General features: G+C 69.5%; 46 protein-coding genes and 2 pseudogenes (1 of these 48 running past the window's edge). 18 read left to right on the top strand and 30 right to left on the bottom strand.

Going from position 1 to position 57671, the window contains the following annotated elements; all coding sequences use genetic code 11:
* Positions 1–669: 669 nt before the first annotated feature.
* Positions 670–1146: a pantetheine-phosphate adenylyltransferase gene (gene coaD / locus ACFV6V_RS19445; RefSeq protein WP_385566563.1), complete on the top strand. Its 477-nt coding sequence runs from the start codon at positions 670–672 to the stop codon at positions 1144–1146.
* 249 nt (positions 1147–1395) lie between these two features.
* Here coaD and ACFV6V_RS19450 read toward each other — a convergent pair.
* From ACFV6V_RS19450 to ACFV6V_RS19490, 9 genes and pseudogenes are all read right to left on the bottom strand, one after another.
* Positions 1396–1572 (bottom strand): annotated as a pseudogene (locus tag ACFV6V_RS19450) (dihydrofolate reductase family protein); the annotation flags it as partial.
* 82 nt (positions 1573–1654) lie between these two features.
* Positions 1655–1825: pseudogene (locus ACFV6V_RS19455) on the bottom strand (DNA helicase); the annotation flags it as partial.
* Positions 1826–2024: 199 nt separating this feature from the next.
* Complete coding sequence (locus tag ACFV6V_RS19460) at positions 2025–2621, bottom strand: hypothetical protein (RefSeq protein WP_385566417.1); 597 nt, start codon at positions 2619–2621, stop codon at positions 2025–2027.
* Positions 2622–2973: 352 nt separating this feature from the next.
* Positions 2974–3618 (bottom strand): hypothetical protein, encoded by a 645-nt coding sequence (locus ACFV6V_RS19465; RefSeq protein ID WP_385566419.1) that lies wholly within the window; start codon positions 3616–3618, stop codon positions 2974–2976.
* Positions 3619–3986: 368 nt separating this feature from the next.
* Positions 3987–4208: a helix-turn-helix domain-containing protein gene (locus ACFV6V_RS19470; RefSeq protein ID WP_385566422.1), complete on the bottom strand. Its 222-nt coding sequence runs from the start codon at positions 4206–4208 to the stop codon at positions 3987–3989.
* A complete protein-coding gene (locus ACFV6V_RS19475) occupies positions 4208–4699 on the bottom strand; it encodes a DUF2975 domain-containing protein (RefSeq protein WP_385566425.1) in 492 nt (163 codons plus the stop codon). Before ACFV6V_RS19475 ends, ACFV6V_RS19470 begins: the two co-directional genes overlap by 1 nt.
* Before the next feature lie 231 nt (positions 4700–4930).
* Positions 4931–5302 carry a hypothetical protein gene (locus ACFV6V_RS19480; protein ID WP_385566427.1) on the bottom strand — a complete coding sequence of 124 codons (372 nt, stop codon included), beginning with the start codon at positions 5300–5302 and terminating at the stop codon, positions 4931–4933.
* Between the two features lie 69 nt (positions 5303–5371).
* On the bottom strand, positions 5372–5881 hold the full coding sequence (locus tag ACFV6V_RS19485; protein WP_385566430.1) for a nuclear transport factor 2 family protein: 510 nt from the start codon (positions 5879–5881) through the stop codon (positions 5372–5374).
* Positions 5882–6227: 346 nt separating this feature from the next.
* A complete protein-coding gene (locus tag ACFV6V_RS19490; protein WP_385566432.1) occupies positions 6228–6476 on the bottom strand; it encodes a hypothetical protein in 249 nt (82 codons plus the stop codon).
* Between the two features lie 569 nt (positions 6477–7045).
* On the opposite strand from ACFV6V_RS19490, the gene ACFV6V_RS19495 reads away from it, so the two are divergent.
* Complete coding sequence (locus ACFV6V_RS19495; protein ID WP_385566435.1) at positions 7046–7570, top strand: AAA family ATPase; 525 nt, start codon at positions 7046–7048, stop codon at positions 7568–7570.
* Positions 7571–7679: 109 nt separating this feature from the next.
* Here the strand turns inward: ACFV6V_RS19495 and tpg are convergent, their stop codons facing one another.
* Genes tpg through ACFV6V_RS19510 form a run of 3 tightly spaced genes read right to left on the bottom strand, consistent with a single transcriptional unit; the run spans position 7680 to position 10823 of the window.
* Positions 7680–8234, bottom strand: a complete 555-nt coding sequence (gene tpg / locus ACFV6V_RS19500; RefSeq protein WP_385566437.1) for a telomere-protecting terminal protein Tpg — start codon at positions 8232–8234, stop codon at positions 7680–7682.
* Positions 8235–8247: 13 nt separating this feature from the next.
* Entirely contained in the window at positions 8248–10419 is a 2172-nt protein-coding gene (gene tap, locus ACFV6V_RS19505) for a telomere-associated protein Tap (protein ID WP_385566439.1), read from the bottom strand.
* Positions 10420–10442: 23 nt separating this feature from the next.
* Positions 10443–10823, bottom strand: coding sequence for a hypothetical protein (locus tag ACFV6V_RS19510; protein WP_385566441.1), 381 nt, complete (start codon positions 10821–10823; stop codon positions 10443–10445).
* Positions 10824–11182: 359 nt separating this feature from the next.
* Between ACFV6V_RS19510 and ACFV6V_RS19515 the strand changes: the two genes are divergently transcribed.
* Positions 11183–11545 carry a hypothetical protein gene (locus ACFV6V_RS19515; RefSeq protein WP_385566443.1) on the top strand — a complete coding sequence of 121 codons (363 nt, stop codon included), beginning with the start codon at positions 11183–11185 and terminating at the stop codon, positions 11543–11545.
* An 84-nt stretch (positions 11546–11629) separates the two neighbouring features.
* Here the strand turns inward: ACFV6V_RS19515 and ACFV6V_RS19520 are convergent, their stop codons facing one another.
* Positions 11630–12103, bottom strand: coding sequence for a GNAT family N-acetyltransferase (locus ACFV6V_RS19520; RefSeq protein ID WP_385566445.1), 474 nt, complete (start codon positions 12101–12103; stop codon positions 11630–11632).
* 120 nt (positions 12104–12223) lie between these two features.
* Positions 12224–14905, bottom strand: coding sequence for a LuxR C-terminal-related transcriptional regulator (locus tag ACFV6V_RS19525; RefSeq protein ID WP_385566447.1), 2682 nt, complete (start codon positions 14903–14905; stop codon positions 12224–12226).
* Between the two features lie 182 nt (positions 14906–15087).
* On the opposite strand from ACFV6V_RS19525, the gene ACFV6V_RS19530 reads away from it, so the two are divergent.
* Both ACFV6V_RS19530 and ACFV6V_RS19535 read left to right on the top strand, forming a co-directional pair.
* Positions 15088–16029, top strand: coding sequence for an ArsR family transcriptional regulator (locus ACFV6V_RS19530; protein ID WP_385566566.1), 942 nt, complete (start codon positions 15088–15090; stop codon positions 16027–16029).
* Between the two features lie 126 nt (positions 16030–16155).
* Entirely contained in the window at positions 16156–16899 is a 744-nt protein-coding gene (locus ACFV6V_RS19535) for a hypothetical protein (protein WP_385566450.1), read from the top strand.
* A gap of 216 nt (positions 16900–17115) precedes the next feature.
* On the opposite strand, the gene ACFV6V_RS19540 is transcribed toward ACFV6V_RS19535, so the two are convergent.
* From ACFV6V_RS19540 to ACFV6V_RS19565, 6 genes are all read right to left on the bottom strand, one after another.
* Positions 17116–18090, bottom strand: a complete 975-nt coding sequence (locus tag ACFV6V_RS19540; RefSeq protein ID WP_385566453.1) for a twin-arginine translocation signal domain-containing protein — start codon at positions 18088–18090, stop codon at positions 17116–17118.
* A 55-nt stretch (positions 18091–18145) separates the two neighbouring features.
* Positions 18146–18970, bottom strand: a complete 825-nt coding sequence (locus tag ACFV6V_RS19545) for a hypothetical protein (protein ID WP_385566455.1) — start codon at positions 18968–18970, stop codon at positions 18146–18148.
* Positions 18971–19235: 265 nt separating this feature from the next.
* Positions 19236–20477: a lactonase family protein gene (locus ACFV6V_RS19550; RefSeq protein WP_385566458.1), complete on the bottom strand. Its 1242-nt coding sequence runs from the start codon at positions 20475–20477 to the stop codon at positions 19236–19238.
* Between the two features lie 147 nt (positions 20478–20624).
* Positions 20625–21584: a hypothetical protein gene (locus ACFV6V_RS19555; RefSeq protein ID WP_385566461.1), complete on the bottom strand. Its 960-nt coding sequence runs from the start codon at positions 21582–21584 to the stop codon at positions 20625–20627.
* Positions 21581–23881 carry a zinc dependent phospholipase C family protein gene (locus ACFV6V_RS19560; RefSeq protein WP_385566463.1) on the bottom strand — a complete coding sequence of 767 codons (2301 nt, stop codon included), beginning with the start codon at positions 23879–23881 and terminating at the stop codon, positions 21581–21583. The genes ACFV6V_RS19555 and ACFV6V_RS19560 overlap by 4 nt, the downstream gene beginning before the upstream one ends.
* A 441-nt stretch (positions 23882–24322) precedes the next feature.
* Entirely contained in the window at positions 24323–24445 is a 123-nt protein-coding gene (locus ACFV6V_RS19565; RefSeq protein WP_385566465.1) for a hypothetical protein, read from the bottom strand.
* Between the two features lie 311 nt (positions 24446–24756).
* Between ACFV6V_RS19565 and ACFV6V_RS19570 the strand changes: the two genes are divergently transcribed.
* Positions 24757–25386, top strand: a complete 630-nt coding sequence (locus tag ACFV6V_RS19570; RefSeq protein ID WP_385566466.1) for a class I SAM-dependent methyltransferase — start codon at positions 24757–24759, stop codon at positions 25384–25386.
* Between the two features lie 192 nt (positions 25387–25578).
* Here ACFV6V_RS19570 and ACFV6V_RS19575 read toward each other — a convergent pair whose 3' ends face one another.
* Positions 25579–26163 carry a class I SAM-dependent methyltransferase gene (locus tag ACFV6V_RS19575; RefSeq protein ID WP_385566467.1) on the bottom strand — a complete coding sequence of 195 codons (585 nt, stop codon included), beginning with the start codon at positions 26161–26163 and terminating at the stop codon, positions 25579–25581.
* Positions 26164–27716: 1553 nt separating this feature from the next.
* Here ACFV6V_RS19575 and ACFV6V_RS19580 point away from each other — a divergent pair.
* The 4 genes from ACFV6V_RS19580 (at position 27717) to ACFV6V_RS19595 (ending at position 32120) form a co-directional block, all read left to right on the top strand.
* On the top strand, positions 27717–28361 hold the full coding sequence (locus ACFV6V_RS19580) for a hypothetical protein (protein ID WP_385566470.1): 645 nt from the start codon (positions 27717–27719) through the stop codon (positions 28359–28361).
* Between the two features lie 16 nt (positions 28362–28377).
* Entirely contained in the window at positions 28378–29649 is a 1272-nt protein-coding gene (locus tag ACFV6V_RS19585) for an MAB_1171c family putative transporter (RefSeq protein WP_385566471.1), read from the top strand.
* 169 nt (positions 29650–29818) lie between these two features.
* Positions 29819–31129 (top strand): NAD(P)/FAD-dependent oxidoreductase, encoded by a 1311-nt coding sequence (locus ACFV6V_RS19590; protein WP_385566473.1) that lies wholly within the window; start codon positions 29819–29821, stop codon positions 31127–31129.
* A gap of 52 nt (positions 31130–31181) precedes the next feature.
* Positions 31182–32120, top strand: coding sequence for a squalene/phytoene synthase family protein (locus ACFV6V_RS19595; RefSeq protein ID WP_385566474.1), 939 nt, complete (start codon positions 31182–31184; stop codon positions 32118–32120).
* A 62-nt stretch (positions 32121–32182) separates the two neighbouring features.
* On the opposite strand, the gene ACFV6V_RS19600 is transcribed toward ACFV6V_RS19595, so the two are convergent.
* Together ACFV6V_RS19600 and ACFV6V_RS19605 are read right to left on the bottom strand one after the other, a co-directional pair.
* The gene (locus tag ACFV6V_RS19600; protein WP_385566476.1) at positions 32183–32929 is read right to left on the bottom strand and encodes a helix-turn-helix domain-containing protein; all 747 of its coding nucleotides are present in this window, start codon (positions 32927–32929) and stop codon (positions 32183–32185) included.
* 757 nt (positions 32930–33686) lie between these two features.
* Positions 33687–34097 carry a hypothetical protein gene (locus ACFV6V_RS19605; protein ID WP_385566479.1) on the bottom strand — a complete coding sequence of 137 codons (411 nt, stop codon included), beginning with the start codon at positions 34095–34097 and terminating at the stop codon, positions 33687–33689.
* Positions 34098–34744: 647 nt separating this feature from the next.
* Here ACFV6V_RS19605 and ACFV6V_RS19610 point away from each other — a divergent pair.
* Both ACFV6V_RS19610 and dacB read left to right on the top strand, forming a co-directional pair.
* A complete protein-coding gene (locus ACFV6V_RS19610) occupies positions 34745–40975 on the top strand; it encodes an amino acid adenylation domain-containing protein (protein ID WP_385566481.1) in 6231 nt (2076 codons plus the stop codon).
* 635 nt (positions 40976–41610) lie between these two features.
* Positions 41611–42978 carry a D-alanyl-D-alanine carboxypeptidase/D-alanyl-D-alanine-endopeptidase gene (gene dacB / locus ACFV6V_RS19615; protein WP_385566484.1) on the top strand — a complete coding sequence of 456 codons (1368 nt, stop codon included), beginning with the start codon at positions 41611–41613 and terminating at the stop codon, positions 42976–42978.
* Positions 42979–43161: 183 nt separating this feature from the next.
* On the opposite strand, the gene ACFV6V_RS19620 is transcribed toward dacB, so the two are convergent.
* The gene (locus ACFV6V_RS19620; protein WP_385566486.1) at positions 43162–43938 is read right to left on the bottom strand and encodes a hypothetical protein; all 777 of its coding nucleotides are present in this window, start codon (positions 43936–43938) and stop codon (positions 43162–43164) included.
* Positions 43939–44243: 305 nt separating this feature from the next.
* On the opposite strand from ACFV6V_RS19620, the gene ACFV6V_RS19625 reads away from it, so the two are divergent.
* Together ACFV6V_RS19625 and ACFV6V_RS19630 are read left to right on the top strand one after the other, a co-directional pair.
* Positions 44244–44684 carry a hypothetical protein gene (locus ACFV6V_RS19625; protein WP_385566488.1) on the top strand — a complete coding sequence of 147 codons (441 nt, stop codon included), beginning with the start codon at positions 44244–44246 and terminating at the stop codon, positions 44682–44684.
* Positions 44685–44909: 225 nt separating this feature from the next.
* The gene (locus tag ACFV6V_RS19630) at positions 44910–46769 is read left to right on the top strand and encodes a cellulase family glycosylhydrolase (RefSeq protein ID WP_385566491.1); all 1860 of its coding nucleotides are present in this window, start codon (positions 44910–44912) and stop codon (positions 46767–46769) included.
* Between the two features lie 186 nt (positions 46770–46955).
* Here the strand turns inward: ACFV6V_RS19630 and ACFV6V_RS19635 are convergent, their stop codons facing one another.
* The 3 genes from ACFV6V_RS19635 to ACFV6V_RS19645 form a co-directional block, all read right to left on the bottom strand.
* Positions 46956–47456, bottom strand: coding sequence for a lamin tail domain-containing protein (locus ACFV6V_RS19635; RefSeq protein WP_385566493.1), 501 nt, complete (start codon positions 47454–47456; stop codon positions 46956–46958).
* 269 nt (positions 47457–47725) lie between these two features.
* Positions 47726–48502, bottom strand: coding sequence for a rhomboid-like protein (locus tag ACFV6V_RS19640; protein WP_385566496.1), 777 nt, complete (start codon positions 48500–48502; stop codon positions 47726–47728).
* Between the two features lie 265 nt (positions 48503–48767).
* The gene (locus ACFV6V_RS19645; RefSeq protein WP_385566498.1) at positions 48768–49646 is read right to left on the bottom strand and encodes a hypothetical protein; all 879 of its coding nucleotides are present in this window, start codon (positions 49644–49646) and stop codon (positions 48768–48770) included.
* Positions 49647–49936: 290 nt separating this feature from the next.
* On the opposite strand from ACFV6V_RS19645, the gene ACFV6V_RS19650 reads away from it, so the two are divergent.
* Positions 49937–50767, top strand: coding sequence for a class I SAM-dependent methyltransferase (locus ACFV6V_RS19650; protein ID WP_385566568.1), 831 nt, complete (start codon positions 49937–49939; stop codon positions 50765–50767).
* A 368-nt stretch (positions 50768–51135) separates the two neighbouring features.
* Here ACFV6V_RS19650 and ACFV6V_RS19655 read toward each other — a convergent pair whose 3' ends face one another.
* Positions 51136–53991 (bottom strand): type 2 lanthipeptide synthetase LanM family protein, encoded by a 2856-nt coding sequence (locus ACFV6V_RS19655; protein WP_385566501.1) that lies wholly within the window; start codon positions 53989–53991, stop codon positions 51136–51138.
* Between the two features lie 100 nt (positions 53992–54091).
* On the bottom strand, positions 54092–54292 hold the full coding sequence (locus ACFV6V_RS19660; protein ID WP_361289350.1) for a DUF6229 family protein: 201 nt from the start codon (positions 54290–54292) through the stop codon (positions 54092–54094).
* Between the two features lie 890 nt (positions 54293–55182).
* Here ACFV6V_RS19660 and ACFV6V_RS19665 point away from each other — a divergent pair.
* A complete protein-coding gene (locus ACFV6V_RS19665; protein WP_385566504.1) occupies positions 55183–56025 on the top strand; it encodes a hypothetical protein in 843 nt (280 codons plus the stop codon).
* A gap of 152 nt (positions 56026–56177) precedes the next feature.
* Positions 56178–56522 carry a hypothetical protein gene (locus ACFV6V_RS19670; RefSeq protein ID WP_385566506.1) on the top strand — a complete coding sequence of 115 codons (345 nt, stop codon included), beginning with the start codon at positions 56178–56180 and terminating at the stop codon, positions 56520–56522.
* Positions 56523–56705: 183 nt separating this feature from the next.
* On the opposite strand, the gene ACFV6V_RS19675 is transcribed toward ACFV6V_RS19670, so the two are convergent.
* Entirely contained in the window at positions 56706–57158 is a 453-nt protein-coding gene (locus ACFV6V_RS19675; RefSeq protein WP_385566509.1) for a MarR family winged helix-turn-helix transcriptional regulator, read from the bottom strand.
* Between the two features lie 109 nt (positions 57159–57267).
* Between ACFV6V_RS19675 and ACFV6V_RS19680 the strand changes: the two genes are divergently transcribed.
* Positions 57268–57671, top strand: the 5' portion of a protein-coding gene (locus tag ACFV6V_RS19680) for a DUF1398 family protein (RefSeq protein ID WP_385566511.1). The gene runs 10 nt beyond the window's last position; the window shows 404 of its 414 coding nt (coding positions 1–404); it begins with the start codon at positions 57268–57270; the stop codon falls past the right edge of the window.

Genomic DNA, 57671 nt, shown 5'->3' on the forward strand with positions numbered 1-57671 from the left:
GGGTGACGGGAGCACGGGCAGCGCCCCGAGTCTGCGTCCCGGTGTCGAAAGCCGGGACGCAGACTCGGGGCGCACCCGGTGCTGGTCGGTTCGTCCTGCTCCACCAGGTCGGCGTAGGTGAACGCCAACGAGGTCCGGTCGGCCGGCGCGGCAAGCCCAGAATCTCAGCCGTCGCCTGGCCTTGGTGAGGGCAAGTTAACGCGGCCGGGACCGGGTCTGGGCTCGGGCGTACCGGGTGGTCCTTGATGAGCACGGTGTTTGAGGGGAGCTGGACTCGTGGCGGTGCGCGATCGACTACGTCGGTCCGATCTCGACGATGGACGGCGACGACCGCTGCACATAGGAAGCGATCAGCGCGACACGGGCCCGCAGCAGCCCCTCGGGGCATCTCGTTGCCACGCTCATAGGCGCCAGCAAATCGCTCATCGTCAAAGTCACGGCTCATGGGACCGATCCCACTCAGGGATTACGCCCGAACAAGAACGCCTCTGCATCGCAGATACCCCTATGGAAGCAACGTCTAAGAGCGTGTCCCACGTGGCCGTGATCTACGTATGACGCTGCGGTTGTCCCGACCCGCAAGGCGTTCTCGCTGTCACTCTTGATCTTGCTGGTTTGGCCGCCCTGGCACTTCGCTTCCGGGGCGGCCGATTGTTACTCTTTCCGATCATGCGAGCCCTCTTCCCCGGATCCTTCGACCCGGTCACTCAAGGGCACGAGGACGTACTCCGGCGCACTGCCCTCCTGTTCGACGAGGTCGTCGTGTGCGTGATGTTCAATGCGAACAAGACCGGCCGCTTCCCCGTCGCGGAACGGCTGGACCGGCTCCGCGCGGCTGCAACTGACTTGAGCAACGTCACGGTCGACTCTCACACCGGCGGCCTGCTGGTCGACTACTGCCGCCGAGTCGGAATCGACGTCGTCATCCGCGGAGTCCGCGGCGTTGCCGACCTGGACTACGAAATGCCGATGGCCCGCATGAACCACGAACTGGCCGGAGTCGAAACGTTCTCCATCGCTGCAGACCCCGCCCTGGCCCACGTCTCCTCCACCCTCGTCGCCGCGATGAGTCAACAGGACCGTGTCCCGAATGATGATCTGAGCGAACTTCTTCCAGCAGGTGCGGGCGGCAGCGAGGGTTCCTGAGACGGGTCCTGCGCGGTGAGGCGGACGAGCCGTTTCTAGCGGCAGAGGGCTGCAGCGGGGCCGAGTAAGGCCAGGTTCGATCACCCACCGGCGCCGTCCGAGCCGTTGCGATGACTCGACGCCCGTGCGGGCGATGCGGACACCGATCCGTTTGCCGCGTAACCGATTCCCGCACATGGGGATGTCGTGGGTGTTGGCCGCAGTGACGCCGACGAGGACGGGCAGCCCGTTCGCGTCCGACGGGACGTACCAGTACAGCATCGTCTCGTACAGCCGTCGCCCCAGCAGATGGACTCCGACCTCTCGAATCTCGTCGGTGACGAAGCGAAAGACCTCCTCGTCGGGCGCCGTCCGGTCGAAGTCGCCGTCCGGCCCGACGACGTAGCCGTCCAGTGAGACGCCCATCGAATAGGTCACGCTGCGCATCAGAAGTCCTCCCCCGTAACGGGTTCGACTGTACGACCGGCGGACGCGGCAGGGCTCGTCACGGCTCGCGGGAACCCCTGGGCAGCTCGCGTCCGGCCGGGTCGTGGGCGGCGTAGTCCTCCAGGTCGCCCCAGCGGGGGAAGGGGACCCGTTCGGAGTGGTGGGTGCAGCGGCTTTCCTTCAGGTCGCGGGCCGCGAGTGCGAGAGTCGGCAGGCTGTCCCCTCCCCCGGTCAGGACCACCCGGTGCCCGGAGGGCCGTGAGCGCCATGACCAAAGTGTGCTGGCCGGATGCCCCGGGACTTCGAGGCATTGAGATGGGGGACCATGGTGTCAAGGCTGGTGAAGTGGACCGCGGAGCCGGCCCGGCAAGCCGCGAGAGCGAGAGCGAGAGCGAGAGCGAGAGCGACGATACGGGCGCTGCTCGGCGCCGGGCAGCACGGGGGCGCTTGCGTCAGCGGGACTGAAACGAGTCCAGGGCCACGGCCTGCGCTATGGCCAGGCGCCGGTCGAGCTCGGGCGAGGCCACATCGAGCAGATAGCGGTCGCGCAGCCCGATCTTCTTGTCGACGCTCATCACCGCCTTGTCGCCCGAGGTGAAGTCGAAGTGGTACGGCCACATGAAGGGCACGAAGTCGAGCGGCAGCAGCTCCCAGACCCGGCGCAGCCCGGCCACGAGCAGGTTGCGCTCACGCCCGACCGCTCCCACCGAGTCCAGCTGGTCCAGTTCCCACGTCGAGCGCAGCAGGGAGGCTGCGAACTTCTTGCGGAACGTGCCGAGGTGGTTGTCCATCGCGTCCCGCACGTCATAGACGGCGCCGACATCCAGGACCTGGCGCGCCTTGGCGGTGAAGAGAACACGCCCCTTGGACTCGTCGGTGTAGAAGGTCATCTGCTCCTTGAGCGCCATCCGCTTCTGCTCGGCGAAAGCGACGACCCTCCCTTCGGAGCCATCCGGCAGCGACTCGGTCACCACGTACCGGTTGATCACGAGGGTGGTCTTCTGCCTGATGATGAAGCGCTCGTTCGTCTGACGACGGGCAGTGTCCACTGTTCCGCTCCTCGTACCGGTGATCTCTGGCACCGGCACCCTGGTCCGGCGGAACCATCCTCGCCGCGCGCCCTGACCCGGGGCAGTCTCCGTAAGTCGACAACCGCAGCGACCAAAGAGGACGGCCGTAGTGGCCATCGGGTGTCCGCTCTCGTTGTTCGCGGGTGCATGCGCAGTTCTGATCGGTGCCCTGGAAGGCGTTCGGCGTCGGGCACTGCTCCAGGCCGACTGCTGGCATGACATACATCTGCGCGTCCCCGTCCAAGGCTGACGACGGTACAGCCGGACGGCGGCAACGCGGCGCGGTCACCGTGGTGGCACGCGGACCGCGCCGCCGCCGTCCTGCGGGGGATCAGCTCCCGATGGGCCGGAAGATCCCGCCCGGAATGACCACCGGACGGTCGATCGCCTTGAAGCGGTACTCCATGCTCACGTCGTCGATCAGGAACGGCATCCGGTTCGCCGCGTCCTCGATCACCATGAAGCTGATGTTCACCTTCTGCGGAAGCGAGCTGTAGAAAGCGTCGGGCAGCGTGACCGTCACCTTCTCGTAAGAACCGCTGGTCCCGCCCTTGTTCATGCGGTCATGCAGCTCAAGGGGCGTGCCGTCCTCCGCCGTGGCCTCCACGATCAGCTGGCGGAAGCCGCCGCCCGCCCCTCCGTGAACCACGTCGCTGCGCACCCAGAACGACAGCACCGGAACCCGGTAGGCCGGAACCGTGACCTGCTGCGAGATTCGGCTCATGCCGGTCAGACCCTGCCCGCCCAGCTCCGCCTTGCCGGTGCCTGAGTGGGCCGGCCACACGGAGGAGTTGTTGATGGGGTGGCCTGCGAACGGCGTCACTTTCTCGTGCCAGGACGCGTTGCCGCTCTCGAAGCCGGGGTTCGCGATCTCGGACGTGCCCGCGCTGGCGTTCGGTGCGGCCATGAACACGCCGGTGGCCGCAACAGCGGTGGCGGCGGCGAGAATGCTCGCTCTCCGCGCTCTCTTTCTCATGGGTCTCCTGGCTGTTTCCCGGTTTCCGAAGGGGGGCCCGCCGCAACAGCCGGGCGGCCGGCCCTCGTACACCCCTGACGGACTGTCAAGAGGGTGCTGCGGCGGGCCATGCCCGAGGAGTACGGTGGTCAGCCGTCTCAGCCGCGGCGCACACTGTAACGCCTCGGTGTGACAATCCGGCCAGAGCCCCGGTCAGGAACACGGCCGCGAGACCAGCAGTCGGCCCTCCGCACGTCATCGGCGATGCGGTGCAGTCCCTGCGACAGGGCGGCGCATCTGGTTCGGGGGCCCCTACATTGCTGGCGATTCGCCGGAGGTGACGCAAGCCGTCCGGGCGGGATCGGCGATGACGTGTCGGCAGGTAGGGTTCATTCGCCCGATACGTCCTCGGCCTCCCAGCGCAGCAGGTCGCCCGGCTGGCAATTGAGCACCTCGCAGAGTGCCGCGAGCGTCGCGAAGCGCACCGCTCTGGCGCGGCCGTTCTTGAGTACCGCCAGGTTGGCGGGAGTGATCCCTACGCGTTCCGCGAGCTCGCCCACGGACATCTTGCGTCGGGCCAGCATGACATCTATGTCGACGGCGATCGGCATCAGATCACCTCATCCAACTCGGCCTGCATCTGCGCTGCTTCCACGTCGCGTGCGACGGCCTGGACGAGCAGCATCCGCAGCACGAGCACGATGAGTGCCACCCCCAGGATGGCCACGCCCACCCCGGCCATGATGACGGTGACGCCTGGGTCGTCCCGCTGGCCCGGCGCATTGAGAGCCGTGACCGCGAACCACACGAGGGCGGCCGCCACGATCGCGCCGATCATCCCGTCCACGTACCGGAAGGCGGCGTGGGAGAACACGGTTCCGCGTCGCACCATCGTCACCAGCCGCCATACGCAGACCAGGGCGACCTGGGCCGACACCATGCCCAGGACCGTGATCACGCGCAACGGCGTGAGCGGCAGCGAACCGTCCTCCGGGTCGTTCCCGCTGACCAACGCCCACACCATCGATGCCTGTACGAACACGGTGCCGGCGAGCACCACCACGAGCACGGCGCGCAGCGCACTCACTGTCAGCTTTCCCATGACCCACCCTTCCCACGAGTTACGATGGAAATCTATCGAGTTTCGATAGATAGAGCAAGAGTCGGGACGAAGGGTGGGGGGCGGTTTCACACGGTGGGGGAGTCCGTCGCCCCCTCCCACGGCATGGCGTTCACACGAACCGTCTTGATCTTGCCTAAGTCGCCCTCTCTTGAGCACAAAACGGACGCCACCCCACTACGCCGAAGCCTCAGGGCCTGTTGCGGAAGTGGATCAAGAGGTGGGGTCGACCTCGGAGTGTGTCTGATCCAGCCAGCCTCGCGACAGTGCGAGGCGGCCGGACCGGAGGGCCTCGCGCTGTTCGACGACCCATTGCGCGACCTGGTCTGCGGAGTCCGTGATGGACTCGTCCGTGGTGTCGATCAGGTGGGTGGACCATCGCCGGTCGTCGGCCGTCCACTCAGTCCAGTGTTGCCAGGCCATCTCGGGCCAGCTGTCGTTGATGATGACGCCGGGCCGGTATCGGGGGTCCCTGGCGTGCTTGCGGTGCCAGTCGGCCCAGCCGAGAAAGGCGTCGACCGCCGATGCGTCCCACCGGCCCGGGTCGCGGTGGGTAAGTCTCCGGCGCCGGATGTCCGCCGGCACCGAAATGGTCGCCGTTCTCCCGCTCGGCGAGAGCCTGGAAGAAGGGAGAGGCGCAGCGCTGTGGGTGGGTCAGGGGGCCGGCGGGGTCCAGTCGGCGGGCAGTCCGGACTGGCTGAGGACGGTGGCGAGACTGTAGTGGTCCTGGTCGGAGACGATCCGGCAGCGGTTCTTGTCGAGGGCGAGGAGAGTGGTCATCGGTACGGCAAAGGGCTTGGGTGCGCCCTTGAGGTGGCCCGAGTAGATGGCGTTGACGGTGATGCGCTCGCCGTCGCGGTGGGCAGTGCGCACGGTCACATGGACATGGTCGATGAGGCTGTCAGCGCGGGCCTTCCACCCGGCGATCTCCTTACGGCCGTGGAAGGAGATGCCGACGGCCTCGTCGGTGTAGGTGCCGTCGGCGGTGAACAGGGCGCCTAGCGCCTGGGGGTTGGTGCCATTCCAGGCATGGGCCCAGTCGGCGACGATCCTCGGCGGGCGCCGTCCAGCGTCTTGTGCGGCGTAGGCGCTGGTGGCCGTGGTGCCACAGAGGGCCGCGGCAGCGATCAGCACGGTCGTGGCGCCGGGCAGGCAGGGCCTCATGGTGGTGCTCCTTCACGTTCGAGTGTGGGTGTGCGGCGGGTGTGGGTGGGAAGTGGCGAATGCCGTGCTCGAGCCTGCCCCGGGCGGTTCCAGAAGGACGCCATGGGCAGGGTGACTCGGGGCGCCGTGCGTCTGCTGCTCGGCTCGTGTCACGAGTCCCTGCCGCTGCCGCGCGGGGCGTTGCTCCAGTGGGCGCGGGGCCGGCTCCCGTCTGTCACCAGCAGCACCGGATGCGCCCTTGGTGCCAGGCGGGCTGCCAGGGTGTTTCGGAGGCGTGGGCCCTCGCCGTGCGTATGCGGCTCGCTCGGCGAGGGCTGGAGGAGTGCTTTGCCCTGGCGGTGCCGGGTCAGTCCCAGAGGGATATCGCCAGGACCAGAGCGACGACGGGGATCAGCAGCCATGGCTCGGCCAGGACCAGGAGCCCGGTGAAGACCAGGGCGAAGTACGCCAGTGCCTTGGCGGCGCGGCGCTGGCCCTTCCTCTTCTTCCGCGTGCCCTTGTCGTGAGGCGTCGCTGCGCCAGGTGCCGCCTCAAGGGTGCACGTGTCGGTGTCGGTGTTGGTTGCGGCTTCGGGCTTCACTTCGGTGTTCGTCATGACCTCAGCCTCGTCGCCGGAGCACCTCCCTCGCGTCGGCGAAGCCTGCCTATCCGGGCGAGGACCCACGACGCGTACGTAGTGCCGCCACGGTGACAGGTGGTCCGTGAACACGGTCAGCGGCAGGGCCAGCCGGCCCCCATGCCCGCGCCCACGGGGTCCATAGGCCTGAGTGACCTCCGGCTCGCGGCCGGTGAGCGGGGCCGCCCAGGATCGACGCCTCGCCGTCAGCGTCTACATCTGGACCCGCGCCACCGAAGGCGAACTCGAGTTCGCACCCTGCCCACCACACATCGCCCACGACCCCGAACTCCGCACCGTCTGGAGCCGACGGCGGCACAGCGTCTGCCACTGGCTCAGGCAGACTGAGACACGGAACCCCAACTCCGAGCTCTCAAGCCGCTACTCGACGCCCACGCCAAGCAGTTGGCCAAAACGATCGACCGCAACCTTTCGGGATGGGCAGCACCTGATCTCGGTGGTTGACACCACGCTCAGAGACGCCGAAGCCATGCCGGATTTCCCACTCTGCCTGTCCCCGCCGCCCACACGACGCTAGCGTCAAGTCCATGATCGTATGGCTCAACGGCACCCATGGCGCAGGCAAGACGACGACCAGTGCGCTCGTGCAGCAGCGGATCCCGGACTCACGGGTGTTCGACGCCGAGAAGGTCGGCGAGACCCTCATGGACATCACGCCAGGGCTGCCCGCGACGGACAACTTCCAGCACTGGCCGCCGTGGCGGCCACTCGTGGTAGAGACCGCCCGACGCGTCCTCGACTACACCGGCGGCACCCTGGTGATGCCCATGACGGTCCTGGTCGAGCAGTACTGGCGCGAGATCAGCTCGGGCCTTGCCCAGCACGCCGTTCCCGTCCGGCACTTCGTCCTCCATGCCGACCAGGACACCCTCCGCGGGCGCATCGCGGGCGACACCGTTGTTGGCCCCCACTCGCCGTTCCGTCTCCAATACCTTGAGCCCTACGCTGAGGCGGCCCGCACGTGGCTGCACGCCGAGGCCGAGGTCGTCGACACCACGCACCTCACGCCCGCCCAGGCCGCCCAGCAGATCGCAGAGGCCGTCAAGAGTTGAGAGAACGACCTCCGGCGTCAACCTTCACAGATGACAAGAAGCCCGCCTATGTGACAGCTATCCCGCTTCGGCTCAGCCGGCGATCGGGAGGCGCTTGGCCACGGCCACGTCAGAGGTCGAACTCGAGGTGTTCGAGGTCGGTGAACTCGACTTCCAGCCCGTGGGCGCGGCGGCCGCTGTCGCGGAAGTAGACCTCGCCCAGGGCCTCGGCGGCGATGTTCCGCAGCTGCTGCTCGGTACCGCCGGCGTCCTTGGCCTCGAAGAGACGGGCGGCGTACTGCGGGGGGAGGGCGAGGGTGAGGTGGCGCAGACGGGCGTCATCGGTGGTCCCGGGGGCGGCGGTGTAGCCGAAACGGGCACGGGTGTCGATGACGATGCCGCCGGTGGTGGCCGCGTTCTGCTTGGCCTTGGCCCGAATCTGGGGCTGCCAGCGCTTGGCGACCTCGCGTTCCAGGCGCTGCGCCAGGTCGGGCCGGGGCCTTTTGATCTGGTCCTTCACATACCGTTCGACGGTGCGCTGGGTGACGCCGAGCAGGCCTGCTACCGCCCTGGTGCTCTTGAGCTGTTTGACCAGGTAGCGCACCTGCGCGCCCGCGCTCTTGGGGATAGGGCGCGTGAACGCCTTCTGCAGCGCGGCGTCGAGACCGTCCGCGACCCTGTCCATCGGTCCTCGTCTCCTACTCGGTGTCGTCCGTGGCGGTGACCTCGCCCGTCTTGATGTAGCGGGCGAGATTGAGGACCTGGCCGTGCTTCTCGCGCACGTCCTCGGCCCACAGAGTGGTCTGCGTGCCCTCGTGCTTGACCATCCCAGGCGAGACCCCGAGGCGGAAGCTGCCGGGTACGGTCTTGCCGTCGGCGTCGTACGGCAGGACATCCAGTGGGCTGGGCCCGTCGGCGGCGTACACGGCGCAGTCCGACAGGACCGCCACCGGGTACCGGCCGGTGGCGGCGGCCAGATTGAGCATCTTGCGGTGCATGTTGATGCGCGCCCGGGAGATGACGACGGCGCGGATGTCAGGACGCCACGTCGGCCGGGCGAGGGCCGGCCACGCCTGCCCGGGCCTCCAGCCTCCGCCGCGCGCACGCTCGCGCAACTTGCCGATGCCGCCCTTCACCGTCGACTTGATGGCGTCCAGGACGATCGCCGTGTGGGGGTCGTTGCCCTTGTAGTCGACCATCGACTTCAGGAACTCCGGCGGGGACTGCTTCTCGCCCACGCCCAGATCCGCCATGGTGTCGATGTACGCGTCCCTCAGTCGCTTGTACCAGCCGTCCAGGAACCTGCCGCTCTCTTCTCGTACCCAGGCCTCCAGCGGCGCGACGTCGTAACCGAGCTCCACCGCGTACGCCACCGTCGGGGTCGCATACCAGGCCGGGCCCGCTGGGCGCTCCCCGGTCGGTGTGAACGGACTGGGCAGCAGAGCGCCCTGCAGCCGCCGCCACTGCTTACCGACCCGGACGCGCGAGAGGTCGACATGGGAGAGGTCGACCAGCCACGCTCCCGGCAGTGCCTGGTCGAAATCCGGGTCGGTGACGTGCACCGGTGGCGTGGCCAGGCCGACGAGTGCGCCGTTCGCGGCCGCGCCGAAGGCCAGATTGACGTCGAGGCCCACCAGGTGGCGCTGCATGCACTCGGCATCGGTCAGCTCCCGCGCCCAGTCGTATGCCTCCTCGAACAACATCTCCGCAGGGCCCCGCTGGTGGAATCGGGGCAGCCCGGCGAGCAGCGGGTGCCCGTCGGGGGCCTCGCACGGCGCGCAGTCCATCGGTTGCTCGCCCAGCGAGCCCGGCCGGTGCTCCTTGTGCCGTTTGCCTTCTGTGTCCGCCTCACTCGCCCGGGTCGGCGGATTCAACGCGGTCATGAGTTCCAGGCCGGTCACGGCGGTGGAACCGCGCGGCGTCATCACCCGGGAGGCGTACACACCCAGCACCCGGGCCAGTTCAGCCGGTCCAAGCTCTGCGGAGTGGCCCCAGGTGCGGGTGTCGAGGGCGTTCCAGGACGGGATGCACAGCTGGACGCACTGCCGCTGACGGCCCTCGGCGGGGCGGTAGATCCGGGCCCACGGCCCGAAGCCCCGCTTGGTCAGCTGCCAATCGGCCCGGTCGAGCTGTTCGAGGACCTTGTGGCCTTCCGGGAGGCGCGAAGCGAGCCGCTCGGACTCCGACAGTGCCACGGGGAGTCCATACCGCTCGCACGCGGCCGGCGTCAGTACGAGGAGCGGGTCGGCGTCCTTACCGGAGCCGTGCAGCCTCGCAGCCCCGAGATGCGCCTCCCTCAACGCCCACTCCACCAGTGCCGCAATGCTCTTGGCGGGCACCTCCATGATCAGGCCGCCGACGCCGTAACCAGTCGTCCGACGGTCGTCGTCGGCATCGATGACCAGCAGCGGCCCATTCGCGAATCGACGATCGGCACCCTGTGGCGCCGGGCCCGCCGCAGCGGCTGTCGGCGCACCGGGGCGACGTGGGGCCGTTGCGCGCCGGGATGTCGAGTCCGTGTGGGCGGAACGCGAAGGGCCAACGGGTGGCGCGGCGGCAGAACGCTGCGTGGAGGCCGAGGGCGGTGGCGTGGCGGGGGACGCCGACGGGACGGGATAGCGCTGAGCGAGGCCGTCAAGGAGGCGCCGGTAGGCCTGGAGTCGTTCGGGCTTCGGTTCGGCGCGGCCGTCCTCCCATGCCTGGATACTGGGCAGGCGTACACCGAGGGCCTGGGCAACCGCGGCCTGGGTCAGGCCGGCTGCCTCGCGCAGGCGGACGCGTTCGGCCGGCGGGGGCAGGACGTGACCGTCGTCCACCGCGGCGAGGAGCGCTTCGACGGCGGCGAGCGGATCTGGGGGCTGGTTGCTCATGGAAGGTTCTCTCTGGCCGGATGTCACCGGATGCCCTGACGGATCTCTTCGAGGCGGGTCATCAGCCGCTGGTAGCGCTGAGAGGCAGCCTGAGAGGACTTCAGGCCCTGGTGGAGAGCGATCTGCCGCCATTCCATGCCACGGCGCCGGGCCTCGATGACCACCTGCGTCTCAAGTCGGTCCACCGCCGTCCGCATGCCCTCGAACAGAGCCAGAGCCGCAGCCACATCGTCATCCGACACACTCCGCTCCCCCGCTCCCCCGCCCCGGGCGGCGCCGGCCAGCAGCCTGGCCAGCAGTGCGGTATCCCGCTGAAGCCCATCCGCGGGCACCCCATCGGCCACAGGGCGGTCGTCCAGGTCGGCCATACGGCTACGCAATTCGAGCGGAGAGTCATCCGGCATGACGCCACCCTACCCCCACGAAGCAATGAATCAACGTTCCGTTGTCTCATTGCCCATCGCGGCGCCGTGCGTGCCGAGTTGGCCGCCGACCCGGGAGGCGCCCGCGACGAGCTCCTCGCGGCGCCACGGAGAGGGGACCGGAAGCGACATCTACCGCTTCGGAAATCGATCTCCCTCATCCGTGGGGCGCCTCATCGAAGGCGATCGCAGGCACCCCTGGATCCTCGCTGCGTCAGTGGCGCAGCACAGTCGCGCAGCTGCGACCCGGAGCAGGCCCTGGACGCGTGGCCCGGTCCGGGCAACGGCTGTGGGGCGGGCGCGGCCGGAATCCAAAGCCACTGGTCAGATACGGTGACGGGATGACCGAGAGCCTGCCTGCCGACGTGGCCGACGTGCTTGCGCTGGTCCTCGACGCCGATGATCCGGTTCATGCCGCGCTCCGGAAGCAGGTTCCGCACCTCAGCGTGCGAGCGCGCTGCACATGCGGGTGTGGGACCGCGTACTTCGCACTCGACACCAGCGAGGTGGAGCCCGCGCCCACCGGCGCCGGCACCGCCGTGGCAGCCGAAGCGCAACTGCTCACAGAGGCCGGCGAGTGCCCCGGCGAGGTCCTGGTGTTCACGCAGGGCGGCTACCTGTCGTGGCTGGAAGTCTGTTCGTGGAACGACGACATCGAGGTGACGCCGGCCGCCGCACGTCACTGGCTGCGGCCACGCTCCTGACCCCGAACGACGCACAGCGGGCTGCGATCCGTACGGCGCCAAGAGCCGGCCGGCGCTGCCTGCGCGGGTCTCGTTCCCTACGGCTCACCTGTGGCCGGCGGCGGATACGACCTCGCGGGTCATGCCTACGTCTGGCAGGCTTCCCTGCCGGAGCTCCCGCTCGCCCGTGATCGTGAATCCGTGGCGCTGGTGGAAGCGGATCGCGCTGTCGTTGTCGTCGGTGTCCCATGGGCAGATGGGTGCGGCTCCGGCCCAGGTGAGGAACTCGGTCATCATGCGGCCACCGAGTCCTCGGCCCTGGACGTGGTTCAGCACGTACATCGGTCCGAGAGTGACCACCCGGCCGCGGCGTCCGCAGACGACGCCGGCGATCTCCGTTGCGGAACGGGCAACGCGGCAGAGCAACAGGTCCGGTTGCTGGTTCGCTGCCTCGATGAACTCCCGCCACCGGGTGACGCCTTCCGCGGTGGCTGACGTGCCGCGATGCTCACGGATCCAGCCCTCGTCGATCCCCACCTCCGGGTTGAGGTATGTCCGCAGCCAAGCCTTCAGCGGCAACGGCCCCCACCGCGCGGTCGTCCGGGCGAGCGGCTTCGATCGCGTAGGTCATGGCAACGATCCTTGTCGATCATCCCCTGTTCCAGGCCGCTCGGTGGGATGGCAGCTGCGGTGACGGCTTCATGCTCGGCTCCGGCCAGGGCTCTCCAGCAGTGCGGCAAGATCCCGGCGGTCGGTGATGCCGAGCTTGGCGTAGACCCGTTGCAGGTGGTTGTCCACCGTGCGGGTCGAGAGCGTCAGCCGGGCCGCGATGTCCCGGCTCGCGAGGTTGCGCGAGGCGAGCAGGGCGATCTCGAGTTCCCGGCGGGTCAGTTGCGCCCCGGCGCCGGCTGCAAGGAGTGCGGGAGTCCGCGCGCCTTCGCACCGCTGCGCCCGGTGTGCCGCCGCGGCACGGGCCGCGGCGGCGCGGCGCGGGTGCCCCGAGCTCTGCCACAGCGTCGCCGCGGTGGCGGCCGCCTCGGCGGCGTACAAGTCCGCTTCATGGTCGGCGAGTTCGGCCGCCGAGTCCATCAGTGCGGCCGGGTCCTCGGCGGCCAGGGCCGTGGCGAACCGGGAGCGCAGGCCGACGAAGGGCCTGTCGCCGGCCGCGGCGAGTTCCGCGAGCCGGGCGGCCGCCTCCCGGGCCCCGCCCAGGCGCGCCAGTTCCGTCAGGAGGACGGCCTCGTTCCCGTCGAGGCCGCGCCGGGCGGCGTCCCCAACGGCCGTCGTGAGCACGGCCCGGGCCTGGCTCAGACTGCCATCGGCGGCGTGCACCCAGGCCTCGGCGATGCGTTCCTCTGGAACATCGACCCGGCGGGGGATGCTCTCGTACTCCTCGAGCGCCGCGCGGGCGCTTTCGGCGTCGCCCTGCATCGCGGCGGCCGCGGCCATGCCTGCCGCCGCGAGGGAACGGGAGACGGCCGCGTAGGTGTGCGGCGCGCGCAGCACCTCCGCGAACCAGCGGCGGGCCGAGGTGAGACGGCCGGCGAACAGCGCGGCCCGGCCCGTGTACAGGGACAGCAACACGGTGGAGAAGTGCCCCTGTGCTCCGCCGAGTTGTTCATGCACCAGCTCCCCCAGCGCACGGGCCTGCGCCAGTCGGCCGCATTCGATGAGGGAGAGCACGCGCAGTGCCTGGACCGCCGAGGTATCGGTGGCCAGCGTGTACTCCTCCCGGCTGGTCTGCTCGCACACGGTCAGGGCGCGTTCAGCCCATTCGAGTGCCTGCGGTCCCTGCCCGAGCAGGGACAGTACGACGGACTTGGTGGTGGCGGCCAACAGCCATCTGGGGAGGTCGGGCACGGTGGTGCCGTCGGTTTCCACGTCGTCCAGCAGGGCGATGCTGCCGTGGAGGTCGAACCCGCTGAACCTGACGCAGGCTTCGTTGGCGGCCAGCATGCGCAGGCCGTGCGGGCTGGTGACCCGGTCCCGGGCGGCGTCGTTGGCCGCCAGGGCGCGGCCGATGTCCGACCCGGTCCCCCAGATGAGGTTCTGGGTGCGGACCAGGGCGACGGCCAGAGCCGCCTGCTCGTCACGGGCCAGGGCATCGGCCCTTGCCAGGGCGGCGTCCGCGTCCGCGGCCCGGCCGGTTTCGAAGAGGGTCTTGCCCCGCAGCAGTTCCGCCTGCCATGTGCGCCGGTGCGCGGGCACTGCCTGCAGGAGGAGCAGAGCCCGGGGGTGGTCGCCCGCGTGTACGGCGAGGGCGGCGGCCTGTACCAGCAGGCCGGGGTCGGCGGTGCCGGTGGCCGCGAGCCGGTACGACGCCAGGTGCACGGCGTCCTCCCGGCGGCGCGCCCCGGCCCGCTCCAGGTTGCGCGCCTGGCGCAGCAGGATCTCCCGGCGCCGCAGCGTGGGCATGCCGGCGCGCAGAACCTCGCCGTAGAGCGGGTGCGCGAGCCGTATCCGGGTACGCCGTCCCTCGCTGGTGACGGCGACCAGTCCGGCCCGTTCCAGCGCGTCGAGGGTGTCGCCTTCCCCGTCGGCCGTCAGGGATTCCGGGGACAGGGGCTCGCACAGCGCCAGGGTCTCCAGCATCCGGTGGCCCGGGCCGGTGGGTCCGCCGAGTCGGCGCCGGACCAGGTCGGTCAGTCGGCTGCCGACCGGAATTCCGTCGCACGGCGGCATGGTCCACAGTTCGCCCTTGCGTACGAGGCGGCCGGCGGCGAGTGAGTCCTGGACGAGTTCGCGCAGGTAGAGGGCGTTCCCGCCGCTCGTGTCGTAGAGGGTGTGCAGGGTGGAGCGCTGGACGGTGCCGCCGAGCACGGACTGGAGCAGGGCTTCGATGTCGTCCGAGCCGAATTCGGTCAGTTCCACCGGGTGCACGGCATCGCCGTGGGCGAGCGCGTCCACCGCGTCACGGGCGGGGGCACCGGAAGGCACCGTGGCCAGTAGGAAGACCACCCGGGCGTCCATCAGCTGTCGCAGCAGCATCGCGGAGGTCGCGTCCAGCAGGTGCAGATCGTCGACGAGGACGACGAAGCGGGAGCCGGAAGGGCCCTCCCCGCGCATGCATGCCAGCAACCGTGTCGTGGCGGCGAAGCCGGACACGGGGTCCGACAGGTCCACCCCGTCGGGAACGAGGTGGGCGATGGCGCCGAGGGGGACCTCACCCGCCACTGCCGTTGCCACGGCCCCGCGGCCGATGTGGCCTGCAGCCTTCGCCAGAGCCAGGCACTCCTGCGCGAGCCGCGACTTCCCCACACCGGGCGGACCGAAGATCACGAATCCGGAGCATTCGGGGTCGGCCAGCGACCGTTCGAAGTCCGCGATCTGCCCGGTCCGGCCGACCAAGGGCCACTGCCGCGGCAGTGTCTGCGTGCTCACATCGTCTCCCCGTCACGGTGTGTGGATTCCAGCCACCCGCCACCGGCGCTGTGCTCGATCGCGGGGTCATGGCGGGATCGTCTCCCGGACGTAGGCTGTGGGGCCACTGGTTAAGACATGCGTGAATCCTTGAGGTGGCCGTGCGGGCAGAGCTGGCGTTTTCGGTGAGCGATCTCGCGCAAATGCGGTTTGCCGTCTCCCCGATGTGGGAGGTCGGGCCCAGCATGCGGCTGCTGTGTTCCGGCAGGGCCGATCGCGTGCACCGGGCCTGGGCGGCGCAGGTACGGCCGCGGCTGGCGGCGTCCGGGCTGGACCGCGGCTGGCTCGCCGGGCTGGTCCGGGCCTCGGGGTACGTTCCCGATTTCCTCAACCCGGCGCCCGCCGGCCCGGCTCCCACCCTGGCGGAGGAGCTCGCACGGATCGTGGCCACTCCCGCTGCCCGGGTGCGTGAGGAACTTGACCGGTTGGCGGGCGAGCAGCGGCTCGGCCCCCGGCTGCGCAGTCTGTACGGCGAGCCGGAGAGCGGTCTGGTCCGGGTCGCGGAGGAGATCGAGGCGTATTGGGACATGGCACTGGCGCCCTATTGGGTGCGGATCCGGGAGGTGCTCGACGCCGACGTCTTCCACCGGCTGCTCCAGGTGGCCGAGCACGGCGCGGGGCATCTCTTCAACGAGCTTCATTCGTCGGCGAGTTGGGACGACCAGGCGCTGTTGCTCGCCCGTCGCCCGGGTCCGCTGTGCCGGCGGACGGCCGGCAGGGGGCTGGTGCTGGTCCCGTCGGTGTTCACGGGGCCCGCCCTGTTCACGCTGGTGGCGCCGCCCGAGCCGCCGCAACTGGCCTACCCGGCCCGCGGCACCGGCTCCCTGTTCGAACCGCAGACGGCCACAACCACCGACGCCCTCGCCGCGGTGCTGGGCCGCTCACGAACCCGACTGCTGACCGAGCTGGGCTCCCCGGCCTCCACGACCGAACTCGCCTGCCGCACCGGGCTCTCGATGGCGCGTGTGTCCCAGTGTCTGACCGCGCTGCGGGGCGCGGGGCTGGTGAGCTCGCACCGGGCCGGGCGCTGCGTCCTGTATGCCCGTACGTCGGTCGCCGAGGCCCTGCTCACCGCCTCCGCCTGACCGCCCGCGAGCGGAGCTGAGTAATGGCTGCTCTGCCGAACGACCCTACGCCTGGGGCAGGTTGAGCCGGTGAGGGCCGAGCCGGGCCCTCACCGGACACCGACTATTCCGTAGGAAGTGGAAAGCATGAGAATGCCCCTGTTCACCGCAGCCCTCGGGGCGGCAGCGGCCGTACTCCTCATGGGCGCGCACCCCGCCCCCGCCGCCGACCGTCCGGGTGAGGCGGCGGTACGGACCGCGATCCGTCACGCCGTCGAGGGCAGGGCCGACGCGACGGACCTGCGGATCGTCGCAAACGACCCGCAGCTCGCCCGCTCTGTTCCGGTGGCGGTGAAGTGGGGCCGCCCCGTCGTCACCGAAGTGGCCCCGCCGACGGGCAGGTCGGCCGAGAAGTCCGCCAAGGCGGCGAGGGCGGCCCGCACCGGAAGCTCCTTCGCGGCTGGTGCCACAGCGTCGCTCGCCTCGTACCAGCAGCTGTGCCGAGCCGTCGACTACCCCCTGACCCTCACCAGCTACCTGGGCGGGACCATCTACACCTGGCACCACAAGTTCTCGTGGTGTACCGCGAACCAGATCTCCTTCGTCGAGGCGTCGCGGGTGCTCACCTACGCGCCGTACGACAGGTACGACTACTTCACCGACAAGAGCTCGGTGGTCTACCCGCAGGGGCTGCTGACCGACGCCACCTTCGCGCCGTCCGGTTCCCCGATCACCTCATGGAGCGGCTTCGGGTCCCCGTACTACTCCCACATGGCGCGCTCGGTGAATCTCTGCTTCGCGCAGTGGTCCTGCTACGCCAGCAACCTTCCGCAGAGCAAGCTCACCATCGGGCGCGACAACGTCCACCCCGCCATCGCCGCAGCGGGGTGAGCACGGCGACGGGCCGGGGCCACGGGCGGTGTCCGCTCGGTGGCCCCGGCCCGTCGCGTGTCGCGTGGCACCGGGCCCGCGCCGGTCCCTTTCGGGCGGGCGCGGGACGCTGCTCTTTCATGCTTTCCCGTGCCCGTCCGCATTCCGCTGCCCGCTGCCCGGCGCCGATCGTCGGGCCGCGTCTGCCGACGGCCCGGGGGCCGTCGGCACGGCCGTTCAGAGCCTGGCGGGGTCGGGCACCCAGAAGTGCCGCAGGTACACGTCGTCGGTGAAGTCGTACTCGGCGTCGTCCAGGATTCCCACGATGACGGATGTGGCCCGGGCGTCGCGCCAGGCGTAGGAGGCGAGGACCACGCACTCGACCTCGTTGTCCGCGTGCGGAACGGCGACCTTGCCCCAGGTGGGGGCCGTGACGCCGTCCCGGGCATGGGAGAAGTCGTACGCGTAGATGTGCTTGCAGCCGTTGGACGCCTCCTCGTAGTCGGAGGCCACGTAGAAGTTCATGCCGTCCGGGCCGAACGTCGCCCCCTGGACGCGGTGGAGTCCGCTCGGGAGCGGAATGGTCTTGCGGAGGAGCCCGCTGTCGCGGTCGTACCCGTGGATGGCGTCCACCCGGGGGAGGCTGGACTCCTTGAATCCGGAAACCGAGCTGTAGACGAGTCGGTCGTACGGGTTGAACGCCAGATAGGGGTTCTTGGAGCTCTGGGGCGGGAGGGTGCCCGTCGCCCGTCCCCACATGGGGACCATGCCCAGGGACCTCAGGTCCGTGGAGACCTTCCAGATCTTCGGGGGCTCAGTGCCCTCGACCGGCACGTAGATCTGGCGCCGGTCGGGGTCGAACGTCGGGGCGCCTATGTGGGGGCACCCGGAGGGCACGGCCAGGCGCAGGCCCGTGTAGACGAAGCCCATGGTCATCCGGTAGATGCCCCGGAAGTCGCCGTCGTTGACGACGACGTACCAGTAGGAACCGTCCGTGCACATGCCCTGGAACTGGTCCGTGAGGCGTCCCGGGTCAGGCAAGCTGGTGCTCTTCGCGTGCTGCCATTCGGAGATGCGCGGATTCCGGGGGGTTCGCGGGTCGGTCACGAGGGCCTCGGCGGCGGGCGGGCTCACGGCCCCGGCCGCCACGGAGCCGACAGCGGCGGCTCCGGCCGCGGTGGTGATTCTGGTGAGGAAGTTTCGCCTGTTCATCGGGGTGCGTTCGCCTTTCGCGGAGGGGGGTCGTGACGCATGGTGCGGGGCAGGGTCACGGCGCGGTGGTGATGACCACCACACCCTCCAGGCGGGCGGTGAGCGCCCCGGAGCCGTAGCCGATCACCTCCGGCCCGTCACCGTTGTCACGGCCGAGGTTGTACGTGGCCGCCACGGTGGCGGACTGGGTGGTCAGGTGGGCGTCGTCCGCCGGGTCGTGGATGGCGATGCGGTGGTTGCCGGCGACGGAGCCGCTCGCTCCGACCACCGTCACGGCGTGGCCGCTCACCCGGTCACCGTCGCGGTCGTACCTCCCGACCGAGGCGATCAGCAGGTCCCGCCCGTTGCGGGTGAGCTCGACGATGCGCCGGCTGACGGCGTCCTCGTCGTCGAGGGACTCCCAGTCCGCTTCCAGGACGTCCTCGTAGCCCTTCTCCTCGATGAGGTCGTTGACGGCGTCGACCGCATCCGAGCGGCCCGTGCCGGTGGCGGGGTCGGTCTCGGCGAGTGCACCCATCCGCCGCAGCTTCGCGGTCACTTCGTCGTAGTGGACGGCGGCGCTGGACGTCGGGTCGTAGTCGCCGGTGAGGAGGTTCGGGTAGCCGTGCTGGTCCAGCCAGAACATCGCGTTCAGGGTCGACGTCGGAAGGCAGTACATCCGTCCGTCGTTCGGCAGACCGGCACGCCGCTGGTCGATGTCCGGCAGCCGGCAGGCACGGTAGGACCATGCGGTGCCGCTGTCGACGACGGTCGTAGTGGTACAGCCGCCCGTCGCGGCGACCGCGGTGGGGGCCAAGGCGAGCGGGGACGCGGCGAGCATCCCGCAGACAAGCAGCGTACGTACGGCGGATGTTCCGGCCGAACGCGAGAGCAGTGACATCGCAACCCTCAGATGTGGACTTCAACAGTTGTGAAGTGCTCGGGTGGTGGATCGGGTGGGGTGGAGCGGATGGTGGGACTTCCCGGGACACGGACTCTTCGGGGCGCCCGCGGGGGGTGCCCGCGGCGCTCGGCCTTCCCCCGTCTGTCGCTCCCGGAGTGCGATTCTTTCGGCGGCCGGGCCCGTGGACATGAGTAGTGACTACTCGTTACGGCACCGGTGTTGGCACCTGCCGGCCGGTGGGGCGGGACGGGCAGGGCGGCCCTCAGACCAGGAGGACCTGCGACACCGCAGGCACCGCCAGGCGGTGGGCCTCGCGGACCGGCAGACCTGTTCCGGGATCCAGGGCGAAGCACACCACCTCTCCCGACCGCTGGTTCGCGACGTACAACCACCGCCCGGTCGCGTCGACCGTCAGGTGCCGCGGCCAGTCGCCGCCGCTGGACGGAGTCCCCCTCAGGATGAGACGCCCGCCCTCCCCGTCGACCGAGAAGACGGCGACGCTGTTGTCGCCGCGGTTGGCGACGTACAGGTGCCGCCCGTCAGGCGAGAGGACGAGCTCCGATGGGTGGTTGCGCACTCGTGACGGCTTGCGCAGGGTGGACGTCGAACGCAGGGGTGTCAGGGTCCCTTGGCGGGCGTCCCACCGGCAGACGGTCACGGTCGAGTCGCCTTCGTTGGCCGTGTACACATAGCGGCCGTTCGGATGGAACATAAGGTGCCGTGGAGACGATCCGGCGCGCAGCCGGGTCTGGCCGGCCGGGCTCGACTGCCCGCTGTGCGGGTCGAAGCCGTGGATGTGGATCCGGTCCCCGCCGAGGTCGCAGACGAGGAGGTGGCGCGCGGCAACGGGGTCGAGGACCGACTGATGTACCAGCGGCCGCGAGGTACCGCTGTCGTGCGTGCCCTGGTCCGGCGCCGGGCCCGCGGCGGGAGTCGCCGGGCGGTGGGTCGGGGAGTCGGACGACTCGGTCGGGTCGGGGTGGGGGGTCAGGGCGGACCGGCCGAAGTCGACCGTGTGGCCCGCGAGGGTGGCAGTGCCGTCGGCCAGTACGGAGTGCACGGCGACCTGCCCGCCGTCGTACAGGGCCACGAGCAGGTGGCGGCCGGAGGGCGTGACGGTGATGTGGACGGGACCGCGGCCTGTCGGCGTCCGTTCCAAGCCGGCGGGGCGGCCCGCGCGGTCGAGGTGGACGGTGTGGAGCTGCCCGTCGGGCACCAGTTCACCGACGGCGTACAGGGTGCGGCGGTCGGGCGACATGGCCAGCCACGAGGGGTGGGCGATGTCGTCGGACCAGCTGTCGACGGTCAGTTCCCCGCTGCCGGGGTCTACGGATCCGATGCCTATTCCGCGGGATCCGGAAGTGGAGTAGCAGCCGAGGTAGGCGCGCTGCCGTGGGCGGTTCAGCGAGGCGGTGAGGCCGGTCGCACCGGCCCTGAGGATGGCACCGCCCGCGACCGCGCCGCCGGTGAGGCGGACGGCGGCACGGCGTGAGAGGTCCTTCATGGGGTGAGTTCTCCTGCGGGAGTCGACGGCACGGAGGCCGTGCGCGGACGGGTACGTCTTCAGTCGGGGGCGCTGGGGGTGCCCCGTCCCGGGTGCGCGTGGGGAGCCCCCGGGACGGGTGAGCCGTCAGTCGTGTGTGAGGGCTGGTCAGCCGAGGGGCTGGGCGGTCATCAGCAGGGTGTAGCCCCCGACGACGACCCCGTTGGCGGTGACTCCCTCGACGCAGACAACGGTGGCGTGCCCGGGTACCGGCTTGGGGGCGTCCTCGATGTTCTGGACGATCCGGCCCTCCACCCGTGGGTCGACGGTCAGGCCGGGGGCCAGCAGGTCGAGCGTCGTCTGCGCCTCCTTGCCCGCCACCCGGAACCTGAGCTGCGCCCCTCGGGGCAGTGAGGCGCGCAGACGCTCGACCAGGGCCCGTTGGTTGTCGCCGAAGAGGCAGGCCTGGATGTTGCGTTGGCCGACGTGCCGGTCGTACGCGGGCTCGAAGCGGTGGTCGGGTTGCAGAGTGTCCCCGACCCCGGAAACGCGTACGATCACGCACTCGTGGCCGTTGTTGCGGGTGCTGGGAGTCCAGGCGACCGGGCACTTGACCAGCCTGTGGGCCTCTCCTGGCGTGGTGCGGCCGGCCAGGTCGGTCCGTGCCACGGCGCGGAACAGCGCGGTCTGCCGATCGAAGGCGATGGAGGGGTCGAAGACGAGGAACTCGACGGTGACGCCCGTCATGGGTGCGAGTCCGAGGTTCCACACGTGTGCGTACAGCGTGTGAGGTCTGCCCACCAAGGGGTTGCGCACCAGGGTCGTCGGGATGTCGGGGTTCTCGTCCGGCTCACCCCTGGACAGCAGGATGTCCGGGCTCTCCCAGAAGACTCCGGTGAACGGGCGCACACCGCGGTCACCGGCCCGGGAGCGGATCAGCAGGTGGGGCAGGAAGACGGTGTCGTTCGCCGCCATCCGGCGCTTGAGGCGCTTTTGGAGTGTCTGGAGCTGCTCGCCTTCCACCTCGTCGCGGGGCAGGCCGTACCAGTCCCGGGCGTCCGTGGTGCCTCCGTCACTGAGCCCGGGGGCTCCGTCGAAGACGGGATGCGAGGGCGGGGTGTCACTCATGCGAACTTCTGCTCCCGGTCGATGTAGCGGATGCGGACCGGCTTCGGGGCCCTGGGGTCGTGTTCGTTGGGCACCGGGCCGCTGATCACGTCGGCTGCGTCCCAGCCGTACCCCGGGGCGACCGGCGGGTGGTACTGGTGCGCCGAGCGGGAAAGGTCGGCCTCGTCCTGGTAGGGCTTGGGCGCGGCCTTGGAGTTCGCTTGGCGGACCCAGTCCCAGCACAGATACGCGTAGCCCCGGTCGGAATCCAGATTGAAGTTGGTGATGGTGCCGGGGTCGTCGCGGGTGAGCTTGGCGACGACGTAGCCGGTGAAGTCGACCGGTCCGCCCAGGGTTTCGCCCTTCGGCAGATGCCGCTGCTGGTGGCGCAGGGTGTCCTTCTCGTTCCGCGCGGACTCGAAGCTCTTGCGGGCGGCCGCGCTTCCCGGCCGGTCCGCCGTCAGGACGGTGGCGTCGTCACCAGGTGTGTAGGGGCCGAGCAGGGTCCGCTCGCCCTGATCGCTGGGTTCGGTCCGGACGGTGCTGCCGTCCTGGTTTGCCGACGGGTAGAGCCAGGGGCGGAGGAACTCGCTCGGTATCACCCCGCCAGGGCTGCCGGGACCGATGAGACCCTGCATGAGGACGGCCGACTCCGGCACCCGCCCGGGCGGGTCGGTGACGACCTCCCGCGGCACGGCTTCATCCCGTCCGGACAGCTCGGCATCGGCGGGTGGCGCGGCGTCCATGGTGAGCAGCCCGCCGCCGACGTCGTCGAGGGCCTCGGTCAGCTGCTCCCAGGCGTCCTGTGGGGCCACGCCGAGGGTCATCAGGCCGGGGCTCGTCTCGGATTTCGTGGGGAGGGCGAAGCCGGTGAACGAGAGGTACCAGTGCAAGGCCGACCACGCGTTGTAGAGGGGGACCTCGATGTACTCGTACACGAGGTAGCGCACGGGGGCGGTGTGGAAGGTCGTGACGATGGAGGTGAGTGCGGTCGCGGCCCAGTTGATGACCTGGGCGATGTAGAGGAGCCACGCGAGGATGGCCAGCAGCAACTTCAGGCCGTCCTGCCAGACGCTGGCGTCGTCATCCCCCGGGCCGGGGCTGCCCGTGCCGGAGCCGGGCGGCGAGGGGAACGGCGGCACCTCGATGACGTCGAACTCGGGGCGGCGCGTCTTGTAGTAGTCGGTGGTGGTCCACTTCAGGTACTTGTACAGCCACCAGTACGTCGTCGTCAGCGCCTCGGGGTCGGCATATCCGCCGGAGCCGGGGTCGAGGTCCTCGAGGATGGTGGGGTGGGCTGCGCTGGCACCGGCGGACGGGCTGTCCGGGTCGGCGTTCAGGTTCTCCTCGGTGAAGAATTCCCTGGCGGCCTTGGCGAAGAACCGCGCGAGCTCCGGCGGCAGGTCGGAGTCGACGTCCCACTTGGAGGCGCGGTCGAGGATGTCCTGCGTGGTATCGCCCCGCTGGTAGGACGGGCCGGGCTGGTCGCGGAAGAAGTCGTGCCGTGAGGTGCCGTCACCGTGGAAGGCGATCCAGAGGTGCTGGGCTGAGTTGTTCAGCATGTTGTAGTGGTCACGGTCGCCGCGCTCGCTGTCGATGAGCCGGGCGTCCATATGGTTCTCGACGAGGTGGTGGCGCTGCCAGTGCAGCCGGTAGGGGCCGCCGCACTTCTCGTTGGTGAAGGCGTGTCCGGTGACGTCCGTGGCCAGGTGGCTCATCCAGCCGAGAGCGAAGGCCATGTGGGCCTCGTCGCCGTCCTTCTGGGCGGTACGGAACAGGTGGTGCCCGAACTCGAAGGTCTTCCGGTAGTGGAACATGTCGCTCCACATGAAGGTCTGTTCGTCACAGCCGGCCTGGACTCCACTGCTGAGCAGGCCGAAGGCGTCGAACTGCCGGATGACGAGGTTCTCGACGAAGGTGATCAGGTAGGAGATGGCCCGGGACGCGATCTCACCGGTCTGGGTGGTGACACCGCCGGTGAGGGCCCCCAGGGTGTCGGCGTTGTTCATCGCGATCGGGCCGAGGGTCTCCTCCCAGGGCTCCAGGAAGTTGTCGTCCCACCAGGTATAGAGGTCCTTGATGGTCTGGGCGGCGCCCCACAGCCCCTCGGCGGCGCCCTTCTTGAAGTCCGGGAGGAGGAAGAACATGTCGGGACCGATCGCGCCCAGCGCCGTGTAGGCGGGATGGGCCTTCGCGATCGCCTCCAGCGCCGCTGCGGAGGGGCCGTCCTCGGCGAACAGAGCCTCGGCGCCCTTGTTGCTGCTGAGATCGGACAGCGCCTTGCGGGCGACATCCATGTGAGCGTACAGACCTGGCAATTCCGGTGACTCCTTCGGTGGCATGGTGCGGGCACACGCGGTGGGCAGTCCGGCCGGACGCTGCGTGCGAGGGACACGGCGACTGCCCGGTGTCCCTTCCGGCCGGCCCGGGCCCTTCCCGTTCCGTCCGGTTGGTCCGGTCCGAGGACTGCCGGTCTGCCGGTCTCGGTGCTCACCGACCGACGAGCGGGGCGCCCTCCGGAGCGCCGGTGGAACGGGATGCAGGGAAGGATTCCACCGGCGGTGGTCGCGAGCATGAGTAGCGACTGCTCAATCCGCGGTGAGCCGTGAGGACTTGCGGGGCAGTGGCGGGACAACGGCGGATGTGCGACATCCCGTGGGTTGCCTTGAGCCTCGCCGAGCCCCCTGATCGGCTCACGATCGGGGTGAAGGTGAGGCGGCTCGGGTTGGCGCTGGCTGTCGTACGGGACCTGCGCGACGTCAGGCCGCCATGAGCTGCCCCTGACTGAGCGGCTGGCCGAACTCGACGACGCGTACGACATCCTCGAGTACGGCGACCGAACCGTGGACCAGGTCGATGCCGAGATCGCGGCCGAAGCTCACCGCCTCGCGAGCTGCCCCACGGTTCCCGCCGAACCCACGGGCACGCCCAGCTGATGCACGATCGCCCCCCCTGAACGTGCTTCGGTCTCCCTGAACCCGCGGGACTCTGGGGGCTTGGTCCTGGTGGGCTCGCATAATCAGCTGACGCCATTTCCCCCGGGAAACCAGCCAGCTGGTGACCGACTGTGGTCGGCGTATCGCGCCGCCGAGTGGTGGCCTTGTCGTCGTAACCAAGCGAGTCCGCTACTACGGCGCGGCATTCGGCACGGGGCCGGAGAACGGCTGCGCATGGGGGTGTTAACTTCCTTCCCGTGGCGGAGCACCAGGACGAGACCAGGGCGGCTTACAACAAGGTCGTCGATCTGTATGCGTCGATGTTCGCCAATCGACTGGAGACGCAGCCGTTCACGCGGAACATGATCGGCACCTTCGCCGAGATGGTGCGTGAGACGGGGAATTCGCGGGTGGCCGACGTCGGCTGCGGGCCTGGACATCTGACGGCCATACTGCACGACCTGGGGTTGGATGCCTTCGGGCTCGACCTCTCCCCGGCCATGGTCGACCACGCCCGGCGGGCCCATCCGGCGCTGAAGTTCGACGAGGCCCGGATGGAGGCCCTCCCAATTGAGGACAACGCGCTCGGCGGCGTGCTGGCCCACTACTCGGTCATCCACACCCCTCCTGGGGAACTACCCGCGCTGCTCGCCGAGCAGGCGCGTGTCCTGGCGCCAGGGGGCCTTCTCCTGGTCTCGTTCTTCGGGACCGACGCGCCCGAGCCGGTCCGCTTCGACCACAAGGTGACACCCGCCTATAGCTGGCCGTCGGACCGGTTCGCCGAGTTGCTGGCCGGGGCCGGGCTGGTCACATTCGCGCGGCTGCTCCACGACCCGGCCTCCGAGCGGGGCTTCCTGGACGCCCACTTGCTGGCCCGTCTCCGATAGAGCATGGCTCTCTACGGTGGGCTCTCGTATGCAACTGTCGCCGGCTCCCCCAAGGAGGCCGGCTTGTTGGTGACCTTGTGTGATCGCCAGCGGCGTATCGGTTCCATGTCCCGCCGGTCTCTCTGATGAGGCGGCTGGTGGGCTTGTCGTGGTAGTTGAGAGCGTCGGCGACGACGGGAGCGGGAGAGGTGGTTACGGACGCAGCGCGTAGCAGCGCAGGACGTCGAGGTCGGCGGTGCGGATGACGGACCACCCGTGCGTGAGCAGCTCAGCGTCCGCAGGGGTGATCCCGAGCCCCTGGAGGACCGGGTCGCTGGTAGCGCGGCGGCCGGTGATCTCGGCGACGCACCAGAAGGTACCGCCGGGCGCGAGGAGTTGGCGGACGCGGTCGAGGAAGAACGGCTTGTTGTCCATCCACCGGTAGACCAGGCGGCAGGTGATGAGCGCGTAGGCCGGGTCCGGCAGGGCGGTGAGGTCGTCGGTGGTGATGTTCAGGCACTGCCAGGCCGGCCCGGGGGCGCTGTCGTGGGTGGCGGCGAGGGCGAGGGCGCTGGGTGAGCAGTCGACGCCGGTCGTGCGGTAGCCGAGCTCGTGGTGCAGGTGGCGGGCCAGGGTGCCCTCGCCGCTGCCGATGTCGAGGGCGGGGCAGCCGTGGCTAGGGCCCAAGTGCTGATCCATCAGCTGCTTTTCAGCGTTGCTCACTTGCCGGTACTGGCGGCCTTCGGCCCAGAGCGGTTCCCAGTAGGCGGCGCTCGCGGTGGATGCGGTGGTGGTCATGGTGAGCCTTTCCGGGGCGGCGGCACGGTCGTGGCGGCGGGCGTGGTGGGCATGGTCCGCAGGGCGCGGACGGGTGATACGAGCAGCAGGATCACGGGCGGATCGCGAAGACCCTGCACGTCCAGGCCAGGGCGGCCTGACCCCGAGCGCCTTCGGGGCGCGGTGAGGGCGCAGGTCAGCAGCAGGGTCCGGCATGGCGGTTGTCCTCAGCGAGGTCGGTCAAGGGGATGGGGCTGCAGGCGCTGGAAGCGCATGCGGTCAGGTCGTCGCAGCCCGCCTCGACGGCGACGGCCAGGGCGGTGCGGATGGGTGACCGCGAACAGTCCGGCTGCCTGTCCGATGATGCCGACGTCCACGACGGTCTCGCCACTGCACGACGCTCCGCACCCGGTGCGGAATCCCGTCGATCACCTGTCGACAATCCCGCCACCAGCCACAACACCTGTCACTGACAGGCAGCAATGGCCGCAGACGTTCCCACTCCGCACCACCCGGATCACCCCGCCCTGAGACAGGGGACAGCCCTGTGCGCATTCTCAGCAGGACGAACAGGACGTTCTCACCGCAGAGTTGGCAGGCGGCCCCCGCGCACACGGCCAAGGGAAAGAATCCGGCCAATGCCGTGACGGATGCGTCCCACTTCCCCTCCGAGACCAGTTATCGTGATCATATGCCGGGTCGGCGCCTCCCCCCGTGGGCGCCGGCCTGGCTCGTCCCATAGCTGCCGGAGGCCGTGAAGGTGTCAGGACGATGCCCGGCGGTGACATCGGGGCCTCACCGGTCGCCGACCAGGTCGGCAGCGTTCTCAGCCGTGTACGGCACGGCCGCACGGGGATACCCCCGTTGGGACCGCCTCCACAACTCGTCGCGGGCCGCCGGGTCTCCTGCCCGTACCGGTCGGCCGTCTGCGGGACTCCCGCACGACCAAGAAGTGCTGCCGGGCCTGGATTCCGTTGCCCTGCTGCTGTGCCGGTCGACTTCGATCGTCGGACAGGATCACGCGATCGAGCGCAGGGTGCCAAGTCGCGGACCGAAGCCGGCTCCTGCCCCTCCGCCTTCCCCGCCCTGTCCGGCTGCCCTCGGTGCCGCGTCCGGGATCGGGGGGGCACCGAGTGACGTGAAGCGGATCCCCGGCGCTCAGGTCCCGCTACTTCGTCACGCTTCCCCTCTTGCGACCCTGCGGTTTGCGAAACCTCGCCTGAACGCAACTGTTTTGGCTCGCGGGACGTCCGGGACCAATGGAGGCTACGGATCGTGAGTAAGGAGCTCACGAGGGTGATGGCCCCTCCGTTGGGAGGGCTGCCACTGCGTGGAATTGCTCCCTGAGCGCTGAGCCGTCGGCAGACGGACTGAACAGGACACGATGCACACGTACTTGCGAACGCGTGGCGAAAGGTACGGCATGAGGAGACTGAGCGGCATCATCGCGGCCGTGATGAGGACGACCGCGGTCATCGCCAACGTCCGTATCACCGTGCAGAGACCTGGATTCACGCGTATGACCGGATCACCTTCGGCGCTGCATGCTGCGGAGATTGGCCATCGACTGAGTCATGCTTGAGAACCCCCACCCCCACACCCACCCCGACACCGACAAGCGGACGCCCCGTCAGGAGCCCGGACCGCTGGACCGGAGCGATCGGCGCCGTGGCGCCGGCTCGCTGTGGGTCTCGCTCAGGGAGCAGGTGGCGATCCTCTTCGCCACCTGGTCGACGACACGGCTGATCCGGCGCGACCTGGGTCTCTCCGGCGTTCGTGACATGCAAGGGCTCGTCGACGCCATCGCCGTGAAGCGCAACAAGCCGATCACCGTCACGGAGACGCCTCTGCCGCCCGAGGTCTCGGCGTTCTGCGCACGGGGCAGGGATCGCGACTACATCGTGGTCGACTCGAACGCGAACGAACTCACGCGCCTCCACGCGGAGTTGCACGAGCTCTGGCATCTGTGGGAGGACCATCCTGACGACGACACCACCGGCCAGCCGATGAGCGAGGCCACCGTGCGTCAGCTGCTGCCCGGGCTGAAGCCCGGCCCGGTGCTCCAGGTCCTGACTCGATCGCACTACGACAGTGCTCATGAGCGGCGAGCAGAGGCGTTCGCCACCGTGATGCTGCAGCGGCACCTTCAGCTGAGGGGTGATCAGAAGAGCACCGGCTTCCTCGCCTCGGCTCTCACACACAGGAGATCGGGTGTCTGAGCAGACCTCCACGCTCGTGTACCTGATCATGGCGGCGGCAAGTCTCGCGATCGCCCTCTGGAAGGGCATGGCGCTGTTCCGTGATCCGACACCCACCCTGAGCCTGATCACGACGAACTTTCTGTGCTCCACGGCCATCTACGTGATGGCCGCCCCCTCGGTGTATCTGGCGATAGGTGAGGCAACCGGCAACCCCAGCTTCGCGACCCTTCCGGTCTACATCGGCATCCTGGTCTGCTTCGCGCACCTCCATGTCCTCACACTGCTGTGGAGTCCGCTGCAGCAGAAGTGCCCAGGCGCTCTCCGTCGACGGGTGACCCGGTGGGCAGCGTTCTACGGAGTGGCCGCACTCCTGATGATCGCCACCTTCTGCTCGGCCGAGCTGTCGGAGCCGGCGGATCCGCTCAAGTTCAACACGAACAACGCGCACGATCCTGTCATCCTGCTTTTCCTGGCCGTCTTCCTGTCCGCTCTGACGTGTTCGACCTTGAACACCTTCCGGCAGTGTCGCAGGACACGGCTCGACGACCAGCGAATGCAGCACGCCGTGAGTTCCTTCGGGATCGCGATGCTGTTCGTGTTCGGCTACGTGGTGTGTGGCGTGCCGGCGATCGCGTTCGCCGCACTGGGCAGTCATGCGCTCGACGAGGTGGGCGTCTGGGGATCATCCTTCGGTGTCCTGGGTACCTTGATCGCCAGCTACGGACTGTGCGGCGCGGCGGTCAGCGCGTGGATGAAGGAGCGGCGCGACATCAGGGCGTTGCAGCCGTTGTGGGACATCGTGGTGGCGGATGTCGATCCGGAACTCGCCTTCAGCGCGACCAGCGACCGGAGCCACCGGCAGGCGGCGAATGTGACCTTCAACCTCCACCGCCGGGTGATCGAGATCCTTGACGGTATGCGCGCTCTTCGCCCTTGGGTGAGGGCGGAAGCCGTGGAAGCCGTGTACACCTTGTACGAGCGGCCACTCCGCGGGGGCATCTACCCCGTCCAGCCGATCCCGGAGCGGGAACTCCGAGCCATCGCCACCGCTGCCGCGCTGCGTGATGCGGCTGAGCGTCTCCAGGCCGCACAGCGCGAGGAAGCCCTGCGCGGCAACTCCGGCCGGCCTCAAGCGCCAGATACCCCTGCCAGGTCCCTGCTTGGGGAGGACACCCCGGCCGCGGACGAACGCGACCGTCTCCTGCAGATCGCCCGAGTCCTCACACATCCCCTGGTCACTGCGGCTCTGCAGAATGTTCGGGAACGTGCCGTCGACACCGCGACACCAGGCCGGACAACGCCATAGCCGTCGCGATGCCAACACTCGTCCGGCGCACCAGGTGCCGGACGTTCGGGATGAGCACCGCACGATAGTGTCCCCGTGGCGCTGTTCATGAGAGTGGCGGGGGGGCTTGGCGCGATTCGGTGTCGAGTCATGGGCACGTGTGGGGGCTTGTGTGCGACGAGCGGTCGTCTTGGGTGGGAGCATTGCCGGGCTGCTGGCTGCCCGCGTCCTCAGCGATCATGCTGACGAGGTCGTCGTCGTCGAGCAGGACGACCTCGTCCAGGACGGCACCGGCCGCGGAGCTCCCCATCGACAGCAACTCCATGCGTTGCTGTCGATGGGGCACGTGCAGCTGGAACGGTGGTTTCCTGGCATCACCGAGGAACTCATCGGCGCCGGGGCCCGTCTGGGCACCGGGCCGGAGGTCCAGTTCTACGTCGACGGGGTCCTCAAGCCGCCGCTGGCCCACAGCCGGATGATGGGCGCAACACGCACTCTGTTGGAGAGCCACGTGCGCAGACGCGTCCTGGCTCTCGCCAATGTCGTCCTCCGTCACGGCCGGGTCGGAGATCTCGTGTTCCACGGAAGCCGAGTGTGCGGCGTGCGGTTCACCTCGGAGGGCTCCCTCTCCCCCGCCACTGCCGTCAGCGACGACATGGACGCGGACCTCGTCGTCGACGCGATGGGCCGGACCAGTCGACTGGGCACGTGGCTGGAACGGAGGGGCTGGGCCGCACCGCCGCTCGAGCGTATGAGGATCGACCTCGGGTACGCGACAGCGGCCTTCCATCGTGGCGACGAGCTCCCGGACACGGTCATCGCTCACTCCGCCCCTGGACCGGCCAGCGGGTATCAGCCGACTGTCTGCGAGCCGGGGGCGCTTGCCTCGGTCGAGGGCAACCGCTGGACCGTGGTGCTGGCCGGATACACGGACCACCGGCCCGGACGCGACCCGGATGAGTTTCGTGCACGCATGCGCCGGTGTGTCGCTCCTCTGCGGGAAGTGGCCGAGCGGTGTTCGATGGACGGGGATGTCCGCACGTTCCACTTCCGCGACAGCCAGCGGCGGAACTTCGCGCTCCTGGATCGGTTCCCAGGCGGCCTGGTGGCGGTCGGTGACTCGGTGGCCTCGGTGAATCCGATCTACGGACAAGGCCTCACGCTGGCCGCCCTGCAGGCATCGGCACTGTCCGCGTATCTGCGGACCGGCGCGCCGCTTCGTGACCCCGCGTGGGGCTACTTCCGCAGGGCCGGTGTGATCGTGAACGCGGCCTGGCAGGTGTCCGCGACTGCCGACCTCGCCCAGCCTCACGTCATGGGCCCGTACCCTCGCGGCTACCGGCTCATCCGCTGGGCGGGTGACAGGATCGCAGAAGCCTCTGTGATCGATCCGCTCGTCAACAGGGCCTTCATGGACGTGGTGCACATGCACAGACATCCGAGGGCTCTCACCCGGCCCTCCCTCCTCCTCGAAGTCGCGCGGGTCATGCTCGGCCGTTGAGACCCGGCAGCAGCCCCGCACCGCACACCCTCACGAAGGAAGCGAGTTCGTCGTGCCAACGTGGTCCAGCACCCTCGACCAGGCAGGGATCACGGAATCCCGGCTTCGCCGCGACTACACCGATCAGCGCCGGCTGGTAGCCCGCTTTGCCCGAGCCGAGTACGTTGCGGTGCGGCTGCTGCTACCCGCTTCGCTCATCCCTGATGTCATCGCCGCCACGGCGTTCATGCACCACACCGACAATCTCATCGACCAGGGCCCCCTGGTCGAGCGTCTCGCTTCCCTCGTGCACTGGGACCGGCAGGTGCGTGCGGCCCTGGACACCGGTTCGGCCGGCGAGCCCGTTCTGCGAGCGCTTCTGCACGCCGCCGAACGCCGCCCCCAACTCCGTGCACATGCCCAGGACTTCCTCGCCGGTGCGCCCGCGGAGGTGCAATGGGAGGGCTTCGAAGACGAGGACGCCTTTCAGCACTACGTCGACGCCTACTCGCATCCCGCCTTCATGGTCATCGCCTGCCTGATCGAGCCGCCGTCAGCGCAGGACGCCTACGCAGGCGCCTGCCGAACGTTCATCGAGGCGAGCCAGCGTCTCGACTTCCTGGAGGACCTTGCCGAGGATCTGAGCGGCGGCCGGCTCGGCATTCCGCAGACGGCTCTCGCACAGTGCGGCCTGTCGCGCGCCGGATTGGACCAGGAGCCCGCCCCCCACCGCGTTCGTGAGCTCGTCGAGCACCAGGTTGCATGGGCTCGCCCGCGCTTTGCGGCGTCGCGTCACCTCATCGAACTGGTGGAACCGCCCAACAAGCCGTTCATGAGAGCGCTGGTGTCCCTTCAGGAGCTGCGACTGCGCATGGTGGAGACAGCTGGGCCCGCGCTGCTCCGCAAATCTCCCCGGACACCGGTCGCCGGAGCGCTTCGCCTGCTGGCAGGGGAATACCGCTCTGCCCGCATCAACAAGAAGAGCCGCGCCACGCAGCGACCCGTCGAGTGACCAGCAGGCGCCTCAGGCACGTGCCCGGCCCACCGCGGGGGCACGGCTTCCGCAGGGGAAGGTCAGGGTGCCCCAGGGGAGGAGCCTTCGCCAGGGTGCTCGGAGTCCGATCGCACAAGCCCCAACAAGCCCTGGATCAACGGAATGATCCGACGCCTGCTCTTCGGTGTGAGGGCGAGCATCGTGTCGGTGAGCTCGCGGACCTCCGGGTCGTCCCGTTCGGGCGCCGGTTGGTTCAGCGCAAAGGTGAGCGCCGCGCGCAGCTCGTCGCCGAGCCTGCCGGACATGTCACTGGACGCACTGCTGCGCATGGCCAGCTGTGTGATGCCCTTGCCTTTGAGCAGCGCCGTGTGGGTGAGACTGTCATGCACAGGTCGCAGCGCCCTGCAAAGGGCATCGCGGTCGCTGGCAGTGAAGAAGCCGGGCGGCACCTCAAAGAACCTTTCCAGGCCTCCGAGGACTTTGAGGCCCGGCATGCGCTCGCCTCGCAGCATGTAACCGACCTGACCGTGCGAGATCCCCGCGCCGGCGGCGATCTCGTCATGGCTGAACTGTTTGCCCCCCGATTTGAGGCGCGTCTCCCGTAGGAAGACAAGCCGCTGTTGGAAGATTTCCGGCAGGCTTCTTGGCTCCGCCTCCGCGCCACGGATCATCGCCTGCACTCGATCAACCGGTATGCCCGTCCTGTAGGAGATGTCGTCGAGCTCAATGACGTCGCTGTCCAGGCCCAGAAGTGCGAGTAGTTCGTCGATCGATGCAATGACCTCTGCAAGATCATCCGCCTGCGCTGCATCAGGGGCGGCATCCATGGCCGTACTGTCTCCTGGTTTGTGGGCGGCGAAGACCGCATATGCGCGGCCACTCCGAGGCTACCCGGCGCGCACAGCCAAGTCACGCACCCCACCACAATAATGGTGGCCATGTGTGGACAGGTGGGGGGTCAGGATGTCCCAACCGACTTCGCCGCCACAATTGTTGACAACGTGAGTCCGGTGGAGCAGGATCACTTACGTCGTAGATCGCCTGATGGCGCCTGAACAAGCCGCCGTCAGTACGTATGCGCATCGGCCGGAGGTTCGTTCACTCCGTCACCGTATGCCGCAGTGCCGCGGGCGATTCTGCTGGAAGCCGTCACGTCAGGCTACGGGGGTCTTGATGTGGCAGTTGAGGGCTCACGACTCAACAGGGCTGGTCACAGCATCGCCCGCATCCGCGCCGGCCTGCATCGCGATGCAGGCCGGCGCCGGGACCTTCCTCGCGGCCCACACCTCTCGCCGTTGCCGCACCCAGGCCGTTTCGTCGGCAGGTGAGTGCTCCTCGACGGGTCTTGGGGCGAAGGGCCCGATGGCACGAACCGCCCGCCGTTCCTCAGGCGGACACCTTCCGCGAACCGACTGCCTGATGACGTGTATCCGTGTCGTGAAGGTCCAATGGCCGCTCAGCTTTCCCGACGAAACCCAGCTTGATCTCTGACGTCCGACGCCGAACGGTGCGTCGTACTCGATCACGCGGGTAGCGCGGCGACACCGGATCACCTCAGGCAATCCAGGTCGCCGCGCTGTCCGACTAGAGCTTTTCGATGTCCTTGTGGACCAGTTCGGAGCCGTGGAAAGCCGCCAGGCGCACCTTGAGCGGATGGCCCTTCGGCGCCTTGATGGTCAGGTTGGGCGCCTCCACCAGGCCGCCACCGTTACACGGAGGCTCACTGTTGAGGCTGGTCCAACCGTCATCCGGGTCGTTCCACTCCACCCAGACGCAGTCATGTTCACCGGCGTTGGCCTCCACCAAGAGGACCTTGACCGCGTTCGCCGCGCCGTCGACGCGCTCATAGGTCACCGTCGCGGAACTGTGGTGAAGCCCGGCACCGGCCTCCAGGTCGACTGAGCTGGCCGCGGTGGTGGCAGCGGCTGGGGCTGCTCCTCCCGCAAGCGTGGCGGCCACCACCGCGACGGCGGCAGACAGGGCAGGTATGCGCATGATCCATCTCCACAACGCTAGACATTCCCGCATTCGGCCGTGTCTCCTCCCGACGATCCGTCGCCAGGCGGCGGCCTCGGCAACGAATCTGACAGGGTTCACGGGGCCGCAGCATGAGGGATCGCCCCCTGATGGGCGGACGCGGCGCTCACGGGGCCCCCTCGGCGCACACCCGCGCCGGCACCAGGGAACCCGTCGTCCACCACCCGTCGGCACGCACCCTCGCCGGCACCCTGCTCCGGACCGGACGTCGACCACGACCCTTGCCGACGCTCGCTGGGCTTGATCGGTGGCGAAGGCCCCCGTGCGGTCCGAGTCCGGTGGCATCGCCGCGTCCGAGACGGGCGTGTCCCGCACCACTGCCCACAGGTGGGTGCGCCGAACAAGCGTGCCACGAGCCCTCAGCCGGCGCGGTCTCCAGCGACTCGGCCCCGGTTGCCGGATCGGTCGCCGCCGTGTGCCCCAGCGGGTGGCGGACTCGGCGGTCCAGTACTGGGCCGGACCGCACCGTGAACGCTCGCGCGATTGCCGGGGACGGCGATGGGTTTTGCGACGACGAGGGCTTCGACCACGGCGGGTGTGACGTCCCACCTGCCTTCCCACTCTTAGCCGGTGTACATCGCGAACGAACCGAAGGCTCTTCTCTCATGTCAACTCATTCCTCCGGAGACCCCCTTGCCCTGGACGGGGCCGTCGTCCGGATCATTGCGTCCGTTCTCAGGGCCGACAGCCTGACGGCCGCGGACAGCTTCTACGACCTCGGGGGCACTTCCCTGCACGCCATGCGAATCTGCGCCCGGATACGCAGAGAGCTGGGCGTCCTGATCGATCCGCAGGTGATCTTCGACCAGGACACGGTCGGCGGATTCTGCGCCTCCGTCGTCGGCGCTCGTCACAACCCCCTCGGCGCACCGGCTCCCTCCGCCGACAGCGCCGGCGCGGACGGCCCCGGCTCTGCACAGCCCCCGCGGCCCACCGAGCAGCCGCTGCCGTCCGCCGTCCGGACCGGGGGCGAGCCGCTCGATCTACGCCTCATCCACGAGGCCGTGACACATCAGGCACTGATGCGGCCGGATGCCGTCGCCCTGGTCTGCGGGGCCGAGCGGGTCAGCTACCGGCGGCTGGACGCCCTCGCCGATGCCTGTGCCCTCGAGTTGGTCCGCCTGGGTGTGCGGCCCGGACATGTGGTGCCGGTGGTCCTGCCGCGCTCGCGGAGCCTGGTCGTTGCGCTGCTGGCGATCCTCAAGTGCGGCGCCGCCTACGCGGCTCTCGACCACCGCTGGCCCGCGGAGCGAATCGCCGCAGTCACCGGGGGCCTTGGCGCTCCGGTGGTGGTGACCCGTACTCCGGGTCCGTACAGCTGGGACCCGGACGCTCTCCGGCCGGACGAGGCCCCGCAGGAGGGTGTCCGTGCGGCGGCGACCGCCGTGCCGCACACCGCGCCGGCCGCGGTGTTCTTCACCTCGGGCACCACCGGGGTGCCCAAGGGCGTGGTCTCCCCGCACCGGGCCACCACCCGGCTCTTCGCACCGGACGGTTTCGCCGACTTCGGCCCGGGACGGGTCATGCCCCAGGCGGCACCCCCCTCCTGGGACGCGTTCAGCCTGGAGCTGTGGGGGATGCTCACCAACGGCGGCACCTCCGTGATCGTGGAGAGCGACTACCTGCTCCCGAACGACCTCCTGGACCTGATCAAGAACGAGGGCGTGAACTCCCTCTGGCTCACCGCCAGCCTGTTCAACCTCTTCGTCGACGAGAACGTGGACTGCTTCAACGGTCTGACTCAGGTCCTCACCGGCGGTGAACGCCTCTCGGCCGTGCACGCCCGCACCTTCCTGTCGACCCACCCGGGCGTGACCCTCATCAACGGATACGGTCCGGTCGAGAGCTGCGTCTTCGTCACCGCGCACACCGTGACCGCGCGGGACTGCGACCGTCCGGGCGGTGTCCCCATCGGCAGTCCCGTGCCCGGTACGAGCGTGCACATCCTCGACGGGACCACGCCGCTGGAGCCCGGTGCGGAGGGGGAGATCTGCGCGGCGGGGGCCGGCCTCGCGGACGGCTACCTGGACAACGAGCGGGCCACGGCAGCCTCGTTCGTGACCGTCGACATCGACGGCAGACCCACCCGGCTGTACCGCACCGGCGACCGGGGCACGCTGGACGAGAACGGGGTGCTGCACTTCCGGGGCCGTACGGACCGGCAGGTGAAGATCGCCGGTCACCGCGTCGAGCCCGCCGAGGCGGAAGCCGCCGCCCGGCGGCTTCCGGCCGTGCGGGACTGCGCGGTGATCCCCGTGCCCAGGCCCGACGGTGGCGGATACGACCGTCTGGCCCTCTTCTACACCCCTGCCGACCCGGAAGGCGACGACGGCCCCGAGACGGTGCGCGCGTCCCTGGCAGCCGTACTGCCCCGCTACCTGGTCCCGACGAGCGTCCACCGGCGTCCGGCGCTCCCCCGCACCTTGAACGGCAAGCTCGACCGCGCCACCCTGCTGGGCGACCTCACCGCTCCGGGCGCTGACGGCGAGCGCCGGGCGGACGACGCGACCTCCCGCCTTCCCATGTCGTACGAGCAGGAGTCGATCTGGCTCAACGACCAGCTCCAAGAAGGTACTTCACGCTACCTGGAATCCTGGGTCAACCGACTGCGGGGGACGGTGGACATCGATGCCGTGCGAAGCGCGCTGAACGGAATCGTGGGCCGTCACGAGAGTCTGCGCAGCCGGCTGGTCCTGGCGGAGGGCAGGCCCGTCCAGCAGGTCCTCCCCCACATGTCTGTCCCGCTCACCATCCGGGATGTCACGGATGAGGGCCTGGACGCCGCGCTGCGCGAGGCTGTGTCCGAGCCGGTGGTGCTGTCCGAACCACCTCTGCTGAAGGCGACGTTGCTGCGCATCGCCGAGGACGAGGCGGTACTCGCGGTCTGCGTGCATCACGCGGTGGTCGACGGCTGGTGCTTCAGCCTGTTCGACCACGAGTTCAGCGAGCTGTACCGGAAGGCGCTGGGCGAGGCCCGCCCGCCTCTGCCCGGACTGCCCCTCCAGTTCGGCCCCTACGCAGCCGCCCAACGGGAGGACGGCGAAGCGGCCCGGGCGGAAGCCCTCGCGTTCTGGAAGCACAACCTCGCGGACGCCCCCGAGGAATCCACCTTCCCCGCCGACCGTGCCCGACCGGCCGTGCTCGGCGCCGGCGGCGACCGGATCGAGTTCACCGTCGGCGCCCTGCTCGGCCAGGGCATCCGGAGGCTGAGCCGACGGCTGCGGACCACCTCGTTCGCAGTCATGACCGCCGCGCTGGCCGTGCTGATCAGCCGGCACAGCGGACAGGACGACGTGGTCATCGGAACCCCGGTCTCCCGCCGGGACACCCCCGAGACAGCAGGCATGATCGCCTGCCTGACCGACGTCATGCCCCTGCGCCTGCACCCCACCGCCCACCTGTCCTTCCATGAGCTCGTGGACGTCGCAAAGGAGTCGATCTGGTCGGCCGTGCGGCACAAGGACCTGCCGTACAGCCACCTGGTGCGCGAGCTGGGCGTGGAACGCACGCTGGGCCGCTTCCCGCTGTTCCAGGTCGTCTTCGCGATCGACGACGCTCCCGTTCCGAACCTCGATCTGCCGGGCGTGGACGCCGAACGGCTGTACGCCCACTCCGGGACCGCCAAGTACGACTCGTTCCTGCACATGATTCCCGCCGGGGACGGCTACCGCGGGCTCTGGGAGTTCTCGACCGACCTGTTCGACGCGGCCACCGCACACCAGCTCGCCGCACGCCTGCTCTCCCTCCTGGAGGAAGTCGTCGCCGACCCCGATCGCCCGGTGTGCGCACTGGACGTCCTGCCCCGGGAGGAGCGGGACCAGCTCAACCGCTGGGCGCAGGACGCGGAGGCCGTCCAAGCCGCGGCCTTGGCACCCGAGGCGTTCCGGCGGCGAGCCCGGCAGCAGCCGCAGTCCGTGGCGGTCCGCTGGCGGGGACAGGAGCTGACGTACGGCGAACTGAACCGCCGGTCCGACGCCATCGCCGCGCACCTGGTCGATCGGGGACTGGAGCGCACCCCGGTCGCCGTCTGCGTGGAACGCTCCCTGGACCTGCCGGTGGCCGTACTCGGCGTGCTCAAGGCCGGCGGTGCGTACGTACCCATCGACCCGGCCCATCCGGCCGACCGGATCGCCTTCATGGTCGAGGACAGCGGCGTCGGCATGGTGCTCACCCAGCGGGCCCTGGCCGACCGCGCAGCTCTCCCGGCCGGTGTCGGACGCTGCTTCCTGGACGAAGTCCCCGACACGGACCGCGACGTCCGCGCCCCCATCACCGGCGACGACCTCGCCTACCTGATCTACACTTCCGGCTCGACCGGCCGCCCCAAGGGCGTCGCCATGCCGCACGGACCGCTGGCCAACCTGCTGGACTGGCAGTCCCGCCGCTCCACCGCCGCCCCCGGCGTCCGCACGCTGCAGTTCACCTCCCTCAGCTTCGACGTCGCCTTCCAGGAACTCTTCAGCACCTGGTCCACCGGTGGCACGCTGGTCCTGGTCGACGACGACATCCGCAAGGACCCCGAGAAGCTGCTCGACCTCATCGAGGCCGAGCACGTCCAGCGGCTTTTCCTGCCCTTCGTGGCCCTCCAGCAGCTGGTGGAACACGCCTGCGCCACCGACCGCCGGTGCCCTTCACTCACCGAGATCGTCACCGCGGGCGAGCAGTTGCAGACGACTCCGGCCCTGCGCCGGTTCTTCTCCACGCTGTGCACGGCCACCCTGGACAACCAGTACGGGCCGTCTGAGACCCACGTGGTCACCGCCGAGATGCTGACCGGCGACCCGTACGCCTGGCCGGACCTGCCCCCCATAGGACGGCCCGTCGACGGCGCACGCATACGACTGCTCGACGGACGGCTGCGGCCGGTCCCCGTGGGCGCGGTGGGAGAGCTGTGCGTATCCGGCCCGGTACTGGCCCGGGGCTATCCGGGCCGGCCCGAGCTGACGGAGGAGAAGTTCGTCCATACCTCCGAAGGCAGGCTGTACCGCACGGGGGACCTGGCGCGGTTCCTGCCGGACGGCCGCATTCAGTGCCTGGGCCGCGGCGACGACCAGGTCAAGATACGCGGCCAACGGGTGGAGATCGGCGAGGTCGAGGCGGCGCTGCGGGACGTACCCGGCGTCGCCGACGCGGTAGTGGTGACACGTGATCCGGGTGCCGCGGCGGGCAAGCACCTGATCGCCTACTACCTCGCCGGTTCCGAGCCCCCGACGGCGGACGCACTCTCCTCGCTGCTGCGCCGGCGCCTGCCCGACTACATGGTCCCGGCCCGCTGCATCGCGCTGGACGCCTTCCCGCTGACCTCCAGCGGGAAGGTCGACCGCAGGACTCTGGCCCTTCGGCAGCCCAAGGACCCGGCCGGCACCGCCACGTCCTCAGCGCCCCCCGGCACCGCCATGGAGAAGGCGATCGCCCTGATCTGGTCCGGGCTGCTGGGCCTCGACGGCATCGGCGTCAAGGACGACTTCTTCGCCCTCGGCGGCAACTCACTGCTTGCCACCCGCCTGGTCCTGGCACTGCGTACGGAACTAGGCGCGTCCGTGCCGCTGCAGGCGGTATTCACCGCGCCGACCGTCTCCGGACTCGCGCTCATTCTCGACGGCACCGACCCGAGCACCCCGGCCGACCGGGACCTGTCCGCGGAAGTGCGGCTGGACCCCGGCATCGGCCTCGCGGCTGACGTCACCACCGTGGCCAAGGCACCCCGGCACGTGCTGCTCACGGGAGCCACGGGGTTCCTGGGCGCCTTTATGCTGCGTGACCTGCTGCGCCGTACCCGGGCCACCGTGCACTGCCTGGTCCGCGGACGCGACCAGGCACACGCCGCTGAACGACTGCGGGCCACCCTGGAGCTGTACGGACTGTGGGACCGGGTGCCGCGGGAGCGGATCACCGTCCTCGCCGGCGACCTCGCAGAACCCCGGCTGGGTCTTTCGGAGTCGGACTTCGACCGTCTCGCTCGCACCATGGACGCGGTCTACCACCCAGGAGCCGCGGTCAACCTGGTCTTCTCCTACGCCCAGTTGCGCGACGCCAACGTCCGGGGCACCGAAGAGATTCTGCGGCTGGCCGCCCTGCACCGCACGGTGCCGGTCCACCACGTCTCCACCGTCGGCGTGTTCACCTCCGGCGAGCCCGGCCGGGTGATCGACGCCGGGCACCCGACCGGCCCGGCCACCGTCCTCGAGCACGGGTACACCCAGAGCAAATGGGTGGCCGAGGGACTGATCGGACTGGCCCGCTCGCGCGGGCTGCCCGTCTCCGTCTACCGGCCCACCCGGATCTTCGGGGACTCAGTGGCGGGCGCCTGCCAGACCGGCGACTTCACCTGGCTGATCCTCAAGGCCTGCGTCCAGGCACAGGCAGCGCCCGCCGGAGTGGAGACCGCCTTCGACCTGGCCCCGGTGGACTACGTCAGCGACGCGATCGTCGCCCTCTCCCAGCAGCCTCAGGCCACATCCGGCACCTTCCACCTGGCCGCCGGACGGCTGACCCGCCTCGACACGGCCGTGGGCTGGCTACGCCGCGCCGGCTACCACATCACGGACGTCGGCCCGGCGGACTGGCTGGACCGTATCCAGGCACACCCCGGCAACGCGGCCTTCCCGTTGCTGAGCACCCTCAGGGCGGAGACCGAAGGGGCAGGTTCCGAGGGAGGACTCGTCTTCGACACGACGGCCACTCAGAGCGCCCTGGAGGGCACGGGGATCGACTGCCCGGTCGTGGACGAGAAGCTGTTCGCCGTCTACCTGGGCTACTTCGTCCGGTCCGGATTCCTGCCCGCTCCCGCGGGTCCCCCCGTGGTGCGGGACGAAGAGGAACGCCGCGCCGGCTGAGCCACGTCCGGCGGGGAGGCTGGGGAACGTGGCACCGGATCATTAGCCGGTCCCCGCGGCGGGACGCCCGGGGACCGGCTACCTCTGCCGTACAGCGCTTCTTGTCACGCGGCGGCAGCCGGTCGATCCGGAAGGATGGCCGTCGTTGGTACGCCCGGTGGTGTGAAGCGCATGACCTGGTGCGGGCGTCTTGAAGGGGCCGAGCTGTGGGCCCGAGGCGACACGTACGCGCCCACGTGTCTGCGGCGGCTGCGCCGCGGTTGCCCGCTCGAACGGACACACGAGCCGTGGCCGATCGCCGCGTTGACCGACTGGTGGGCAAGGTGAAGGGCAGATGCAGCCCACGGGCCCCTCACCACTTCACGAGCCGGATTTAAGGCAACTCGTTAACAGCCCTTGAACTCCCTTTCCACCGAACCGAGATGCGTCACCGGACTTTCCCACCGCGGTTCACCACACCATGCGTGCCGGGCACCCGATGTCCAGCCGGACACCCGGTCACATGACCTTTCGTGCACAGCCTTTGCCCGTATCGGCCAGAATGACGATCTTGGGCTGATTGCTTGTGTGACGGCTGATAACGTGCGCTTGTTTTCCGTCATAGGGACCCCACTCCTGAAAGCCTTGAACCCCCCATGAATGAAATAGCTGTCGAGACACCCGAGAACGCCTTCCTTCCGGGTGGCCGACGCCGGCATCGCAAGCCCAGACGGAGCGGCACGGGAACCGGTCTGCAGAGGGCTCTCGTCCTCGCCATGGCCGTGCCCGTGGCTTCCGCCGCCCTGGCGGGACCGAACGCCTTCGCTGCCGACAAGGGTGTCGGTGCAACGGCCAAGAGCGACCTCCCGGACCCCGACGACCAGCAGATCGCCGCGAATCTGGAGACTCGCGTACAGGACACGCGACTCGGCTCCAACGTGAGCGGCGTGGTCATCGACGCGGACTCCGACACGACCATCTGGGGCCACAACGCCTCGACCGCGCTGATGCCGGCGTCCAACGCCAAGCTCGCCACGTCGGCCGCCGCCCTGACCGTGCTCGGCCCTGACCACCGGTTCACCACCAAGGTCGTCTACGGCGACGGCACCCTGACCCTCGTCGGAGGCGGTGACCGTACCCTGACCACCGCCGACCTCACCGACTTGGCGAAAGCCGCGGTCGCCGGGCTCAAGGCCGCCGGTCTGACCACCGTGAAGGTCGCCGTCGACGACAGCCTGTTCCCCGAGCCCACGCTGGCCGACGGCTGGAACAACGGCTACTACCCCGACACCGTCGCCCCGGTCCGCGCGCTGGTCGTTGACAAGCACGCCGTCCAGGACACCTCCATCGATGCCGGGCAGGCCTTCGCCAAGCAACTCGCCGCAGGGGGCGTCACCGTCACCGGCGACGTCACACGCTCCACCGCGGGTGCGCAGGACGTGCCGGTGGCCCGGCACAAGTCGGCGCCGCTGTCGGACATCGTCAAGTCAATGCTCAAGCGCAGCGACAACAACATCGCCGAGAGCCTTCTGCGGATGACCGCGCTGGGCGCCGGCCGCCCCGCCACCTTCGAGGGCGGCACCGAGGTCCTGCGCCAGGTGCTGAGCGGAGTGTACGGCGTCTCGCTCGACAACTTCGAGCTCCACGACGGCAGCGGCCTGTCCCGGAAGGACCGCATCCCGGCCGCCACCCTCGCGCAGATCCTCGACCTGCTGACGCAGCCCCGCTACGCGCACACCCTCGGCTCCATGCTCGAGGGTCTGCCCGTCTCCGGCGAGACCGGGAGCACGCTCGGCTCGGAGTACGGCCGCTTCGACGGCGAGAACTCCAAGTGCGCGGTGGGCAAGGTACACGCGAAGACGGGCACTCTCACCGGCGCTATCGCGCTCAGCGGTCTGACCCAGGGCAAGGACGGCAAGTGGAAGGTGTTCTCCTTCATCGAGAACGGCGCCACGGCAGACCAGAACTCCATCAAGGACGCCATGGACGACCTCGCGGCCACTGTCAACGGCTGCTACGCGTAGAGCCGGCCCGGTTCGCACAGACGGACGACCGGCCCCCCGCTGACACCGGGGGGCTGTCAGAAGTGCGTTTTCGTGACACGTCACTCCACCCCGTACGCGACCCGCCGGGCCGGAGGAACCAGCGCTCCCTGCTTCTCACCTTCGATGAGGAAGCCTCTAGCGGGTGAGCCCACCGAACGAGCTCTACTGCTGGCTCTCATTGAGCCAGATCACGGTGCATGGCAGTACCCGGTCAAGACCCTCGATGAGTGCTGATGCCCGATCGGGCACGATCGGATGCCACAGCCGCCAATGTGGAGGCAGGACGGCGACAGCTTCCCAGGCCGCCCGGGACTTGCCGGTGGAGGATCCACCGATCAGGATGGCGATGTTGCTGTAGCCGCGGACCGCGCCCGTGACGACGGCGCGCAGCCGATCGTCCGGATCTCGTGGCACGTAGGGTGGCAAAAGGCTGAGACGGTCGTTTGCCCCTTCGGAGTCGACGGCAGTGTGCACCTCGAGATCGTCCAGGACGAGCCGGTCGTCGTACTCGGCGATGAGTCGGCCTACTGGCGCGGAGACGCGGACCTGCGCCACGGTCGCCAAAGCAACCTCTGCCTGCTGGCGACGGACTCCTGCGCTCACGGCGTCACTTGTACTGCGCAGTTCCAGCTCGCCCGTGTACCGGGCGTCCCACCAGTGCCTGTCGAGCAGCTCGCCTACCGTCCCGCCGAACTCGTCCCCCACCCGGTCCGAAAGCATTCTCAGGCGCTTGGCCGTGGCGCGGATCTCGTCGATCACACTCAGCAGCTTTTGCCTGTCCGAAGGAGAGACCGAGCCCTTCAACCAGTTGCCGACGGTCTGCCGCTGCACTCCGATCGTGTCTGCCAGTGCATTGTCAGCGGGCTGTCCGGCGAGTCGGTTCCTTTTCAGGTTGCCGACCCGCTGCAGCTCCTGAAGGAAGTCCTCCGCACGTCCCACACGTCGCTCCCCACACGTCACGCCATGTCCAACGGCGGCCATCCGCTTCATCGCCCACCGGAAAAGGCTAGTGCCCCCACATGGGCCTGCACGTTCCGTTCGTCCAATCACGTCGAGCGAAGCTGATGGACACGCTGGTGGACAGCAACCCTGCCGTTCCGAGCGGCCCTGCCAATGGGCCACGAGGACAGAGAGACCGGGCCATGACAAGCAATTTCAGCAGGACTGCCTCCGAGTTGACGGCGAGCGCGTGCGCGGGAAACCCCCTGTGCGAGGCGTCGCTGGCATTCACGCACGATGGGGTGGTGGCGATTACCGGCACCTTGCCTTTGCTCACCCCTCTGATCCCCGTCGCCGTCGCGGTCCTGGGCTGGCACGTCGGCCGGCGCAACCAGCGAATGCGCCGCAAGCTGGTGGACCTGGACGCTCTCAGCGGCCAGCTTCGGGAAGTAGAGGCACTTCTCGTCCTTCGTGGCGACCATGACGCAGCCGCCGCCATCCCCGATGTCGGCATGCTGCGGATGAGCTGGGCGAGTCTCACGTGCATGCCGGTGCCTGCGCTCGCGCAGCTTCCCGGGTCCGTCGCGGCTGCCGCAGACGGTGTCCGCCTTTACCTCAGGACCGTGGTCGCGGCCGGGCCTGCACCGACGCCGACACAGCCACAGGGACTTACGCGAGCGCTCCAGCACGCGCTGGAAGCCGTCACGGCGGCCCAGACCCTGACCGACACCTACCGCGCGAGCTAACGCCCGCCGGGGGACGGCTTTGTGGGCCCTGGGAAGACGGCACGACTCCCAGGGCCCCACGGCCATGCAGACGCGACACCTGGCCACGCGCGCCCCTCGTGCTCTCGCGGCCATGCACGGCCAGGCACGGCCATGGCCGGAACCTACCGAGAGTCGGCACGGGGGGTCCGAGATCCGGTGAGCGCCGCCATTGACAAACTGACGGTTCATCAGGAATGTGAGAGCATGCCGACGATGCGCGTGCGTCTCATGGGTGTGCTGGTCCTCGTGGCCACCTCTCTCATCGGGTCGGGCACCCCTTCCTCCGCGGCACCCCAGGCCGGCTCCCTGTGGTTCGACGATGCCGCCGCAGCGTCGTTCACGGTCAGGGACGGCCACTTCGTCGACGGGCTGGGCCGTGAGGTCGTCCTGCGCGGGTACAACGTGTCCGGCGAGACCAAGCTGGAGGAGAACAGGGGGCTGCCCTTCGCCTCCGTCGCCGATGCCGAGAAGTCGGCGGCTGCGCTGCGGGCGGTCGGCGGGGGCAACTCCGTGCGGTTCCTGCTGTCCTGGGCATACGCCGAACCCGTGCGCGGTCGGGTCGACACCGCGTATCTCGCTGCGGCGACCGCGCAGATGCGGGCCTTCCTGCGTGCCGGGATCCGCGTCTACCCGGACTTCCACCAGGATCTGTTCTCCCGGTACCTCTTCAACGAAGGCAGTTGGTACACCGGTGACGGAGCACCCAAGTGGGTCGTGGACGCCGGGGGGTACCCTGCCGAGTTCTGCGGGGTCTGTCTCTTCTGGGGCCAGAACATCACACAGAACCAGGCCGTGACGAAGGCGACGTACGACTTCTGGCACAACAGAGGTGGCATCCAGGACGCGTTCCTGTCCACCGCGCAGACCACCATGGAGTATCTCGCTGGCCACCTGACCACAGCCGAGTTCGCCGGTGTCGTCGGGTTCGACCCGTACAACGAGCCGCATGCGGGCGCGTACGAGAGCGGCCAGAACAGCCGGTCCTGGGAACGCGAGCTGCTATGGCCGTTCTACGAAAGGTTCCGTGCCCGGATGGACGCGGCGGGATGGCGGGACAAGCCCGCGTTCGTCGAGCCGAATCTCTTCTGGAACGCCAACCTGGACTTCCAGCGGCAGGAAGGCGGTCTGCTCGACGCCGGCCGGATCGGCCCCCGCTATGTCTTCAACACCCACTTCTACGATCAGAAGGCGATCTCCGGCATCTTCATGTGGGGCAAGGCGAAGGACGGGCAGTACGCAGGCGACTTCGGCACCGTCCGCGATCGGGCCGCCACCGCGGGGACGGCGGCGGTCGTCAGCGAGTTCGGGCATCCGCTGAGCGGATCCGTCTCCGACAAGGCGCCGACCGTGATGAAGGCGATGTACCAGGCGCTCGACTCGCGGCTTCCCGGCGCGGCATGGTGGTCACGGCCCCGCGACTCGGGGCCGGTGCTGTCGGGCACCCAATGGCAGTGGGACATCTACCACGGACGCCACCACGAGCGGATGAACGGCAACCCGGACAAGGTGCTCACCGCGGCGGACGCCTGGAACGACGAGGACCTGTCGGCGGTGCGTACCGACGACTCCGGGACCCCGATGCTGCGTCAGGACGGCCGTCTCCTCGACCGTCTCTACCCGAGTGCCACCGCCGGCCGCACCGTCGCCTTCACCTACGAGGACCGCTCCCGCGACGGCTCCACCACTCTCACCTGGAACCCCGTACCGCCACACCTGCCGCGGACGCGCGAACTCGTCGGCACCGGTCAGTACGGTCTTCTGCTGTGGCACTCGGACGGGTCCGCGGCACCCACGGAACTGCATCTGCCCGCTTCGTTCACACCGTCGCGCACCACCGTCGTCTCCGACCTCGGCAGCGTGCACTCGCCCGGCGGGTACGCCGACGGCGCGCCGATCGCCGTGGCAACCGAACCGGGCGGAACGGGCAGTCAGCGCCTCCTGCTCACCGCTCGCGGCGCCGAGGGGCCGCACTTCGCCCTGGTCACCAACGGGGCGACGGCGCCGTCCGGCGACCTGCTGCGCGCAGCACGCGACGAGCTCGCGGCGTGGTCGGCGGAAGGCTGAGGAAGACACGTCGGCGGGAGCGGTGCCGGTTTCGGCTTCGCGCACGTCACGAATCGGTGGAGCACGACGCGGCGTTTCCCGGACCCCCGAAGATCAACCGAGAGTGCGGTGAGTGCCCCCTGCCGGGCCGGCGAAGCCACTCACCGCTTTCACCTCTGGGCCCGGTTCAGGCGGGCGCCGACTGGGTCAGCCGTGGTAGGTGATGTATCCGTTGCCGTCCCGGTCGTTGGCCTTCTTGGTGTAGGCGTGGACGTCGGCACGGGCACCGGAGGGCTTGTTGAAGTAGATGGTGTCCTTGTCGTTGTTCCACAGGAAGTTGCAGTTCTGCCGGTACACGACGTTTCCCGCATCGGAGTCGGTGCCCCTGCCGCCCCGCAGGTGAACGTAGTCGCCTGGTTCCAGGACATGGCTGGCCCGGAAGGTGAACGTGTTGCCGGCGGCGTCCTTGACGACGTAACCCTTGAGGTTCACGTTCGACCGGGAGTAGTTCTTGATCGTCAGGTACTCGTTCTTGGTGTTCCCGCCCGAGCACTTGTTGGAGTCCGTGCCCGGGGCGTCGTACTGGACGCCCTTGATCTTCAGCGCTGACGCGTACTCGGCGGCCTGCGCCGGAAGGGCGGCGGCAAGCCCGAGCGCGGCGACGAAGGCCACGGCCGATGCGGCGGTCAGAGCGCGGCGGACGCGCATGAGGAACCCCCCTCAGTGGTACCAATGATGCTCGCGGAGCATATCGAGAAGTAATCATAAGATGTGGAAAGTTTGAAGGAATTGTGTGCTCCGGACGGGTGTGCGGGCCCGGTCCTGGTCCCGGTCTTCAGTCCCGGAGCGTCCGAAGACCGACCCTGTGGGGACCTCGCACGTCTGACCACCGGAGCGCCCCTTCGACCCAAGGGGTCAGCAGCTCGGTGCCGTGGAAGCGATGTCTCCCCGGCTCCAGGGGCTGTTGTCACCGTCCATCACGGCGCGGGGGTGCTGCCGCTGGATTCGAGCGCTGTTTCGACTGCCGGTGACGCCGATTCCGGAAGGCTGCCTCTGTTGGGCCCGGCGCCGTGAACAGCCGGCGGCTCGGCGACCCGGCTCCGGTGCCGACCGAACACCGAGACAGCCACGATCCCGAAGCCCAGAGCCGCCGCGATGAGATGGCCCACCGTGGTGAAGTCAGGGAGCGGCCCTGTCCACTCGGCACCGCCGAGGGGCCAGGCGAGCACGAAGAACGCCCAGAGGAGGCGGCCCCGGCGAGGCAGGGCCAGTGTGCCGGCCGCCATCACGGTCTGCGCGCCGTAGCTGACGCCGTAGTCCGTGGCCTGACGCACGGCCGCCGGATACCAGCCGTGCCGCAGTGCGACGGTGATGACGACAGCGGTGAGCAGAGTGGCCGCGATATGTCCGCCAAGGAACACAGCCACGGCGCGTGGCCTGCCCCACCGGTGCTCCGCCCAGGCCAGGAAACCGCACACACCGAGGCCCAAGGTGATCAACGTGCCCACGAACTCGGGTGATGCGACATCCGTGAGCGTACCGTCGAAGAACAGCACACTGCCGAACAGGGCGGCCACCGGATGGTCTTGAAGGTTCTCCAGGTTGGTGCTGAGGAAGCCCAACAGGGAGGCCGCCCGCTCGGCAGGCATCCCGTGGGCGACCCAGGCGTGGCCGACCAGGAGCAGGCAGACATAGGCAAGGGTGAGCGGTGCACGGCGCGGGTACTGCCGGGCGGCGCGGAGCAGTCCGTTCACGGGGCCTCAGCTTTCCTTGCTTTCATCACGGGAGGTAGGAGCGCAAGAAGCGAGATGGGGTTGCTCCTTACGGTGAGAATCGCGGAGCGAGCCGCGACAAGGCCCGGACAACTCCGCACCTCGTCGAAGTCGGCGCCTAGGACGGCGCCGCCGCCTCGTGCGCTGGAGGGCCCGGACCGACCCGGCGATCCTTGTTGTGACGGGTCTCGGTTCGAACACCGAGCACGCCGCGAGCAGATGGGCGGCCCCGGTTCACTCGGCAGGCTCAGTCGATGACGGGGCGGTCCTCGCGGGGAGCCGCCTGCGGCAGCATCATCCCGGGAATCGCCACGAGCCCGCCCTCAGGAGGGCGCGGAGCGATCTCCTCGGAGTCCGACTCGGCGGCGCTGCTGTCCACCAGAGGGGCGTCGATGTGCTCGCCCTTCCTGGGTTTGCCGGCCGACTGATTGTTCTTCTTGATCCCGTCCTGCAGGAGGTTCGGGTTGTCCAGGGGGATGCCGAACCGGTTCGGTGCCGTTCCTCCCGTGGCCGCCGCGTAGACGCCGCGGGCGAAACTGGTGCAGTTGTACCTGGTCAGGCTGTAGGGGTGATCGTGGTTCTCGTCGATGTAGGCCATCGCCTGGCGATACTGGTCCTGAGTGAGATCGGCGGTGTACTTGCTGCTCGCCTTCTCCGGCTTGTCAAGGTTCTTGTAGACGCATCCCTTCACCGTCCTGAGAGGATTGCCGTCCCGTACGTCTTCCGCCGGGAAGAAGCCGAACGTCTTGACCCGTTCCGCTCCGTTCTCCGTCGTGTACAGAGCCACCCAGGCGTGTCCGAACCGTCCCGCCCAGTAGGTGGGGTCGTAGCTGTTGGTGGCTTTGGAGACCTGGATCTGCAGGCGGTAGGTGGTGGCGGGCGCCGCGGCGGAGGCTCCGGCGTCCGCTTCCGCGACCCGCTGAACGGGGCAGGTCGCGGAAGTGACTGCGGCCGTGTGCCCGAGTCCGGCGGAGTGCGGCAAGGAGCCCGTCCGCAGCGCGCGTGTCACGGCCGCGTTCCCGGCCATGCGCTGGAGCTCGGCAAGCGGCCCCGCGGTGATGGGCCTGGCCGGCCTGCTCGCGGCATACGAGCCGTGCATCTCGTTCTTGTCCCCGCGTGCGCGCACCCGGCCTGCTCCCTTCCCTTGGGCTCCTGCGGCAGAGGTCGAACAGGACCGGAGTCCCCCGCCCCACCGCACGCCGCCCGTTCTACCGCAGTACGCGCGCCCCGAGAGGAGCTGCTCGGGCAGACCTCCGGGCAACCGCAGGTGACCTCACGGACTCGCTTCGGTATGACGCGAGCCGCGTCCTCGCCACGGTGAATGTCCTCACTCGCCCCGCCCCCACCCCAAGAAGCACCGATTCGAGAATGCGTTAGCGTCAGGACCTGCCGTGTTGCTGTCTCGGTGGGTGGTTGTTGTCGGGGAGGGGATGGGTCGTGCAGACGGCGTTTGACGAGTCCGAGCGACGTGCGTGGGCGGGGCAGGCCGATGCCTACGCTGCGAGCTTTGCCGGACTCTGCGCGTATCCCGTGCCCGGGCTCCTCGACGCTGCCGATGTCCGGGAGGGTACGCGGGTCCTCGACGTGGGTACGGGCACGGGCACTGCCGCCGCGGCTGCGTGTGAGCGGGGAGCGAAGGTGACGGCGGTCGATGCCGAACCCGGCATGCTCGTACGGGCAGCGCTGGCGGCCCCGTCGGCCGACGTGCGTCTTGCCGCTCTGCCCCGTCTGCCGTTCGCAGACGATGAGTTCGACGCCGTGGTCGGCAACTTCGTCCTCAATCATGTCGGACAGCCCCGGGAAGCCCTGAGGGAACTGCGCCGCGTGACGCGGCCGGGCGGGCGGACAGCCGTCACCATCTGGACGGTTCCCGCGGCCGCGGGGCAGGCCCTGTTGGGGAGGGCCGTTCAGGCTGCGGGCGTCACGCGTCCCGCTCACCTGCCGGCTCTTGCGGCCGATGACGACTTTCCGCGCACCGAACAAGGCCTCGCCACGTTGCTGCGCGACGCGGGCCTGATGGATGTCATCTGCGGCACCCTGTCCTGGGACCACCGGACAACCACCGAGGAATGGTGGAGCGGACCGGCCGCCGGAGTGGCAACGATCGGCCAGATGGTGACGAGCCAGGACCCGTCGGTCATTGCGGAGATCAAAAACCACTTCGAGTCGCTGAGCGCGGAGTTCGTCGGCCCCGACCGCACATTGACGTTGCCTCACACAGCACTGATGGCGCATGGCCGGGCATGACGGTGCCCTCGGCCGGCGGGACTGAGCTGGCCGGTGAACGGCGCTGGTGGTCGTTCACCCGGCTGCGGGCAGCGCCGCCGGTGGCCAGCGGAGGCCTACACCAGGTCCTTGAACATGTGGACGTCCTCAGCACCGCCTGGGATACCCAGGGTTCCTCTGGTCTGCCGCAGTGGTTCCCGTGGCAGGGAAGTTGATCTCGTCCAGGCCTTGCGACAAGCGCTCGTTGAGCTCCGTGTCACGCCGACCACACGCAACGTCCCGTCGGCGTGATCATGTGTCATGCTGCGGAGTGTGACACACGGCGCCGCTGTCACAACAGCACGGTCTGCGGCGGCAGAGCAGGTCGACGTGGTCGGATCCCAAGGCCTTCAGTCGAGCAGGAGCGGGTTGGGCAGACCGGAGTCGGGGTGCATCCGCAGCAGGGTGTGCACGACTCCCGCGAGGCCGGACATCAGGCTGGGCGAAAAGGCCTCTCGGGCCAAGCCCCCGACCGGGCCGCGCTGTTCGAGGCCGGTGAGGATCTCGGCGTCCAGGCCGGCGCGGTCGGCGAAGTCCAGGGCGGTGAGCAACTCCCAGGAACCAAGGTCGCCGTGGCACAGGGTGTGGCTCCAGCCGAATCCCTCAGCGGCGCAGGCGTGCGCGGCGCGGCGGGCCATCTCGAGGTGGGCCGCTTCGCCGGTACGACGGTGGAGGTCGAGCATGCCGATGCCGATGCCCGCGCTGCCGTGACACCAACTGGTGAAGAAGTCCTCCTCCGCACCGATCCGTACGTCCAGCCAGTTTCCGTGCTCCGGCCGGTACAGGGACTCCTGGTAGGCGAAGGCCAGTTCGGCGATGTGGATCCAGTCGCGCCGGTCGGCCGCGGAACCGGCCCCGTCGAGGGCGAGCCGGGCCAGTGCCCAGCCGATGCCGGTGGCGCCGTGCGCGAAGCCTCCGATGCCCTCCGGGTTGAGCCGGGTCGTCCAGCGGGCGCCGCTCGCGTCGACGGTGGCCAGGCCGGTGAGTCGGCGGCCGATGTGTGCGGCGGCGTCCAGCCAGCGGTCCTGACCGGTCGCCTTGGCCAGGCCGAGCAGGGGGACGATGCCGCCGGCCGCGCCGTTGAGGAGGTCCACCTCGACGTCGTTCTCGACCAGAGGGCTCTCCACGAGGAGCGGGGCCCGGTCGGTGGCCCGCTCCAGCAGCCGTTGTTCGCCGAGCACGCGGTGCAGGGCCATCCACGTCCACACCTGTGACGCGGCGCCGCTGAACGCCCCGGCGGACGGTGCCGGTGTGTGGTTCTCGGTGCTGATCAGCACGCGCAGGGCGCCCTCGTAGGTCTCGGCGACGCCGGGCACCTCGTCGGCCCGCCCGGCGCGCACCTCGGTCAGATACTCGGCGAGGGTCAGCGCCACACCGCCCTGCCCGGTGTAGAGATCGGCGGGCAGCACTCTGATGGACCAGCCGGCGGGGGTGAAGACGGGGCTGATCCAGGTGACGGTGCCGTCCTCGCCGCGCACCGCGCCGTCGCACAGCCGCCGTACCATCTGCGCGGCCAGGTCACGGCGGCGCCGGTCCCGGTCCCGGGCATGCGGGTCCCATGCAGGGGCTCGCACCCGGCCCGGCAGGGTGCGTTCGTTGAGGTAGGCGCCGACCAGCGCGTCCTGGATCACCGACTCCTCGAACGCCAGGTCGGCGGAGCTCCAGTCCTCGACCGTGGCACGTACGGCGGCCTTGTCCACGGTGAAGCCGAACATCGGCACGTCTCCGGCCAGGAGCTCCGCGACCTCCCCGTCGATGGTCGCCGGGTCGCGGGGCGCGCCGGGCAGCACTTCGGCGTTGCGGCGCAGGATGTCCCGGGCACGTTCGACCGCGGCCGGCTCGTTGTGCAGGGACGCCGGGTGCCACAGCATGCGGCCGATGTCGACGTACGCCTGAGTGGGCCGCAGGATCCGCCGCGCCTGGGCACCCTCGAAGCGGCGCAGCAGCCGGTACGGGTCGGTGCCGGGGCGGCGCAGATGCGCGGTCATCTCGCGGAAGCCGGCCAGGATCCGGTCCCAGTAGGTGCTGAGTACCGGGGTGGGGCTGGGGTGGTTGCCCGCGATGGGCATCGCGACGAGGTCCACCTGGAAGCTGGCCGCGCCGGTGCCGCCGTCGGCGATCACCGGGTTGGGGATGAGCGGCTGCTGGCCGGGGAGCGCGCCGATCCCGGAGATGTCGACCCCGCCGAGCGCGAATCCGGTGCCGCGCACGGGCAGCAGTCCGGTGCGCAGCACGGTGCGCCGGATGGCGGCCGCGGCCACGTCCACGGCGTCGCCCTGGCCGCTGGGCGGGAACGGGGCAGGGGCGTCGAAGAGTGTCTCGGCGTCCACGATGACCGGTACCGGCCCGGCCGCGATCATGTTCTCGGCGTGCATGTCGGTGCCGCCGGTGAGGCGGAGCACGGCCAGCCAGTGGCCGATGTTGCGGTAGAACACGGCGAGTTCGGCGTCGTCGGCGCAGTAGCGGTGGGCGACGAACTCGGCCCAGCCGTAGCCGTCGCGGGCCAGAATCCGCGGCACCCGGATGCGTTCGTGCGGTGTCGGGGAGGCGGGGAAGTCCGCGTAGATGTCGTCCAGCAGCTCGCCGAGCGCGATGTCGGCCTGGGACGGGCGGGGTTTGTACATGACGGTCCCGCTGGTGAATTCGGCGCGGCTGACCGACTGGCCGCCCCGGTGGCTGTCGCCCTCGCCGAAGGCGACGGCCTGCAGTCGGCCGGGTGCCGCTCCCAGTAGTGTCGTGAGCAGTTCGCGGTCCGCGGCGAGCCGTTCGGCGAAGGTGGTGGTGGCCGCGACCGACAACTGTGCCACCGAGGTGACGCGCCGGGCGAGGGTCGGGTACCGCTCGACGGCCAGCCACTCGAGATAGCCGTCCTCGCCCGCCTGCTCGATGAACTCGGCCCAGGTCCGCGAGGTCCCCTCGGCGGTGGGGCTCTTGCCCGCGGTCATGCGCAGGGCGTGCAGTTCGATGAGGAAGAGCCGGGACAGTTTCGCGTGCAGGGACCTCAGCAGGGCGGTGTGGCCGGCTTCCAGGAGCGTGTTCCGCTCATCAGGGTCCAGCGTGCCCACGGTGGCGAGCCGCCGGGCCAGTTCCTCCCGCCAGGGCCGGGCGATGGACCGTACGGGCGGGTCGAACCACTCGATCCCGTCCCGGGATTCCGGTTCCTTCGCCGTCGGTTCTTCCGGCTTCTCCGTCATCGATCCGCTCACCGTCCGCCGTCTCCCTCTCCGCCGCGCGTGCGCCCCGCGGGCGCCTGGACATAGCGAGGGAACCGCGCCGATGAGCGCGCGGTTCCCCGTGATCACGGTGTCAGCAGCACCAGCTGCCGCGCGAGCCGCTCGGGCTGGAACAGAAGCCGTAGAGGGAGTCACTCGGGTCGGTGAGTGCGGCCTCGGCGGCGGCGCCGCCGACGTAGAGCGGTCCGGCCGGGTTCGACAGGCCGTACGCGGTGTCGGCACCGGTCAGCCACGCGTCGAGCACGGCTGCGATGTGCACACTGGACTGGGGCATGGATGTCCTCCGGACGTAGGGGTTCGGGCGGATTGCCCAGCCCTGAGTATCACCGTGTTCGAACACCCGTCAGATGACGAATCCGGCCACAGTCGTGTGGTGCCAACGGGGCGCACGGACATCCCTGGGACGGGTGGGATCCCGGTCCGGCCGGGCGATCAGTCGCCGTGGACGTTGGCGTCATGGAGCGAGCGTCCCGGCCCGGTGCCCCGCTCACGTCCGTGGACGCGGACGTGGCGGCGCGTATGCCGTGGAAGCGGTGGGGGTCCTGTCCGTCGCGACCGAGCGTCGTGGATCAGACGGTTTGCCAGGTGCGGTGGCCGAGCGGAGAGTCCGCCGCGGTACGAATCGGCGAGCGCCCGCTCCCTGTCGAGGGCGATGTAGCCGTCCCGGCGGTGGACCGGAGGGCGGTCCGGAGCCACTGGTCGTCGCTCCCGTCGCCGGATCGGCGGGTGTCCCAAGTGCCGTCGACGGCGCGGCCGGGCACATAACGGACGAAGTGGTTCCACTCGGTCGGGCTGGCCGAAACGGGTGCTCCCCCGGCCTGGTCGGTGGCGGCCCGGTGGCGTTCGGCGGTATCCCCCAGGTGTCCAGGCAGGACCCAGCGCCGCGGAACGGGTCGTTCCTTGTGACCTGGTCGCCGACTTGCGGATGTCCGCACTTCCCGCCACCGCGCCCGGCCGAGTACGCATTCGCCCGGACGAGATCCCTGGAGGCCTGCCCCGGCTACTTTGCGAGCCGGGGGCGGCGAGGCCACGTGCTCGCACGCCCGATCGGGTGTGCAGCTGATCCGGCGAACCATGACGCAGCCTCTGTGACACGGGCCGGGCTGGTGGGACGATGGCCGGACAGACCGATCAGTGGTCGGTTTCACCTCTCCTGGGGCACCCATGAACATCCAGCTCCCGTTCCGTCTTCTCGCCGCAGCCACCCTGGCCGGTCTGATGCTCACCTCCTGCAGCGGTTCCGGCGGGTCCACGCGGACATCAGGATCGTCGCCCGCCGCATCGGCACCGGCAACGCCAGAACCGACGGGCACAGCGCCGCCCACGCCCACGCCGCAGGTCACCCCATCGGGCACGCAGGCCCCGTCGGGCACGCCCAGTGCCAGCGGCACACCCCCACTGGGCTCCTGGAGCCTCCAGCCCGTGTGGCCGTTCACCACGCTCGCCCAAGCCCAGGCGTGGGAGCGTGCCTACCGCTCGGGCGGCCACCAGCCCTGGCATCTCGACCCGGCCGGGACCGCACTGTCCTTCACCCGTGACTACCTGGACTTCACGGGAATCGACCGGATCACCTCGCGCGCCGTGAGCGGTCGGCACGCCCGCATCGGCGTCGCACCAACGGGGAGTGAAGGCGGTACCGCGGCGGTGATCCATCTCGTGCGGTTCGGCGGCGGCCCGAATGCCCCATGGGAGGTCGTGGGCACCGACGACACGACGTTCTCCCTCACCACACCCGCGTACGGATCGCTCGCGCGCTCGCCGTTGGAGACGGGCGGGCGGATCACCGGAGTCGACGAGAGCATCCGCGTGCAGGTGCGCCAGCCGTCGTCGACCGCGCCGCTCGGCACCTCACCGTGCTGCACGTCGGCGGGCGGCGACAAGCAGCCCTGGCGCGTGACAGTGCCGTTCCAGGGCGCCCGGGACCCCGTGCTCACAGTTGTCGCCTCCACCGGTGGCCACGTCTCCGATGTCGAACGATTCACCATCACGGCGGTGCGCGCCCACTGACCGACTCGACCACGACGACATACCCAATACCCGACCGATACTTCCCGACCCGGCTTCGTCGTCCGGTTCCGTCGCTCGACGATGGCGGGCTGAAGGGGCTCGGCGCCACGACCCGCGCCGTGCCTGTCAGTGGTGATCGTCATCATGAAGCCATGGCCAATCAGAACCTGACCACCGGTCGCATGTGGCGACTGCACCACGGCGACCAGGTAGTTGCCCGGTTGACCGTGACCGGCGCCGACATGCCGTGGACCCATGCCGAGGTCGAGACGCTTCCTGGATTCGAAGAGTGGCGTCCTGTCTTCGCAGAACAGGAGCGGGCCCTCGGCGTGGAGGACTGGGAGCGGGCCGATGCCTGCTCCACCCGGATCCGCAGTGCGCTCACCATGACGTTTCCCGACGGCAGCCCTGTCGCTGAGTTCATGCTGCACATCCACGACGACGGCACCGCCGGCTGGCGCTGGCACGGCGAGCCCTTCGACGCGGCAAACCGCTGATGCACTGGGTTCGCTGCTTCTGGACGAGGCAGCCGTCCGGTTCTGCTTCGAGCCGGACGCCGGTATGCCGGGCAGCGGACCTCAGCGCTCGTATCCGTCCCTTCTCATCCGGACACGGGGGCGGCGTCCATGCGCAGGCGACGCCGGTCGACTCGTTGGGGCCGTCGAGCGCGTGATGGATCCCTACGCCCTCGGGTGGGCCGGACCGTCCTGATGCCGGCGCACCTGGTCGATGAGGCGGCGGAGCAAGTCCCGGGCGCTGGTGATCTCACTGACCGGAAGGTCCACGGCCAGCAGGCGGTGGACCTCGGTGGCGCGGGCTGTGATCTCACTCAGGACCTGGCGCCCGGCGGAGGTGAGCTCCAGAAGCGGTGAGCTCCGGTGGTCAGGATTGGTCCCGAAGGCAGCCAGGCCCTCGCTCACGAGGTCGTTGGCGATGCGCTGCACGCCCTGACGGGCAACCCCCAGCCGGCGGGCCGCCTGTGCCACGGAGAGCGGGGTACCGGATGCGACGCTGAGGAGTTGCCACCGGGCCTGTGTCTGCCCCTGGGATGCGGCGATCGCTTCGCCGGACCGGCGCAGTGCGCCCGCCGCCTCATACACATCTGCGACAAGCAGGGCCATCTCGTCGGACATTCAATCCTCCAAATTGACAACATGATGTCACTACGTGAATATGTTGTCATTATAGCGTCCGGACGGACCCACGCCGGCCCTCGGCACCCACCCACGACGGAGACCCCTTATGAGCACGGCGACAACCAACCTGAAGGCCGCCCTCGCGCGTGCGGCCGCCATCCGCCCGGCCGTCGGCGGCTTCCCCTATCTCGCCGAGACACTGCGCCAGGCCGGGGTCACGCGCTGCCGGATGGCCGTGCCGTCCAACGCGATGCTCTACCTCACCGACACGGGTCCCGTGGCCGTTCCGGGTGAGCCGCTGGTCACCGGCGCAGTCGACGTGCCGCCGTTCGACCGTGCGGCGCTCATCGCGGCACTGCGCGCCGACCAAGCCGGCGAGACCGCGTTCCCCGAGTTCGTTCAGGGCTGCTGGAAAGCCGGCATCCTCTGGTACGACGTCGACCTGGACGCGCGCACCTGCACCTACTACGGCGCCGGCGGCGACAGCTACACGGAGACCTATCCTTCCGT

The organism is Streptomyces sp. NPDC059828, assembly GCF_042731955.1.
In the GTDB taxonomy this organism is placed as follows: Bacteria; Actinomycetota; Actinomycetes; order Streptomycetales; family Streptomycetaceae; genus Streptomyces.

Excerpts from the sequence above, each read along its gene's own strand:
- tpg (WP_385566437.1), bottom strand. The coding sequence starts at position 8,234 with ATGGACAGGGTCGCGGACGGTCTCGACGCCGCGCTGCAGAAGGCGTTC.
- ACFV6V_RS19515 (WP_385566443.1), top strand. The coding sequence starts at position 11,183 with ATGACCGAGAGCCTGCCTGCCGACGTGGCCGACGTGCTTGCGCTGGTC.
- ACFV6V_RS19635 (WP_385566493.1), bottom strand. The coding sequence starts at position 47,456 with ATGCGCGTCCGCCGCGCTCTGACCGCCGCATCGGCCGTGGCCTTCGTC.
- ACFV6V_RS19545 (WP_385566455.1), bottom strand. The coding sequence starts at position 18,970 with ATGTCACTGCTCTCGCGTTCGGCCGGAACATCCGCCGTACGTACGCTG.
- ACFV6V_RS19605 (WP_385566479.1), bottom strand. The coding sequence starts at position 34,097 with ATGCGCATACCTGCCCTGTCTGCCGCCGTCGCGGTGGTGGCCGCCACG.
- ACFV6V_RS19670 (WP_385566506.1), top strand. The coding sequence starts at position 56,178 with ATGGCCAATCAGAACCTGACCACCGGTCGCATGTGGCGACTGCACCAC.
- ACFV6V_RS19485 (WP_385566430.1), bottom strand. The coding sequence starts at position 5,881 with ATGAGGCCCTGCCTGCCCGGCGCCACGACCGTGCTGATCGCTGCCGCG.
- ACFV6V_RS19600 (WP_385566476.1), bottom strand. The coding sequence starts at position 32,929 with ATGGATGCCGCCCCTGATGCAGCGCAGGCGGATGATCTTGCAGAGGTC.
- ACFV6V_RS19540 (WP_385566453.1), bottom strand. The coding sequence starts at position 18,090 with ATGAACAGGCGAAACTTCCTCACCAGAATCACCACCGCGGCCGGAGCC.
- ACFV6V_RS19510 (WP_385566441.1), bottom strand. The coding sequence starts at position 10,823 with ATGCCGGATGACTCTCCGCTCGAATTGCGTAGCCGTATGGCCGACCTG.
- ACFV6V_RS19530 (WP_385566566.1), top strand. The coding sequence starts at position 15,088 with ATGCGGTTTGCCGTCTCCCCGATGTGGGAGGTCGGGCCCAGCATGCGG.
- ACFV6V_RS19490 (WP_385566432.1), bottom strand. The coding sequence starts at position 6,476 with ATGACGAACACCGAAGTGAAGCCCGAAGCCGCAACCAACACCGACACC.
- ACFV6V_RS19495 (WP_385566435.1), top strand. The coding sequence starts at position 7,046 with ATGATCGTATGGCTCAACGGCACCCATGGCGCAGGCAAGACGACGACC.
- ACFV6V_RS19465 (WP_385566419.1), bottom strand. The coding sequence starts at position 3,618 with ATGAGAAAGAGAGCGCGGAGAGCGAGCATTCTCGCCGCCGCCACCGCT.
- ACFV6V_RS19610 (WP_385566481.1), top strand. The coding sequence starts at position 34,745 with ATGTCAACTCATTCCTCCGGAGACCCCCTTGCCCTGGACGGGGCCGTC.
- coaD (WP_385566563.1), top strand. The coding sequence starts at position 670 with ATGCGAGCCCTCTTCCCCGGATCCTTCGACCCGGTCACTCAAGGGCAC.
- ACFV6V_RS19535 (WP_385566450.1), top strand. The coding sequence starts at position 16,156 with ATGAGAATGCCCCTGTTCACCGCAGCCCTCGGGGCGGCAGCGGCCGTA.
- tap (WP_385566439.1), bottom strand. The coding sequence starts at position 10,419 with ATGAGCAACCAGCCCCCAGATCCGCTCGCCGCCGTCGAAGCGCTCCTC.
- ACFV6V_RS19660 (WP_361289350.1), bottom strand. The coding sequence starts at position 54,292 with ATGCCCCAGTCCAGTGTGCACATCGCAGCCGTGCTCGACGCGTGGCTG.
- ACFV6V_RS19580 (WP_385566470.1), top strand. The coding sequence starts at position 27,717 with ATGCTTGAGAACCCCCACCCCCACACCCACCCCGACACCGACAAGCGG.
- ACFV6V_RS19575 (WP_385566467.1), bottom strand. The coding sequence starts at position 26,163 with ATGACCACCACCGCATCCACCGCGAGCGCCGCCTACTGGGAACCGCTC.
- ACFV6V_RS19665 (WP_385566504.1), top strand. The coding sequence starts at position 55,183 with ATGAACATCCAGCTCCCGTTCCGTCTTCTCGCCGCAGCCACCCTGGCC.
- ACFV6V_RS19555 (WP_385566461.1), bottom strand. The coding sequence starts at position 21,584 with ATGAGTGACACCCCGCCCTCGCATCCCGTCTTCGACGGAGCCCCCGGG.
- ACFV6V_RS19630 (WP_385566491.1), top strand. The coding sequence starts at position 44,910 with ATGCCGACGATGCGCGTGCGTCTCATGGGTGTGCTGGTCCTCGTGGCC.
- dacB (WP_385566484.1), top strand. The coding sequence starts at position 41,611 with ATGAATGAAATAGCTGTCGAGACACCCGAGAACGCCTTCCTTCCGGGT.
- ACFV6V_RS19470 (WP_385566422.1), bottom strand. The coding sequence starts at position 4,208 with ATGCCGATCGCCGTCGACATAGATGTCATGCTGGCCCGACGCAAGATG.
- ACFV6V_RS19675 (WP_385566509.1), bottom strand. The coding sequence starts at position 57,158 with ATGTCCGACGAGATGGCCCTGCTTGTCGCAGATGTGTATGAGGCGGCG.
- ACFV6V_RS19550 (WP_385566458.1), bottom strand. The coding sequence starts at position 20,477 with ATGAAGGACCTCTCACGCCGTGCCGCCGTCCGCCTCACCGGCGGCGCG.
- ACFV6V_RS19475 (WP_385566425.1), bottom strand. The coding sequence starts at position 4,699 with ATGGGAAAGCTGACAGTGAGTGCGCTGCGCGCCGTGCTCGTGGTGGTG.